This window comes from Guptibacillus spartinae (genome assembly GCF_028610625.1).
In the GTDB taxonomy this organism is placed as follows: domain Bacteria; phylum Bacillota; class Bacilli; order Bacillales; family Guptibacillaceae; genus Guptibacillus; species Guptibacillus spartinae.
In genome coordinates, this window is sequence record NZ_JAQQWU010000006.1 from 172078 (window position 1) to 229748 (window position 57671).

The window sequence follows — 57671 nt, forward strand, 5'->3', positions numbered from 1 at the left end:
CTAAAGTTTTGCGGTAATCGATCGTTGGAGGATTGGAAGAGGGTTAGAGTGAGCGGTGTCCCATATGCAGGGTTTATTTTTGCGAATAGTGTCCGGCGTGTAACGAATGAGCAGGTTAAAAGCTGGTTAAGTGAATATCCTCCACTAAATGATATGAAGGTTGTTGGGGTATTTGTTAACCCCGAATTGGAAGAGTTGGCTCAAACAGTGAGTGAAGTACCCCTTGATGTTCTCCAACTCCATGGTAATGAAACACCAGTATTCGCAGCAAAAGTTAAACAAATGACAGGGAAAACGATTTGGAAAGTGATACACCATGACAAAAAATCTCTGGGTGAAATGAAACGGTACGAAGGAATAGTTGATGGATATATCGTTGACACCAAACTACCTGGTCAATGGGGAGGTACCGGAAAACGTTTTGATTGGGAGTCTATTCCCTCCTATCAGGCTGCAGCGGCTGAGCAAATGGTACCATTATTTGTAGCTGGTGGCATAAAACCAGATAATCTTCAAGAGCTGATAAGCTACCATCCAGATGGAATTGATGTATCAAGTGGAATTGAAACCGACGATAAGAAAGACATAACGAAAATGAACACCATAATCGAAAGGCTGGGATAACAATGGCAACAATTGTACCTGATCAACGTGGCAGATATGGAAGATATGGCGGTAAATATGTTCCAGAAACAGCAATGTATGCGTTAGAAGAATTAGAACAATCATTAAATGAAGCAATGGCAGACGAACAATTTATGAAGAATTATCATGATGAACTAAAAAAATATTCAGGGCGGCCAACGCCAATTACACACGCAGAAAATTTATCAAAAAGACTTGGTGGGGCACAAATTTATTTGAAGCGTGAGGACCTTAACCATACAGGGGCACACAAATTAAACAATGCAATTGGACAGGCTCTTCTTGCTGTTCGTATGGGGAAAGAAAAAATTGTCGCCGAAACAGGTGCAGGTCAGCATGGTGTTGCAGCTGCAACCGTGGCTGCTCGATTTGGCTTAGAATGTAAGGTGTTTATGGGAGAAGAGGATATTAGACGCCAGGAATTGAACGTGTTCAGAATGAAGCTTCTTGGTGCTGAAGTGGTCCCAGTTTCTTCTGGTAGCAAAACGTTAAAAGATGCGACAAATGAAGCGATTCGATACTGGGTAGCGAATGTGGAAGATACGTTCTATCTAATTGGTTCAGTAGTAGGTCCGCATCCGTATCCAAAGATGGTGAGAGATTTCCAGCGTGTCATCGGTGATGAATCACGTGAACAAATGGAAGCATTGCCTGATCAGGTGATTGCTTGTGTTGGTGGTGGAAGTAATGCTATGGGGATGTTCTACCCATTTCTTAATGATGACGTTCGTTTGATAGGAGTAGAAGCTGCAGGTAAAGGGATTCATACTGGCGAACATGCAGCAACGCTGTCGGAAGGTCGACTTGGAGTGATCCATGGTTCAATTACTTACTTATTGCAAAACGAAACAGGACAAATTCAGGAGCCCCACTCGATTTCTGCCGGGCTCGATTATCCGGGAATTGGACCCGAGCATGCCTATTTAAATGAAACAGGTCGGGTAACTTATACAGGAATTACTGATACTGAAGCACTTGACGCATTAAAAGTTCTCTCTGAAGAGGAAGGCATCATTCCTGCGATTGAAAGTGCTCATGCGCTAGCTGAAGCATTGAAACAAGCGCCTAATATGAATGGAAATGAAGTGATTCTCGTTTGCCTCTCAGGAAGAGGAGATAAGGATGTGCATACGATTATGGAACATCTTGGGGGTGAAGGTAATGAATAAACGATTTGAGAAGCATGTAAATGGAAGAAACGATCTCTTCATACCTTTTGTTGTAGCTGGTGATCCAACAGAGGAAACGACTATTCAATTAGCATTGATGCTTCAAGAAGAAGGAGCTAATGCAATTGAACTCGGGATTCCATATTCTGATCCTCTAGCAGATGGTCCGGTGATTCAGCGTGCGTCATTGCGTGCGTTAGAACATGGCATGAGCCTTGAGAAAGCAATGGGTCTCGTGAAAAAAATGCGAGAAAAAGGACTTGAAATTCCAGTTGTGATATTTACTTATTACAATCTTTTGTTACAATTAGGAGAAGAACACTTCTTCGCTTTAGTGCGAGAAAATGATATTGACGGACTACTAGTTCCAGATCTTCCTTTTGAAGAAAGTGAAGAGTGGAGAGAAAGCTGCAATTCTAATGAGATTGCATTCATTTCTCTTGTTGCTCCAACAACTTCAGAGAAGAGACTGCAAGCCATTTCAAAAGAAGCTACTGGATTTCTTTATTGCGTCTCGTCGCTTGGTGTTACGGGGACGAGGACTGATTTTCATTCCTCTGTCTTCACATTTCTCGATCGAGTGAAAAAGCATAGTATGATCCCAGTTGCAGTTGGTTTTGGAGTATCGGCTCCTGAACAAGTTGAAAAGCTAAAAGAGCACTGTGATGGTGTTATTGTTGGTAGTGCGATTATTCGTCAAGTTGAGGACCAAGTGGAAGTATTGAAGAAAGAAGCATCCCAAAAAGAGGGGATCGATCAAATTCGTTCATATGTACGAAATTTGATTTCTCCATATGGGAAAGTGAAAATCCATTCGTGAGGTGCAGGTATGATTCCAAAAAGACAAATGAAAGGGTTAACTCCCTACAAGCCAGGTAAGCCAATTGAAGAAGTGAAAAAAGAACTTGGTCTTAAACAAGTAATTAAACTTGCTTCAAACGAGAATCCATATGGTTCCTCTCAAACAGTAAAAGAGGCCATTGAAAAGGAATTGTCACAATTACACATTTATCCAGATGGCTATGCAGCTTCTCTTCGAACTGAGGTAGCAAAGCACCTTAATGTAAATGAAGATCAGCTTGTTTTCGGCAATGGATCAGATGAAGTCGTCCAAATCCTATGCAGAACATATCTTGAAAAAGGAACAAATACAGTGATGGCGACGCCAACTTTTCCTCAATATCGCCACAATGCGGTTATAGAAGATGCAGAAATTCGAGAGGTTCCACTGACTGAAGGAAAGCATCAACTAGAAGAGATGTTAAAAGCCATTGATGAAAATACACGCATCATTTGGGTGTGTTCACCCAATAACCCTACAGGAGAGCATGTTCCAGAAGAAGAGCTGTTTGCATTTATGGAAGAAGTGCCAGAACACGTACTTGTGGTAATGGATGAAGCATATAAAGAATATGTGACGGCTACGGATTTTCCTGATACGATCTCAGCGCTCCCAAAATATAAAAATCTCGTCGTACTACGAACATTTTCAAAAGCGTATGGTATCGCAGCCTTGCGAGTTGGATATGGTGTTGCGCATCCGGAAGTGATCTCGTCAATTGAGCCGTCGCGAGAGCCGTTTAATACATCACGTGTTGCTCAAACTGCTGCAATTGCTGCCCTTAGAGACCAGAAATTTATCCAGATGTGTCGAGAAGAAAATGAAAAAGGCCGCGCCATTTATTATGCATTTTGTGAAGAATATAATCTCTCTGTATATCCTTCTCAAGGAAATTTCGTACTCATTGATTTCGGTATTCCTGCTGATGATGTATTTGATTATCTTATGAGGCATGGATACATTGTGCGATCAGGCTCTGCTCTCGGCTTTCCAACTTCAGCCAGGATAACTGTAGGCTCTGAAGAACAAAATAAAGAAATTATTAGCTGTCTTTCACAGTTTCTTGATGAAAAGAGAAAGGATCCGTCATGAGTAAAAACGTTGCAGTCATCGGTCTTGGGCTAATTGGTGGTTCTATTGCTCTTGCAATCAAGGCAGGACATCAGGATGCCAAAATAACAGGATACGATGTGAATCAAAACCAGCTTGATCTAGCAAAGGCACTTCGTGTAGTGGATCACACCGCTTCTTCACTAGAGGAAGCGGTGCAAAATGCTGACTATATTTTGATAGCAGCTCCTGTCCTTCAAACAGAACAAATTCTATTACAACTTTCTTCTATCAACTTAAAAGATACAGTTATCATTTCGGACGTTGGAAGCACGAAGCTTTCCATAGTAAAACATGCGAAAAAGATACTTCCCCCATCTACTACCTTTATTGGGGGCCACCCAATGGCAGGATCTCATAAAACAGGGGTGACAGCAGCGAAATCTCATCTTTTTGAGAACGCTTTTTATATTTTGACGCCAGACGATGAAGTTGACAGAAGTAAGTTATATGAACTAATGGATCTTTTAAGCGAGACAAATGCGACTTTTGTTGAGCTAGATGCCGAAGAGCATGATTATTTAGTTGGGTTAATTAGTCACTTCCCCCATATTTTAGCCGCAAGTCTTGTCAACTTTGTTAGCGATCGAAATAATAACCAGCGCTATAACGTAGCAAGATTCGCAGCTGGTGGGTTTCGAGATATCACTCGCATCGCATCAGCAAGCCCTGTAATGTGGCGTGATATATTATTAAGAAATAAAGATGTTTTACTCCAAATGACAGAAGAATTGAAGATGGAGTTAGACAGAATTCAAAGCTATATTAAAGAAGAAAACGGAGACGGTATTTTTAATTATTTTTCAAATGCGAAAAATTTCCGTGATGGTTTACCCGCTCGCTCAAGGGGAGCGATTCCTGCCTTTTATGATTTGTTCTTAGATGTACGTGATCAACCCGGGGTAATCGCTGCCGTTACACAGAAACTCGCAAAGGAAGAAATTTCGATTACGAACATTCGTATTATTGAAACGCGAGAAGACATTATGGGTGTGCTACGGGTGAGCTTTCGCTCGGAAACGGACCGTGATAACGCGAAAGTTGTTCTCGATCGTGATTTCGAAACCTATGTAGATGATAAATAAGGAGAACATGACTATGGAAACGATAACGAAAGCACATAGCCTTAAGGGGACTGTTGTGATACCCGGTGATAAATCCATTTCACACCGTGCTATTATGTTTGGATCGATAGCAAAAGGCACGACACATATTACGAATTTTTTACCGGGAGCAGACTGCTTAAGCACGATTTCTTGTTTTAAGCAAATGGGGATTCAGATTGAGCAAGATGGCGCTTCTGTTGTGGTAGAAGGGAAAGGTATCGACGGGCTTAAAGAGCCTTCTCAGCTTCTTAATGTAGGGAATTCTGGTACAACATTTCGTCTAATGATGGGGTTACTTGCTGGCAGGCCATTTCATTCGGTTTTAGCGGGGGATGAATCGATCGCGAAACGTCCGATGAATCGAGTGACAGTTCCCTTAACACAAATGGGGGCAGCGATAGATGGAAGAGAACTTGGGACTTTCGCACCTATTTCAATTCGAGGCGGAAACTTGAAAGGCATTACATATGAGTCCCCTGTCGCTAGTGCTCAAGTTAAATCAGCGATTCTTCTTGCTGGCCTTCAAGCTGAGGGAGTAACCACTGTATCTGAAACCGATCGCTCTAGAAACCATACTGAAAACATGCTCGAAAGCTTTGGAGTAAAGGTGAAGCGTGAAGATCTTTCAGTCAGTGTAGAGGGTGGTCAAAACCTTACAGCAACAGATGTTGAAGTACCTGGTGACATTTCTTCAGCCGCTTTTTTCCTCGTTGCAGGTGCAATTGTACCAAATAGCACCATTACTCTTTTAAATGTAGGGATTAATGAAACGAGAGCCGGAATTATTGATGTAATTAAACAAATGGGTGCTGCTCTGTCAATTAAAAATAGACGAGTTGTCAACCAAGAAGAAGTGGCGGATCTTACAATTTCTACGAGTGATCTTACTAATACAGTTATTGAAGGAGATATTATTCCGAGATTAATTGATGAGTTGCCGATTATTGCACTACTCGCTACACAGGCGAAAGGGAAGACAGTGATTCGAAATGCAGAAGAATTGAAGGTGAAAGAAACGAATCGGATTGATGCGGTGGTTGACGCCTTACAATTGTTAGGTGCTTCCATCACAGCAACACCAGACGGGATGGTGATTGAAGGGCCAACCCCACTCAAGGGAGGACGCGTTTCAAGTTTAGGTGATCATCGAATTGGTATGATGCTTGCTGTTGCTGGATGTATAACAGATGGCGCTGTAGAGCTCGATTTACCTGAAGCCATAAATGTTTCGTATCCTGACTTCTTTGAACATTTAAAGCAACTTCAAGCAGGTTCCTAGGAACTTGCTTGATTTCTTTTAGAAAAAACGCTAAATTTTCAAAACAATCTGTTGATTTTATAAATTTCTCTGTTATACTAAGGATAGTAATGGTTTCTCTCCACTCCTATCCATATTTATTTTGTCCCTGTGTTTTGAAAGCGTTAACAAACGCTTTCTGCACAGGGAATTTTTTCATTGATTTTTGAATACTCTTAGATTAATCTAGGAAAATCTACAACTAAATTAAGGCCGTGAAGTTGAAGATAACGAATTTGTTGATTATGATGGAGGAGAACCAATCATTTTAAGACTTCGTGTCATTGAATGTATAGTAAATTTTCTGATTACGAGAAGAGAATTAAAACATTCAATACATACCCGAAGTTAACGAAATAAAAAAGTAGTGTTAGAAGGAGTTTTGGAGTGTGGATCGTCTTAAACAAGCTGTCTCATTAATTGAGTCCGGGAATTTTGAAAAAGGTTTAAAAGAATTAAAAGAAGTACGAAAAGAAGCAGATCATGAAAGCTTATACGATCTATCGAATATTTACTACAGTCTTGGGCTTATTGAAGATTCCAGGGACGTTGTAGAAGAGTTACTTATTCATTACCCTAATGAAGGTGAATTACTAGTACAAGCGGCAGAATGCTATGTTGATCTTGAACAAGAGCAAGAAGCAATCGCTGCTTTAAATAAAATTGATGAAAATGATGCAGCGTATCCACCTGCACTTCTTTTATTAGCCGATTTATATCAAACAGAAGGATTAGAAGAAGTAGCAGAGCAAAAACTATTGGAGGCCAAGCGACTTTCCCCAGACGAACCAATCATTGATTTTGGACTTGGTGAATTCTACTTAACACAAGGCCATCATTTAAAAGCAGTTCCCTATTACGAAGCCGTGCTTGGAACAAAAGGAGAGCTGGCGAATGAAAATATCGAACTTAGGTTGGCAGAAGCCTTAAGTGGTAGTGGGCAATTTGAAGAGGCGCTTACTTATTATGAGAAAGGCCTGGAGAATGCTCGTGAGATTAATGCGCTGTTTGGATACGGTTTTACAGCTCTCCAAATCAACGAATATCGAAAAGCGATTAATGCGTTTAATGAACTAAAAGAGCTTGATCCACAATATAGTACGCTTTATCCATACCTTGCAAAAGCTTATGAAGAAGAGGGTGCGGTAGCTGAAGCGATCGAGGTACTCGCCCAAGGAATTAAATTTGATGAATTTAATGAAGAGTTATATTTGCAAGCGAGTAGATTAACATTTAAAACGCATGATAATGCGAGTGGTGAGCAGTACTTACGTGAGTTACTTGCTATCAACCCTGCTCATATTGAAGCCGCGAAGACGCTAGCTGCTTACTTGAAAACTGAGGAACGTTATGAAGATATTTTAGACCTTCTCAAAAACATTGAGGAAGGTGATCAGAACGATCCATACCTTGATTGGTCAGCAGCGACAGCATATGCGCAGGTAGAAGAGTATAAAGATGCCATAAAACGCTATGAAAACGCATATACTTATTTCAGACAGGATCCAATCTTCCTGGAGGAATATGGTGCGTTCTTAATTGAAGAAGGTAGAAGAGAGGAAGCAGTGAAAGCTTTCAAGCTTGCTCTAGAGTTAGACCCATCACTCGTCCATCTTGAAGAAGAAATTTTGCGATTTGAAGAGGAAACTTTTAAAGAGGATTAAAGGGAAGAAGGAAATTTATCTTCAATGACGAATTCTTACATTAGGAAAATCTCAGGGAGGAATCGCTATGAGCAGCTCCGTTTCTGTCGTTGAAAAGAAAGACTTTCTGAAATGGTTTTTAAAGAAATATCAAGTAAAGAAACGTGAATGTGTCTGGCTACTGAATTATTTAATAAGTGATGAAGTGTTGATGGGAAATGTTCATTTTGTTGAAAATGCTGAATTTTGTCCAAAAGCACTTGTGATTTCCACTCATTGCGTGGAAAATGCTCCTTTTCGTTTCTATAAACACAACATCATCACGACAGACCCTGAAAAGTCTTTTCATGATATTCGCTTGAATCAGGACGAGCCTATTTACATCCAGCTAAACTTCAAAAGTAAAAATGTGTCTCCCCATTACGTAGCTGTACTGGAAGAGAATCCATTTTTACCTGAGAATATGGCAGCTGATAAAAAGTATTCGTTCATGGCTGAAATGGTTCTCGATGAATCATTTACGCGATTTAAAAAGGAATCCATTCTAAAACAAATTGATGAGGCGCTGGATCGAAATGATGAAATGGCGTTTATTCACTTAAGCAAGCAATTAAGTAATTTATAACCCTTGAAGCATTCAAGGGTTTTTTGTTTGGTTTAATTATATAGATGTTTGGAACGTGCGTTCGAGGAAATCTCTTCAGTCGCGTCTTAACAGATGATATACTAGAAACTGATATGTAAGAGAGATTTGATGAACCATGTTAACGAAAGCGTTGTAAGTAAAGGAGGTAGCTTGTTGATTCGAAGATTGACTAGTAAAGATATTCCCATCATTAAAGAAATGCCAACGGGTTTAAAAGAAGATTATGTTGGTCGAATACTACAGAGGCTCTTGGAAGAAGAGACCTTGCTGGGCTATTTTTATAAAGAAAAGCTTGTTGGTATAGCCGGCATGACGATCTTTGAACGGGAAGCAGTCGTTCTAGGGCGGTTACGTACACATGCTGATTATCGTAACCAGGGAATTGCTTCTGCCTTAATGAAAGCCTTGCAGAAGGAAGCATGTCATCATAGGCTGATCTCCTGGGTTGGTTATGCTACAGAAGAGTACAACACGCCAGGTAATCGTTTAGCACCACATTTAAAGATGAAACTTGAAGCAAAAGTTGTGTCTTCACGCGTCAGTCCCTATGTTATGATAGGACAAAATAAGACAGAGCCTTTCAAACGAGTAGTGGCAGCAGATAAAAAAATAACGATCGAAACATATTGGAAGAAAAATGAATCGGACTTTTTTCCTTACTCTATCTATTATCCTCTTCCATTTATGCCTATTCTCTCTTCATCTTATTTAAATCAAGTAGAGCTGTTTGTGAATGGTAGTGGCGGGTTTATGATTATGAAAGAAGAGAAAGGTGCTTCCTATTTACATCTGAAAGTTTTTAATGAAACAACCCTTTACTCTAAAGAATTGTGGGAAACGGTTAATGCGTATGCTAGTGAAGAGGCAAGAACCATTTGGGTAGATTTACCCTTGCAACAAGCAAAGTGGCTAGAACCTTATTCGCATCAAACCGTATGGCATTTATATGGACAAAAAAGGAGTTTGCAAAATGAAATGGACTGAATCAGACATCGCATTGTTTGAAAAAGAAAAAGAATATGTTGATACAGCGGTTCTTCCACTCGTACCAATTTCGATGACGAGCAGCTTGAAAACCACAGTTTCTATGGGAGAATATATTTCCATTATATCAAGTGAACTAGAACGACAATTAAAAGGTCGTCTACTATTACTCCCTGCCTTTACATATTTAAGTTCAGAGGAACAAGAGACAACGAAGAACCGTTTGAAAAAAGTAGAGGAAGAATTAAAGCTTGGTGGTATACAGCATATTATCTCGTTAACTGCTGATGTAAATTGGAAGCAGGTGGAGGATCAGGTTTCAAGTGCGCTCTTATGGATGCCTGCCATTCCACTTGAACACATGGATGAACAATACAAGATGGAAACGGTATCAGCTCAAGTAAAGCAAGTTTTACAATTTGTAACAAATACGTGGCAAAGTAATATAAATAGTTGATTTGTGGCATGCTAAAGACCAATCAGAATATTGACAGAGCAAGAGTGACTACGCTATCATAGGAATGTCCTAGTTATATGTGTATTCGATTTTTGTCCGGCTGGACTGACTTCATAGGATAGGGGGGAAACCAATGGCGAAGAAGAAGGAAGTAACAAGACGCCAATTTCTAAACTACAGCCTGACTGGTGTCGGCGGTTTTATGGCAGCAGGGATGCTCATGCCGATGGTTCGTTTTGCAATTGATCCATTGTTAAAAGAAGGAGCCAAGCAGGAGTTTGTACCTGTAATGGACACAAGTGAGATTACGAACAAACCAGTTCGTAAAGAATTCAAAATTGACCAGGTTGATGGTTGGTATGAATCTGAGGTCACTCAATCCGCCTGGGTTTACAAAGATGAAAAAGACGAAATTGTCGCTCTTTCACCAGTTTGTAAACACCTGGGCTGTACGGTAGACTGGGCTTCAAATGCAGCATATCCAGATCAGTTTTATTGTCCGTGCCACGGTGGCCGTTACACAAAAGATGGTGTGAATGTAAAAGGAACACCACCTCTTGCGCCGCTTGATGTTTACAACAAGAAAGTTGAAGATGGAAAACTTTACCTCGGAAAACCTGAACCACGTTAGGGGGCGTAATCTATGTTAAATAAGATCTATGATTGGGTAGATGAACGCTTAGATATTACGCCAATGTGGCGCGATATTGCAGATCACGAAGTGCCAGAGCACGTTAACCCAGCTCACCACTTTTCAGCGTTTGTTTATTGTTTCGGCGGTTTAACGTTTTTTATTACCGTTATTCAAATTCTATCCGGGATGTTCCTTACAATGTACTATGTACCTGATATTGTGAACGCCTGGGAGTCTGTCTACTATCTTCAAAATGAAGTAGCATTCGGACAAATTGTAAGGGGAATGCACCACTGGGGAGCCAGTCTCGTTATCGTTATGATGTTTCTACATACCCTTCGCGTATTCTTTACCGGCTCTTACAAAAAACCTCGTGAATTAAACTGGGTAGTTGGTGTATTGATTTTCTTCGTTATGCTTGGTTTAGGATTTACGGGATATCTTTTACCATGGGATATGAAAGCGCTATTCGCGACAAAAGTTGGTCTTGAAATTGCGGTTACAATCCCTGTAGTAGGTGAATGGGCTAAGACCCTACTAGCAGGTGGAGAAATCATCGGGGCGCAAACTCTAGCACGATTCTTTGCGATTCACGTTTTCTTCTTACCAGCTGCACTTCTTGGGTTGCTTGCTGCTCACTTTATCATGATTCGTAAACAGGGTATTTCTGGCCCTCTATAAGACGTATTTTCGGAACTTATATTTAATTGACGACACAATTTTTTATACGAAGGAGGGGGACAGATGCATCGCGGAAAAGGAATGAAGTTTGTTGGCGACTCGCGTATCCCTGCGCAGAGAAAGCCTAACATTCCAAAAGATTATTCAGAGTACCCCGGCAAAACAGAAGCGTTTTGGCCGAACTTCTTGTTAAAAGAGTGGATGGTAGGGGCGGTATTCCTAATCGGTTACTTAGCTCTAACGATTGCCCATCCATCTCCGCTTGAGCGTGTAGCGGACCCTACTGACGCCACGTATACGCCACTTCCTGACTGGTACTTTCTCTTTCTATACCAACTCTTGAAGTACAAATTTGCAGCTGGTGACTATACGCTTGTAGGTACAGTCGTTATGCCAGGCCTTGCCTTTGGTGCACTTCTTCTAGCTCCATGGCTTGATCGTGGTCCTGAAAGAAGACCTGCTAAGCGACCAGTAGCAACAGCATTAATGCTTCTTGGTCTCATTTCAACTGTTTACTTAACATGGGAATCAGTTGTGACGCATGACTGGGAGAAAGCAGCTAAGCAAGGGGAAATTGTTGAAGCTGAAGTGGACAAAGAGTCCGAAGGTTATGCCATTTATTCTGGGCAATCTTGTATTGGATGCCATGGTGATAGTCTTCAGGGAGGTTCTGGTCCATCACTTCTTGAAACAAAACAAACGAAAGAATCCATTATGGATATTGCTGTAAACGGAATTGGCGGAATGCCAGCAAATGCTTTCAAAGGTTCTGATGAAGAACGTGAAAAGCTAGCTGAATTTATTGCTGAAACGGCTAAAGCAAATCAATAATATGAAAAAGCTGACTGATGCAGTCAGCTTTTTTCTAATTTAGCTCGAATTTCTTAAAAAAGCTTTAGAGAAGGAGATCAACATGATTTCTCAATTCTTTTATTTACTAAAATCAAAACCATTTCTCGTATTATTGTTGCTCATAAATGTACCGGGGACAATATATGGATATTATTGGTATGGATGGCAACTTGCTGATACAAAGCCGATCTTTCTGCTATTTGTACCAGATAGTCCAACGGCAAGTCTTTTCTTTTGTGTTATATTAGTTGCATTTCTATTTGGGAAAAATTGGCCTCTTATGGAGGCGCTAGCTGCCGTTACGTTATTTAAATATGGCATCTGGGCAGTGGTCATGAATGCTCTTGTCATGGTTGAAACTGGACAACTATCCGGTGTGGCGATTATGCTCATCCTCTCGCATTTAGGGATGGCCATTGAAGGCTTGTTATTCACTCCTTTTTATAAAATAAAGCCATGGCATTTAGTGTTAGTTGCGGTTTGGACATTACACAATGATGTGATTGATTATGTGTTTGGTCAAATGCCACGCTATTCGATCCTAAGCGAGTACACATCACTAATCGGATATTTTACATTCTGGCTATCGCTAATTTCTTTATCGCTAGTGTATTTCTTAGCCGTACGAAAAGGAAGCTTTAAGCTCTCAATTCAATAAGGTGGATGGTCTACTCTTGTCCATTTCTTCATACATTGAAGTAGGAAGAAGGAGGGACAGGAATGGGTAGACGATGGCTCCTTTTAGTGTTGCTTTTTACGTTCCCGGTAAATGTACATGCTTCACAAGTCGATACGAAACAAGTCTGGAATGATATAGCCGCAAATGTCCTGGAATTTGGTAAGGAGGAGCAGTTTGATCGATCAAAAATGATGTTAGAAAAGTTTACGAAGGTATTTCCTGGTGATCAGTCAAGTAAGTTATCAAATACCGAACTTAGAGTGATTCTGAACACACATGATCGTGCGCTGAAAGCTGTGACTTCAATGGATGAAGCAAATGACCAGCGAATCCAAGCGTTAACAGAATTTCGATTAGCGGTTGATGCACTAGTTACTGAAAAACAGCCGATTTGGCATCAAACAGATGATCAGATACTTCCTCTAATTAAGGAAATGGCCACTGCAATTGAACATGGTGACGTAGATATTTATAACGCCAGTAAAGACCGTTTTTTAGGGAGTTATAGCGTCATTCGACCAGCGCTAGCCATTGATCTATCACCAGAAACCCAGCAGCGACTGGATTCTCATATTGCATTTATCGAAAGCTATGCATCAGAACAAAATTCGGAATTAACCGGGCAGCTTCAAACGATGTATGATGATTTTGATAAAGCTTATCACCCATCTCATTCTGAAGAATCTTCTCTTTTATGGTTAATTATTTCGATTGGTGGAACGATTATTTTGACATTGCTTTATGTGATTTATCGAAAATATAAAGGGGAAAAAGAGTCATTGAGGAAGAAACAGGTTGAGTAAATTTGAAGATCTTGTGAACCTGAAACAGTGTAATTGACTTTCCGCATGAATTTGACTAAAATTGACGTTAATAACAGTTCTAATGCAATTACACATGTGATGGAGGAATGAAAATGGCTGGTTTTTTAATATACTTTGCGCTTTTGTTAATCATTCCACTTTGGGCTCAGGGCCGAGTGAAAAGTGCTTATAAAAAATATTCAAAAGTTCCCAACTCTTCTGGGATGACTGGTGCTCAAGTAGCTAGAAAAATACTTGATGAAAACGGTTTGTATTCAGTTGGGGTAGAAGAGGTACGAGGTCACCTTTCCGATCATTATGATCCTCGCTCTAAAACCGTAAGACTATCATCAGGTAATTTTCATGGGAATTCCGTAGCTGGAGCAGCTATCGCAGCTCACGAAGTAGGTCATGCGATTCAGGATGAACAAGATTATGCACCGCTTAAATTCCGTCATACGCTTGTTCCGGTTGCGAACCTTGGTTCAAACTTTAGCTATTTTATCATTCTAGCAGGTATCCTTATGGCTTCTGCAAACTTCATCCTGCTTGGCATCATTTTTATGAGTGCCGCTGTCTTATTCCAATTAGTAACGCTCCCGGTAGAATTTAATGCATCGAATAGAGCCATGGAGCAAGTTGTTTCAACTGGTGTCATTCGAAATGATGAAGAAAGAGAAACGAAAAAAGTACTAAACGCAGCAGCGTTAACATATGTAGCAGCAGCCGTTGTTGCATTATTAGAATTAATGCGCTTTGTGTTTATCTTTATTGGAATGAACGAAGATTAATTAAAAATCTCGCCAGCTGGCGAGATTTTTTGTTTTATTCGCTTTTCATTTAAAGAGGGGATCATGGACGAGATGGTAGATTAATGATGTTCAATTGGATTTTTATTTTCATCGAGCGTAAACCCTTCACCTAGAACATCGTGTACATCATTTACGGCTACGAATGCATGTGGATCGACCTGTTTAATAATGTTCTTTAACCGAACGATTTCATTCCGTGCAACGACGCAATAAAGCACCTCTTTTTGTAATCCGGAAAAACTTCCTTTTCCGTTTAATACCGTCGCACCTCTGTCCATTTGGTTCATAATTGTATCGGCTATTTCTTTATTGTTTTCACTTATAATCATTGCGGCTTTAGCTGCGTATGCGCCTTGCTGTATAAAGTCGATTACTCTTGCCGCTACAAAAACGGCTAACAGCGTATACATGGCTTCTTTGTAATTTAAATATACAAGAGACAGAGCAATCACACAAAAGTCAAAGACAAACATCGTTCTGCCCATACTCCATCCAACGTATTTTGATCCGAGTCTTGCGATTATATCTACGCCACCTGTAGTCCCTCCATATCTGAAAATAATACCGAGACCAACCCCAACAAAAACCCCAGCAAATAAGGCCGCAAGTGTTAAATCATCTTTTAGTGGAATTGAAATTGCTGAATAATGCTGGAAAATCCATAGAAATAAAGATAAGGAAACGGTTCCAATAATCGTATAAATAAATGCTTTTCGACCGAGCAACTTCCATCCAATTAGAAATAAGGGAATGTTAAGGACAAGATTTGAAATGGCTGGGTCTATCTTAAAAAGAAAGTAAAGTAGCAACGTAATGCCAGTGAAACCACCTTCAGCCAAATTGTTCTCCATATTAAAATGTACAAGTCCAAAAGCAAATATCGCAGAGCCTAATAGGATATAAAAAACGTTCTTTATCCGTATACCTTCCATCTAACACACTCCTCATTAGTCAACCAACAGACTTCATTATAATCAACTCGTGAGCATGTAGCAATTTCATTTTGATAAACATGATTTAGGTTTATGAGAAAAATTCAAGTGAAACATTTGTCAAATGTACTTCTTTTAGCTAACATAAGAACTGATATGAAAGGTGGAATAGTCAGTGGCGAAACGAACAATCGATGACATGCAAAAAGAGGTAGATCAATACATAAGTCAATTTAAAGAGGGTTATTTCAGCCCACTCGCCATGCTTGCTAGAATGACAGAAGAACTTGGTGAGCTTGCTCGCGAAATCAATCATTATCATGGAGAAAAACCCAAAAAGAATAGCGAAGAAGAACGAACAATTGAAGATGAGATGGGTGATCTTCTATTTGTGCTTACTTGTTTTGCAAATTCGTTAGACGTTGATCTTGACGAAGCGTTTGGGAAGGTGATGGTCAAATTCCAAACTCGAGACAAGGATCGCTGGACAAAGATTGAAAAGGAGAGTGGCGAATGATGGAAAATGTAAAAATTGTTATCGCAGGACCACGAGGAAATATGGGGAGGGAAGCAGTGAAACTTGTTGATCGGACAGCGCATTTCAAGTTAATGGCTGCGGTAGATCGAAAGGATTCGGGAGAAACGGTGGCAGATATTAGCGGACTTCCATCACTAGATGCACCAATCTATACAGATCTTGATCAATGTTTGTCTGAGGTTGAGTGCGACGTGTTGATTGATTTAACCACTCCTGAGTACGGAAAAAAACACATGGAAATTGCATTCCAACACGGTGTTCGCCCTGTAGTTGGAACAACTGGTTTTTCAAATGAAGATGTCGAAGAATTATCTAAAACGGCTGATGAAAAAGGACTTGGTGCAATTATTGCCCCAAACTTTGCAATCGGCGCAGTGCTGATGATGAAATTCGCAACAATGGCGGCAAAATATTTCTCAGATGTAGAAATTATTGAACAACATCATGACCGGAAACTAGATGCCCCCTCTGGAACAGCTGTAAAAACTGCAAAAATGATTTCAGAAGTACGAGATGAAAAGAAGCAAGGTCATGAAGACGAGCGTGAGGATCTTGCGGGCGCTCGCGGTGCAGATTATGAAGGCATGCGTATTCATAGCGTTCGTTTGCCAGGTCTCGTGGCTCACCAAGAAGTTCTGTTTGGAGGAGAAGGACAAACTTTAAAAATTCGTCATGATTCAATGAACCGAGCTTCTTTTATGCCTGGTGTGCAGCTTGCTGTGGAAACCGTCTTGAAAATTGATCAGCTTGTTTACGGCCTTGAAAATATAATGGAGTAGGGGATGTTCTGATGAAAATCGCTTTAATCGCGCACGATAAGAAAAAAGACGACCTTGTTCGTTTTACACTTGCATATAAAATGATTTTAGATCCACATAGTCTTTATGCGACTGGTACAACTGGAAAGCGAATCATTGATGAAACAGGCTTAAACGTGCACCGTTATCAATCTGGTCCACTTGGCGGAGACCAACAAATTGGCGCCATGATTGCAGAAAATGATATGGATGCAGTGATTTTCTTTCGAGATCCCTTAACAGCACAACCACATGAGCCAGATATTACAGCGCTTATCCGGCTATGTGATGTATATGATATCCCGCTCGCAACGAATATGGGCAGTGCGGAAATACTTGTCCATGCGCTTGCAAGGGGAGAATTGGATTGGAGAGAAATTGTACATGGAAGAAACAACACTTGATATTCTCGCTTTTGGAGCCCATGCAGATGATGTTGAAATTGGAATGGGCGGCACATTAAAGAAAATGGCCGAGGAAGGCAAGAAGACGGGGATTTGTGATTTAACAGAAGCTGAACTGTCATCAAATGGTACCGTTTTTAAAAGACATCATGAAGCAAGGCACGCTGGTGAAATTTTGTCTGTAACGACGCGGTTAAACATGAAATTTCCTGATCGTGGCTTGACTCTATCAGACGATAAAATTTCAGCACTAGTTAAAATCATACGCACGAAAAAACCTCAGGTAGTTTTTGTACCATATGCAGAAGATCGGCATCCTGATCACGGCCATGCGGCTCAATTAGTCGAAGAAGCCGTTTTTTCAGCTGGAATTCGTAAGTATCAACCGAATTTAGGAGAGACACATAAAGTTACGCAAATTTACTATTATTTCATTAATGGATTTCATCGACCTCAATTTACAATTAATATTACGAATCAAATTGAGGCAAAGAAACAAGCGCTAGAAGCCTATGAAAGTCAATTTATTCTTAGCAGTGATAGTGTTGCGACTCCTTTAACAAATGGTTACGTTAATAAGGTAATTTACCGTGAATATTTATACGGTAAAGAATCAGGAGTAGGCTATGCAGAAGGTTTTATTGCAAAGAATTTACTGTGTTTGGAAGAATTTCCTTTAGGAGAAAGAATATGAAACTAAAAATCGGTATTACGTGTTACCCCACTGTGGGAGGTTCTGGCGTTATCGCTACAGAGCTTGGAAAAATGTTAGCAGAAAAGGGGCACGAAGTTCATTTTATAACGAGTAGTGTTCCGTTTCGGCTTGATACGTTTCATCCCAATATTTATTTTCATGAAGTGGAAGTAAATCAATATGCTGTTTTCCGCTACCCCCCTTATGATTTAACCCTAGCGAGTAAAATGGCAGAAGTGATTCAACGTGAAAACCTTGATTTACTTCATGTGCACTACGCCGTACCACACGCTGTCTGTGCATTTCTTGCGAAAGAAATGGTTGGAGGAGATGTGAAAATCGTTACAACTCTTCACGGGACGGACATTACAGTGCTTGGGTATGACCCGTCACTAACTCAGTTAATTCGGTTTGGAATTGAAAAGTCAGACCGCGTCACAGCGGTCTCAAATGATCTAGTTGATCAAACACATCGGTTGCTTGAAACAGATAAACCGATTGATACAGTATATAACTTTGTAGATGAACGAATTTATTATCCAAAAGCACCGACGGACTTGAAAAAAAGTTATGGCATATCCGATCATGAAAAGGTAATTGTTCATATTTCGAATTTTAGAGCTGTGAAACGTGTACCTGACGTGATTAAGGTGTTCCACCGCATACAAGAAAAAATGCCAGCGAAGCTTTTGCTTATTGGTGATGGTCCTGAAATTCAAGTTGCATGTCGACTCGTCAACGATTTAGGATTAAAGGATAAAGTGAAGTTTCTTGGCAAGCAAGAAAATGTAGCTGAAATTCTTTCAATCTGTGATCTAAAATTACTATTATCTGAAAAAGAAAGTTTTGGTTTAGTCGCACTTGAAGCAATGGCTTGTGGGGTACCTGCGATCGGAACGAACATAGGAGGAATTCCTGAGGTTATTGAACATGATGTGAACGGATTTATTGCAGAAGTAGGTAAAATTGAAGACATTTCAGATTATGCTGTACAGCTGCTATCCGATGATGAACTGCATAATCGTATGAGCTCTGCTGCAGTAGAGGCTGTTCAAACAAGATTTGGTTCTAAGCAAATTCTAGAACAATATGAAGAAATTTATTATAAAACGCTTGAAGGAGCCCTTACTTGATTAACTTGACAGGGAAAACTTATGAATCTTGTGTCGAAGTGTTGCAAAAGCTGACAAACGCCGGGCATGAAGCTTATATTGTGGGTGGAGCGGTTAGAGATGCGATGCTCGGTTTCCCTGTATCAGATTTTGACATTGCTTCATCAGCTAAACCTGAAGAAATTATGAGTTTGTTTGATAAAGTTATTCCAACAGGGATCGATCATGGTACCGTTACTGTGATGCATCATTCGTTTTCATATGAGATAACGACATATAGGACTGATTCTTCTTATGCGGATTTTAGGCATCCAGACGCAGTCTCATATCTAAGTTCAATTGAAGAAGATCTTGCTAGACGTGACTTCACCATGAACAGCATGGCGCTTTCATTAGATGGAACGCTAATCGACCTTTATGGTGGTCAAGAAGATATTAAGAATGGTCTTATACGTACTGTGGGAAATCCACTAGAGCGATTCCAAGAAGATGCGCTCCGAATGATAAGAGCTGTTCGGTTTCAAAGTACGCTTAGTTTTGCGCTGGACAAACATACGCATTGTGCACTAAAAAAACAAGCTGATCTACTCCAATACGTTGCAGTGGAAAGGATTCAAGCGGAATTCAGCAAATTGTTGGCTGGTAAAGGCGTGCAACAAGCGCTTGTTACTCTAATTCAGGCGAATGTTCATCACATTTTACCAGGTATTCAGCAGATCGAAAAATCGCTTGATGAGGTGCCATTCTTAGTGAATTTAACAACAGAAGCAGAGCGGTGGGCCTGGTTAGCATCCACTACTGAAGAACCGAAGCGGTTTCTAAAGAAATGGCGATTGTCAAATCGGTTTGTTAAAGAAGTCGATTACCTTGTAGAAAATGCAAGAAGTGCGCAAACTAGAGGGTGGAATAAGGCAACTGTTTATACAGCTCTTCCGGAAGCGGAGGCATGTGAAAGGCTTCTATCGGTATTTGAAAAGCGCCTTCCAAAAATTAAGAAAGTGGAGCAGATTATGTCAGAACTTCCTATAACGTCTGCAACGATGCTTACTGTGACCGGAGAAGACCTCGTGCAATGGAGAGGGATTTCCCCTGGCCCTTGGGTTGGTGAGGCTCTTAGAGAAATTGAGCTTGCCGTAATTAATGAAGAAATTAAAAATGAGAAATCCAGCATTAGAAGGTGGCTTAAACAGTGGCAGACTCAATAAGGCAGCGCCTGCTGCAAATGCTTGAAGAACATGCGGAAACCTACGTTTCAGGTCAAATGATTAGTGAAACGCTCAATGTTTCGCGAACGGCGATATGGAAACACGTTTCAGAACTTCGTAAAAATGGCTATGAAGTAGAAGCGGTTCAAAAGAAAGGATATCGTATTGTTTCAAGACCGGATATGTTAAGTAAAGAAGAAATTGCTCTCAAACTAACAACTGATTTTTTAGGAAAAACCATTTATACGTATCCTACTGTCGAATCAACTCAGTTTATTGCCCACGACTTAGCTCATCGTGGTACGCCTGAAGGCACAATTATTGTGGCTGACGAACAAACCGCAGGTAAGGGAAGACTTGGACGTTCCTGGCACTCTCCTAGCGGTAGTGGAATTTGGACAAGTATTATCCTGCGGCCAAAACTTCCACCTCAGAGAGCACCTCAATTCACGCTAATTGCGGCAGTTAGTGTGGTCCATGCGATTCGTAAACAAACGGGACTTGAAGCTGAAATCAAGTGGCCGAATGATATATTAATTGATGGAAAAAAAGTAGTCGGCATTTTAACGGAGCTCCAGGCTGAAGCAGATCAAATTAAATCGATCATTATTGGTATGGGCATTAACGTAAATGCGAGTCAAGAAGATTTTCCTGAAGATTTAACAACGGCAACTTCGCTAAAAATTGAGGCAGGTAGGGAAATCACTCGATCAGCTCTTCTGGCTGCCATATTAAATGAATTAGAAACGCTCTATGAAGAATATTTGAACAATGGATTTCGAATGATCAAGCTACTATGGGAAAGCTATGCTGTTAGTCTTGGTCGAAAAATAAAGGCGCGAACAATAAATGGTGTGATTGAGGGGCTTGCGAAAGGGATTACAGAAGAAGGTGTACTTCTTTTAGAAGATGAAAGCGGAAAGATGCATTATATTTATTCTGCGGATATTGAAATCTGTTAACGAATGTGTCACATTTTCTGCTATACTAACAGATGTAAGGGCGGTATCAGATTAGAGCCGCACCATTTACTTAGAAATCAAACTGATATTCTGCCTTGATCCTTATGGACTGGGACAGAGGGATTAAACCGATAAAGTAACCTCCTTACATGGAGTGTTGCGGCAAGTCTATGCTTGCATAGACTGATGGGATACCCCTGTCTGCTGCAATTCCATGTTTGGAGGTTTTTTGTGCGGTGAGCTATTCCTCTAAACAAAGGAGGAAATATGATGAAAACAACCAGTGACTTTAAGAAGATGAAAGAAAAGCGGGAGCCAATTGCCATGCTAACGGCCTATGATTTTCCTTCAGCAAAACTAGCAGAAAATGCTGGGGTGGATCTTTTGTTAGTAGGTGATTCGGTAGGAATGGTCGCCCTTGGATACGATTCAACCGTTCCTGTTACGATGGATGATATGGTCCTTCATACGAAAGCAGTAAAACGTGGTGCATCTCAGACATTTATTGTAACAGACCTTCCTTTCCTTACCTACCATGGCAATGTTAATGAGACGTTGACTCATGCAGGAAGACTCATGCAGGAAGCGGGAGCACATGCCGTTAAGCTTGAAGGTGGTGGTGAAGTCATTTCACAAATTCAAAAGTTAACGTCTGCTGGCGTGCCAGTGATGGGCCATCTCGGTCTAACACCACAATCAGTTGGTGTATTAGGTGGGTATAAAGTACAGGCAAAGGAATCTGAAAGTGCTGCTTTACTTGTTAAAGAAGCAAAAGCCATTGAAGAAGCAGGAGCTTTTTCCCTGGTCCTCGAGTGCGTGCCGCAGCAGCTTACGGAAATGGTGACGAGAGAACTTTCTATTCCAGTCATTGGTATTGGAGCGGGTGTTCAAGCAGATGGACAAGTACTCGTTTATCACGATGTGATTGGATATGGCACAGGTCATGTACCTAAGTTTGTGAAGCAATATAGCCATGTTTCAGAGATGATTTCAACGGCAGTGAGTGAATATGTTTCCGAGGTGAAAGGACGTCAGTTCCCAGAGCAAAAGCACTCATTTAATATGAAAGCAGAGCAGCTATCAGGAATGTATGGGGGGACAAGAGCATGAAAATCGTGACGACGATTAAAGAAATGCAAACTTATTCAAAACAAACGTTAAAATCGGGTAAAACGATTGGGTTTGTACCTACAATGGGTTATCTTCATGAAGGCCATATGAGTCTTGTAGAGGAAGCGGTGAAGCGAAATGATTGCGTTATCATGAGCATTTTTGTGAATCCCCTTCAATTTGGTCCCGATGAAGATTTTGATCGCTACCCAAGAGATTTAAAGCACGATGAAGAACTTGCGAAACAAGCAGGGGTTGACGTTCTATTTTATCCAAATGTCGAAGAAATGTATCCAAAAGAACGCACAACAAAATTAACCGTGCAGGCACGTGTGGATACACTGTGCGGGGAATCACGGCCGGGTCACTTTGATGGAGTTGCAACTGTTGTCATGAAATTACTGCAAATTGTTCTCCCAGATCGTGCTTATTTCGGCATGAAAGATGCACAGCAAGTAGCTGTAATAAAAGGTCTGGTGGAGGATTTTAATGTTCCTGTTGAGATCGTAGCCTGCCCAATAATTCGTGAGGAAGATGGCCTTGCGAAAAGCTCACGCAATGTGTATTTAACCCCAACTGAACGAAAAGAGGCCATTCAACTGTCAAGAAGTCTTGATGAGGCAACGAAGGCAATTGAGCTTGGAGAAACAAATCCAGCAACAATTAAAGACCTTATCTTGTCATTATTAAGCCAGACGTCTGGAATCGTGGATTATGTTGAAGTTCTTTCATATCCCGACCTCGAAACGATTGAAGTTATGAAAGGAAATATCATTATAGCAGTAGCCGTTCAATTTTCTGCTGCTCGACTGATTGACAATAAAGTTACAACAAGTCATGAAATAGCGATAGGAGTGTAAACGATGTTTGTTACAATGATGAAGGGCAAGATCCACCGAGCACGTGTAACGGAAGCGAATTTAAACTATGTCGGGAGCATTACAATTGACGAGGACATTATTGATTCTGTTGGCATGCTTCCGAATGAAAAAGTTCAAATTGTGAATAATAATAATGGAGCAAGACTTGAAACCTACATTATTCCTGGGGAAAGAGGATCGGGGGTTGTTTGCTTAAATGGAGCAGCTGCACGGCTTGTTCAAGAAGGAGATATTGTCATTATTGTCGCATACGCTATGATGAGTGAAGAAGAAGCACAACAATTTACGCCACGGGTAGCCATTATGAATGAAAAGAATGAAATCGTCGACATGATTGGGCTAGAGCCTGAAGCCACAATTTTATAAGCAAAAGCTCTGGACCTGGTCCAGAGCTTTTTTTGAAGAGAATCAAATGCGATCGTCTGATAGCTTCTCATTGATCTCTGACACATAACGTTCAAAGTCAAAGGGCGGTCGAAGATTTAGGAAGTTTATGAGTGAATCTCATTCAATGGAATAAGAAATTATTTTCCGTTCAAGTGAAAAAATGATAAAGTAATGAAGGTGACCGCTTAAAGGGTTGAAGCAACTGAGGTGAAAACGTATGAATCGATATACCATTATAGATTTTGAAACAACGGGAAATTCCCCAAAAAATGGGGATCGGATTATCCAGATAGGACTAGCAGTAGTGGAAGACGGAATGATTATTGATCGGTATGCAACATTTGTTAACCCTGAAAAATCACTTCCACTCTTTATTCAACAATTGACGGGAATTTCTGATGATGATTTAGAGGATGCACCCTTATTTGAAGAAGTTGCTCCTGAACTTCTGAGAAGACTAGACGGGGCTTATTTTGTTGCCCATAATGTACGATTTGACTTAAACTTTATGAATGCACAGCTTGACGCGAGTGGATATGATCCGTTTATAGGGCCAACAATTGACACGGTGGAGCTTGCGAGAATTTTATTGCCAACCGCTGAAGCATATAAGTTATCTTCGTTAGCGGAATATTTGGAAATCCAGCATGTTAACCCTCATCAAGCAGATAGCGACGCTGAAGTAACAGCTGAACTTTTGCTATTTCTTTTTGATAAACTGTATGGATTACCACTCGTGACATTAGAACAGTTGGAAGGACTTTCTACTCGACTGTATAGCGATCTGGAAATGGTCTTGAATGAAATGATACAAGACAAAAAGAAAAGAATTGAACCAGAAGGCAATTTTGAAGTCTTTCGAGATATCGCTCTTAAGTTACAAGAACAAGTTAGTGAGGTCGAGACCCCTCACCAATCGATTCAATTTGATACGGCACAGAAGCAGTTTGAAGAACAAATGGCTGAAACCATTCCCAACTTTGAAGTCCGTGCAGGACAAAGCGATATGATGAAGCAAGTGGCTCATGCATTTGAAACGAATCAACATATTTTAATCGAAGCAGGCACCGGAATAGGGAAATCTCTAGGCTACTTAATGCCTGGAGTCGTTCATGCGAAAAATTCGGGTAAGCCAGTTGTCGTTAGTACGCACACGATTCAATTACAAGAACAGCTCTTACAACGCGATCTCCCTTTTCTACGCGATATCTTGCCGTTTCCTTTTAACGCTACAATCATAAAAGGGAGAAGTCATTATCTTGACTTAACTCGCTTTGAACAGCAGCTACTTAACGTCGAAGAGGACAATTACGATACAATTTTAACGAAGGCACAGATCCTCATTTGGCTGCTTGAAACAGATTACGGTGACGTAGAAGAATTAAACCTTTCTAGTGGAGGCAAAATTTTTTGGCATCAGGTGAAAAGTGATGCTACCGTTTCTGCTAACCATCGTTCACCCTGGTTTTCGCGTGACTTTTATCATCGAAGAAAGCGATTTGCAATGAATGCAGATTTAATTATTACAAATCACGCTTTGTTATTCAGTGATTTAATAAATGAGCATCAATTATTACCTGCTTATCAGCAGGCTGTGATTGATGAAGCTCATCATCTTGAAGATATCGCTACAGAGTTTTTTGGCATTAAAACAGATTATTTTTCTATCTTACAAGGGTTTGTGCGTATGGGATTAAAAGATGGCGATGGCATTTATGGGAAAGTACTTAGCATCCTGAAAAGCCTTGAAGTGGAAGTCGAAGATTCAAAGCATGAAATTGATGCTTATGTGAAAACAATCCTTGGAGATGTGGATGAACTCTTCCGTATGCTCCATCGTTATGTACAAAAAAATATTCACAGGTCAAATGAAGTGGGACGACTAAGCTATCGGATTACAAATGAGGGTAGTCGAGCTTGGGAAGCCATTCAGGAAGCAGCCCATCGATTGGTATTCTACTTGAAAGATCTAGATAAATCATTGAAGAAACTAGAGAAAGAACTTGATCTAAAAGAAGATGAGTTAACGCGTGAACAAATAAACACGACCGCTGATTTTAAAGGAATTCATGCTTCTGTGCTAGAGGAACTATCCAAAGTGGACTATCTCCTTCTTAGCGAAAGTGAAAACGATGTAAAGTGGGTAGAAATTGATCCTAAAGGTTCATTGAATTCGGCGTTTTTGTTTAGTAGGCCAGTGGAGGTAGGCTCTCTGCTTTCAAGCGATTATTTTGGAAAGAAAAAAAGCATATTGCTAACATCCGCTACACTTACCGTTAAAAATTCGTTTGATTATATGATGAAACGACTTGGCTTAGAAGAATTTGGCCCCCTTATCTATCAGTATCATTCTCCATTTGATTATAGCGAGCAAGCAAGACTGATGATACCGACAGATTTACCGATGATCAAGGATGTATCAGATCTTCAGTTTGTTGAGCATATTACTGATGCCATTCTACAAATAGCTCGCGTCACGCGTGGAAGAATGCTTGTCTTGTTTACGTCTTATGACATGCTAAAAAAAGCGCATCATCGGATGAAGGAATTAATCGTTCATGATGAATTGACATTAATTAGTCAAGGTGTTGATAGTGGTAGCCGGGTGAGATTAACAAAGAATTTTAAAGAAAGTGAAGACGCGATTCTATTTGGTACAAGTAGTTTCTGGGAAGGGGTCGATATTCCAGGAGAAGATTTAAGCTGCCTTATTATTGTCCGTCTTCCATTTTCACCGCCTGATAACCCCGTGTTTCAAGCAAGATCGGAACAATTAAAAAGCGTAGGTGGAAACCCATTTATGGAGCTTTCGCTACCTGAAGCGATCATACGTTTTAAACAGGGGTTTGGCCGGCTTGTCCGTTCTCAACGTGATCGTGGAGCCGTTTTTGTCTTCGATCGCAGGATTATCTCAACAAGATATGGAAGGTTATTTATAAAATCTTTACCTGATGTTCCCCTAATCAAGGGGACAACTGAAGAATTGGTTAATGAACTAGATCTCTGGTTATAATGAACGGCTTCATCACAAACTACTTCTACGAGGAGGGATTGTGATGAAGAGATTATTTACGCTACTCATAAGCACTTTTTTTCTGATGGGAGCTGCGACGAGTGTGGAAGCCTCGATTCAATCAGTGGATTTTCATTTAAGAAATCATGAAGTAGCTGTAACATTTCTTGATCTTTCAATTGGAGAGGCCATTCTAATTCAATCAAAAGACCAGGGAGCTGTCCTAATCAATACAGGAAGCTCTCGTTCAGAAAAAGAGCTCATCGATCGACTACAAATGTTTAAAGTTAAAGAACTAAGAAAAGTGTGGTTAACCAATGCAGATGAAGCGTACGCCGGAAATTTTTCCAATTTACTTCATTATTTTGAGGTAGAAGAAGTTGTTTTATCAGAAGGGGTAGAAAAGGCATTTCTTCCCTCCATCCCATCCCATCTACAAAAAACACATCTTCATGAAAATCAACAGCTAGAGTTGATGGAAGAGGTCAAAGTGGAAATTCTGAACATCTCTAAGGCAGGCTCTGCTACTTTTATGCTATCCTTAGGAAGTCAGGATTTATTAATGATGGGAGAAACCAATCTTGATCTTGAAGAGAAAATTGCTTCTTCGGGTAAAGCAGTTGAGGTTTTAAAAGTAGCTAATTTTGGTGCTGGAAATGGTAGTTCGACCGAATTTCTTAGTGCAATTGATCCACAGATGGCCGTTATCTTTCGGCATAACAATATTGATGTCAGTGAATCTGTTCTTGAACGATTGAATGAGAGCTGGACGGATGTCTATTATCCATATCGAATTGGAAGCGTGTCACTTCGAATTCAGAATGACCGGTACGACGTCATTACGATTCCGACAAAAGAAACAAGATAAAAATTTCCTTACTGAATAAGTTGCAAAAAAACGAAACTTATTTAAAAATAGGAAGAGAAAATGCTTTAGGAAAAATTTTAGGACGAAAGCAACATGAAAATTGCCTGCGCATTGCGCAGGCACTGTTGGAAGTGGAGCAGATTTCGTGCACCGTCTGTCTGTGACGGTACTTATAGTTTGTCTCACCTTGTGCCATCTATAAGTAGTAAATTTATCCCGGAGCGAACACATCACACCACATAGGCGAATTTAACCGTCAACACATAGAGCATAGGGAGATGACAGGAATGGAAAACAATATTGAAGTTTTATCTACCGTAAAAGTAAGTAAATCACTTGATATTTACAAAATTGTTGATTCGTTAAACCGTACTTTAAAAGAAAAAGATCTCATGTTTGGACTCGCACTTGATGAAGAAGATCAAGATCAAATGATTTTCACGATCTATCGTACATAATAGGGTGATTGTATGCGACTGATAGGAATTATTGCCAGTATTATCGTAGCCGTGTTGATTTGGCAAGGAATCTCTTTTTATCATGCCATTACAGATCATCCCGAGCAGTTAGAGGAGAAAGCGATCGCTAGAGCTGAATCTGAAGCAGTAGTGAAAAATGTAGATAAAGCGATTCAATACCACGGTACAAGTCATGCTTATGTTGTCTTACAAGGTACAGATAAAAATGGAGACGAGGTGTATGTTTTTGTACCAAATAAAGATCAACCTCTCGTTTCGAAGAAAGTGGAGGAAGGCGTTAGTGCAGAAATTGTAAAACAGAAACTAGCAGATGATTTTTCTCCAAAAGAAATTATTGCGATTAAACCAGGAATTGAAGTGAATCAAGAAAAGAAACAAGTTCTTGTATGGGAGGCGACATTTATCGATACCGACGACCGGTATACGTTCGCCTATTATTATTTTAGTAATGGAGATTACTGGCGCTCACGCTCGATCAAGCAAAGTTAATGCAATTAAGGGAGGAAGAGAAATGAAATTATCAAATCGTGTAGCAGCTCTGACACCATCTGCCACGTTAGAAATTACTGCAAAAGCAAAAGCGCTAAAAGCTGAAGGACATGATGTGATCGCACTTGGTGCAGGAGAACCTGACTTTAATACCCCTTCACATATCCTTGATGCTGCAAAAAAAGCGATGGATGAAGGATTAACAAAGTATACACCTTCTGGTGGCATTCTCCCTTTAAAGGAAAGCATCATTGCTAAGTTCCAAGAAGATCAAAACATTACTTATAAAACGGATGAAATCATCGTTTGCACTGGCGCAAAGCATGCACTATATACGCTATTTCAGGTCATTCTTGATGAAGGCGACGAAGTAATTATTCCGACACCTTATTGGGTAAGTTATCCTGAACAAGTAAAATTAGCTGGTGGGAATCCTGTCTATGTGGAAGGCAAGGAGGAGCAAGAATTTAAAATTACTGTTGCACAATTAGAGAAGGCTGTAACGCCTCAAACAAAAGCGGTCATTATTAATTCTCCTTCAAATCCAACTGGCTCCATCTATTCACCAGATGAATTAAAAGAGATCGGTACTTTTTGTTTAAAGCATGATATTCTAATTGTTTCTGATGAAATTTATGAAAAGCTTGTATATGATGGGGCAAAACATACTTCCATTGCGGAACTTTCATCAGAATTGAAAGAGCAAACGATCATTATAAATGGCGTATCGAAATCGCATTCAATGACCGGTTGGAGAATTGGCTATGCTGCAGGTAGAAAAGAAATCATTAAAGCGATGACGAATTTAGCCAGTCATTCGACTTCAAATCCTACATCTATTTCACAATATGCTGCTTTAGCCGCTTATGAAGGATCACAAGAGCCTGTGAATGAAATGAAAGCAGCATTTGAAGAACGGTTAAATACTGTCTATGAAAAGCTTAAGATGATCCCAGGGTTTACATGTGTCAAACCTCAAGGGGCTTTCTATCTGTTTCCTAATGCAAAAGAAGCAGCAGAGAAAACAGGGTACGCATCTGTTGATGGGTTTGTAAAAGGACTACTTGAAGAAGAAAAAGTAGCGTTAGTTCCTGGATCTGGTTTCGGCTCGCCTGAGAACGTAAGGCTTTCATATGCAACTTCACTTGATGTCATTCTTGAAGCCATTGATCGCATCGAACGTTTCGTGAAAAACAAACGTGCTTAAGCGAGTTGTTCATTGAACAAATAATTAGTATAATAAGAATCGAGTAATCACCATTGAAATAAATGGATGGCGCAATTTTCGTTTTTTTTAAATGAAAATGTGCGCCAATTTTTTCTAATCAGTTGGAGGTAATAAGCAGTGAAAACAACGATTTCAAATGTAAATAAACAGGTAGAACAAACTGTTACAATTGGTGCCTGGTTACATAATAAGCGTTCTAGTGGAAAAATACAGTTTCTTCAGCTTCGCGATGGTACTGGCTTTATTCAAGGCGTTATGGTTAAGAAAGAAGTTTCTGAGGAAGCCTGGGAAACAGCTAAAAACCTTACACAGGAATCTTCTGTATGGGTGACGGGCGTTGTCCGTGAAGATGACCGTTCACAATCTGGATATGAATTAACTGTAACAAATGTGGAGTTAATTCACGAAGCGGTAGATTATCCGATTACACCAAAAGAGCATGGTACTGAATTTTTAATGGATAACCGCCATCTATGGATCCGTTCAAGACGCCAGAATGCTATTTTACGTATCCGAAACGAAATCATTCGCGCAACATATCAGTTCTTTAACGAAAATGATTTCGTGAAAATTGACCCTCCGATCTTAACCGGAAGTTCGGCAGAGGGCACAACAGATCTTTTCCATACGAAATACTTTGAAGAAGATGCTTACCTTTCTCAAAGTGGTCAGCTCTATATGGAAGCAGCTGCAATGGCATTTGGTCGCGTTTTTTCCTTTGGTCCAACGTTCCGTGCCGAAAAATCCAAAACGCGTCGTCACTTAATTGAGTTTTGGATGATTGAACCTGAAATGGCGTTCATGAATCATGATGAAAGTCTTGAAGTTCAGGAACAATACGTGAGTTTTCTAGTCAAGTCTGTTCTAGATAATTGCGAGCTTGAGCTAAAAACGTTAGAGCGCGATGTTTCAAAACTTGAAGCCATTCAAGCACCTTTCCCTCGCATTTCTTATGACGATGCCATTACATTGTTAAAAGACAAAGGGTTTACTGACATTGAATGGGGAGAAGACTTTGGAGCTCCGCATGAAACAGCTATTGCAGAAAGCTTTGAGAAACCGGTCTTTATTACAAATTACCCGAAAGACATTAAAGCATTTTATATGAAGCCAGATCCAGATCGTGAAGAAGTTGTTTTATGTGCTGACTTAATTGCACCAGAAGGCTATGGTGAAATTATCGGAGGTAGCCAACGTATTGATGATCTCTCTCTTATGGAAAAGCGCTACGAAGAACATGGCTTAACGGACGATGCTTATAAATGGTATCTTGAACTACGTCGTTATGGCTCAGTTCCTCATTCAGGATTTGGTCTTGGATTGGAACGAACAGTTGCCTGGCTTTCAGGTGTGGAACACGTTCGAGAAACGATTCCGTTCCCACGCCTTTTAAATCGTCTATATCCGTGATAAACTAACTAAGCTGACGCTTCTTTCTTTATGAGAGAAGCGTCTTTATATGAAAAATGCCGTAGTTAGAAGCATTTCATGTGCTAAAAGTGAAATGTATGTAGGATAGAAGAAAAAACGATGCACTGCATAGGTATTTTTTTCTACTCCCATCACAAAATGCCGGCATGCTATAATGAAAGGTAGAGGTGGATGGGATGAAGAAGGAACAAATCATTCAAATGATGAACGAAGGACATGTCTCCATACCGAGATTGTTATTAAACCACTATGCCCAAATTGGTTTAAAAGAAGAAGAAGCGTTCTTTTTAATTAAATTACACAGCTTTATTGATCAAGGAAATTCGTTTCCTACACCAGAAGAACTCGCTTCAGCAATGACGTACTCCCCTCAAGCGTGTTTAGATAAAATACAACAGCTCATGCAAAAAGGTGTTTTAACGATCGATGAACACAAAAATGACGCAAAAAATTATTATTCAGAAGCCTATTCGCTTCTCCCGTTATGGGAAAGAATTTTTAAAGCGATCGAGCAGGTAGAAGCAGAAAAGTCTGCAGTGAAAAACATGGAAAACGAAGAAAGTCTCTATACGTTGTTCGAACGTGAATTTGCAAGGCCACTTTCCCCTATAGAATGTGAGACGCTTGCGATGTGGATTGACGCTGATAAGCATGATTCAGAGCTTATTAAAGCTGCCTTAAAGGAAGCTGTTCTTGCTGGTAAGTTAAACTTTCGCTACATTGACCGTATTCTGTTTGAATGGAAACGCAATGGCATTAAGACGGTTGAACAAGCAAGAGCCTATGGCGAAAAGTTTCGGAAGCATCAGTATGATAAAAAAACACCTGCTAAAACAGAAACCCAAAATGAGTCAGGTCAGAATACGCCAATCTACAATTGGCTTGGACGATAGAAGATTAGCAAAAAGCGGAAGCTCAACTTCCGCTTTTTGTGTATGAAGAAACTCCTGAAATAGCTAACTTAAGAAAGGAAGTAGAACTGTTGTTAACGAAACCCCAAATAAGAACTGTTCTTGATACGATGGGAGAAATGTTCCCGGATGCACACTGTGAGTTGAATCATTCCACACCTTTTGAACTTGCCATCGCGGTCGTTCTATCCGCTCAGTGTACAGATGCGCTTGTTAATAAAGTAACACCAGATTTATTTCAGAAATACAATGGGCCGGAGGACTTTCTTCATGTGCCTATTGAAGAATTAGAAAACGACATCAGACGAATTGGTTTATTTCGTAATAAAGCGAAAAACATTAAAAAGCTAGCTAGGACCGTGATAGAAGAGCATGATGGTGTTCTTCCTGAGACGAGGGAAGAATTAATGAAGTTGGCAGGGGTTGGGCGTAAAACAGCCAATGTGATTGCTTCTGTAGCGTTTGATGTGCCTGCAATCGCTGTAGATACGCACGTTGAGAGAGTGAGCAAGCGTCTAGGAATATGCAGGTGGAAAGACTCTGTACTTGAAGTTGAAAAAACGCTAATGCGAAAAATTCCAGAAGAAGAGTGGTCCGTGTCTCATCATCGCTTTATTTTCTTCGGACGGTACCACTGTAAAGCGCAATCTCCGCAGTGCGAAATCTGTCCACTGTTAGAGCTTTGTCGTGAGGGACAAAAGCGAATGAAACAGAGAGCCTGAAGGAAGTAAGGCGCTGATTAAAACATAACGAAAAGCCCAATCTGCTCGCAGATTGGGCTTTGTTGTGCTAGTTATTTTCAGTGGCAGGTGCATTGGCTGGGGCGTTTGAACCAGTGTCAGGTTCTTCTGTGTTTCCGGTATCCCCAGAATTACCTGGTTCAGTCGTACCAGTATCATTCCCAGAACCATTCTCACCATTTGCTCCACCGTTGTTACCCTGATTTTCGTCACCAGTATTTCCGCCTTGATCTTCAGCAGGAGGCTGTTCTTCATCACCTTGATTGCCTTCGGTGTTTCCAGTCCCTTCGCCGTTTTGATCATTTCCTTCTTCAGGTGGCGTTTCGCCTTCTTCTTCAGGAGTTTGTTCTTCTGTCGGTTCTTCAGGCTCTTGAGCTTCTTCTTCTTTTGGAACTGAAACAGATGTTTCAGCTGGCTTCGTTGAAACGCCTGAATCTGAAACGGCAGTTACTTTGAATTTATATTCGCTACCTTTTTCAACATTCTGTACAGTAAATCCAGTATCACCGGTTTCCGTTAATCCCTGGTAGCCTTCACCGTTAACAGCCATTTCAACTTTATACGTGAATGATTTATCTTCACCTGGCTGCCATGAGAGGGAGATACTGTTTGAATCTGCTTTATATTGTGCAGATAGGCCTTTTACACCATCAGGTTGTTTGTATTTGTTAGACGTTTTTTCTGGTGTGCTTCCTTTAACAAAGAGTTCATACACAATTTGATCTTTTGGTGTGTAATCGCTTGGAAGTAAACCAGTGCTTTTTTCCACGCCAACTTCTACTACAGATTCGGGTTTCTGAAAGTCAGCCGTGTTGATGCCTTCAGAGACCTGACTCATGATTTCTTTAAAGATTAGTTTAGATGAATCGTCTTCGCCTTTACTTGAGTCCAAATAATGCTTATTGGGTTCATTAAATCCGGTCCAAACGGCCATCGAGTATTCGGTCGTATAGCCGGCAAACCAAGCATCTCTCACAATACCTGAAGTTGGAAATCCTTGTGATTGAACGACATCTTCTGGATGGTTAGTCGTTCCAGTTTTACCTGCAAGAGGAAGTCCAGGTATTTTTGCATCTGTCCCCGTTCCTTCATTTACAACTGATTTCAGCATATCTGTAATCATATAAGCAGTATAATCATTCATTGCTTTCTCCGGTTCAGGCTCAAGATTAATTTCTTTTCCATCTGGGAAGACCACTTTTCGAACAGTGTGCGGTTCATTGTACATTCCACCATTCCCAAATGCCGCATACGCCCCGGTCATTTGGAGGGGAGAAGTACTAAATGTTCCGATTGCCGCAGAAGAAACCATATCTTCATCTTTTAAGTTCATTCCAAGCTTGTTAGCAAACTCTTGAGCTGGTTTTTTTCCAACCTCAAGGTACGTATTAACAGCCGGTACATTGTATGACATTTCAAGAGCACGTCTCATAGATACCTGACCACGGTACTTCCGGTCCCAGTTACGAATATTGTTATCAAGAGGTTCATCTTTAATCGATCGGCCAGTTGACCACTGCAAGTTTTCAATGGCAGGACCATAGGCAAGAATTGGCTTAGCAGTGGAGCCTGGTTGAAACTTACCTGTTGTTGCATACGTAATAACACTTTCATCTTTTCGCGTTTCACCAATCGCACGAATGGAGCCTGTTTTCGTATCCATTAGAACAAGACCTGAACGCATCTCTTCATTCGAGTAAGGATAGTTTGCGATCACATTAGACGTAATATCCTGAGCGCGTGTATCAAGCGTCGTGTATATTTCAAGCCCACCGGAGTAGATATCTTTTTCAGAAATATCATCACGATCGCGAAGCTCTTTAACCACTTGATCCATAAAAACTTTATATTGATCTGTTTCTTTTTCTTCCGTGAGTGCGACAATCATATCGCTCACTTTTTCAGCCTGATACTTATCGGCTTCTTCCGCTGTAATCACACCCTGCTTTTCCATTAAGCTCAAAACAACATTTCGACGCTGCTCTGCTTGATCAGGGTATTCGTAAGGATTGTAGTAGGTTGGACGCTGTGGTAGTCCTGCGAGCAATGCTGCTTCACCAGGTGTTAATTCTTCTTCCGTAATGTTTTTACCGAAGTACGTTTCAGCTGCATCCACTACGCCCCATGCGCCATTACCGAAATAAATTTTGTTTAAGTACATTTCTAATATTTGATCTTTTGAATATTCTTGCTCTAACTTAATCGATAAATAAGCTTCTTGTACTTTTCGTTCCAACGATTTTTCAGAGGTTAAGAGAGAGTTCTTAATCACCTGCTGAGTAATAGTACTTGCACCTTCAGCTCCAAAACCGTTTGTAATATTTGCGAGCACGGCTCCTCCAATTCTGCGTGGATCAATTCCGAAGTGTTCGTAGAAACGAGTATCTTCAACAGAGACAAACGCATTTTTTAGAACATCGGGTATTTCATCGATTTTTGCTACTTCTCTAGCATCGGCGCCTTGAATTGTTTGTACTTCTTTGTCATCTCGATCAAGTATCACGGATGACTGTGGATTTGTAAGCTTATCTGGGTCCAGCTCTGGTGCACTATTAATATAGGCAATTGCTGTTATGCCTCCAGCCACTAAACCGACTAGAAATAAAACAACTAATGTAAGGAAGATTTTTTTAAAAATTCCTCTCTTACCCGTTTTTTTAGGAGCTTTCTTTTTCTTCCCGCTTGTTTTACGTCTTTCTTGACGTGATTGATATTCACTCATGAATATTCCTGCCTTTCAAACCTGTACTGGTTATAGGATTCGAATGAATCCATTGTTTTATGAATTAATTATGACTTCTTTAGCTGAAATACATTTTATCAATAATTTTCAGATAGTCAATGCGCGGTTGATACGTGTAAGGGATTCGTATACCGGTCTGTTCAATCTCTTCTTTCTTAATAGACTTTCTTCCACCATTCTTCATAACTTCCCAATGAGAAAAGAGAGTGACGGCATCCAGTAAAAACACCTCGTCTGTCATTGAAAAGCGAAGGAGTACAAAGCAAATCCCATTATGACAATTTACTTGCTCCATATGACTGATCTGGTGTTCGTGAAAATTATTTAGCGGAAAAGACGTCTTGTTTTTCGTTTCTTTTGCTTCAAAATCGATGTATTTCCCTTTATATACCCCATTGTAATCTGTTGTAGAAGCCTGTTTGAAGTATGCTTCTTTAATCACAGCGGCGCTCCGTTTTGGGTAATCAACATTAACAATTTGAACAGGGGTAGGCTTTTTGTGAATAACGGCTCTACCTGTTGAGAGATAATACGTATTACTTTGATTTATATCTTCTTCTAATGTCATACCACGGTTGCTGTATGACGGTTGTTTTTGACTTGCAAGCTGATTCTGAGCCGAAGGGACGTACGGCTTTCCGTTCGGATATCGAATCGGCACGTTAATCATCCTTTCTATTTAGAAGGTGCACTGAATCTATTTTACTTTACTTAATACGAGTTGTCCGACAAAAATGTTTCAAGCAGGTGAAAAATATGGTGAAAAACACGAAAGAGATCATGGCAAAGATTCAAAAAGAAACAGAAAGATGGAACATGGATAATATTTCACGTACCGTATTTTATCATCGTTTTTATCAACAGAATTCTGAAATTAAGTGGGCATTTCTAGCTTCAATGGTTTCAAGAAACGCTGGTTGGAGCATGTGTGACTTACAGGGTGAGTGGTTTCCAAAAGCGTTAAACAAAAAACAATTAATGAATTTTTTCATGACATATGAACGCGCAAACTGGACCATTTTTGAAGACGCAGCACCGCAACTTTTGTTATATGAATACTGTAAAAAAACGAATTCGTCATTTTTAGATCTTGGACAAGAATTAGAAATTTCGAGTTTTATTCTTGAAGAGTGGGAAACGTTTTTTAAGTCTAGGAATGAAGAACGATTAATGACAGCTCTCATTATTAACGAACAGCATGTGATTGAAGGACCAGTCATGGAACATCATACATATGCAAAAGAAGTTTTTCATTCCTTCTTTTTTACGGTTCAAGATTGGTTTCATTTTAGTACGGTACTCTTTCCGACATTAGAAGGAGAGTTATATGGTTTATCTGTTAGTCGTTTCTGTCACACGAAGAACCGTATCGTGCTTGGGAAAAAATTAGCTAAATTGCTCTTTCATCCGAAATACTATCCTAGCTTTTTTCGGTTTGCTTCTACTACCTTCCCAACTGGGTCAAGATTTGACTATGAAAGCAAGATGGGGAAAAAACGAGAAGGCCCCATGTTAAGGCAAGTATATCCAATTATCCAACATCATCGAGGGAAAAAACGGGATTGGTATAATCGACAAGCGCTCGTTAAGAAAATGCTGGAAAATGATGTTAGGTTACCGCCTGAGCTTGCCTTATCAGATTGGTATGAGAAGAAAAGAAGTGAAATTCGAATTGCGATTGAAATAGAAAATTTGCTCATAAAAAAAAGCAGGAACTAACCCTGCTTTTAAGTGGAAGGACGATCCGGACCTTCCAATTTTTTATTTCCATATCCTGTTTTTGATTCTTGCTGTTTTTGTTTGTCATTTGTTTTAGTGAATTTCTGTTTTTTGCTCATCTGTTACACCTCCTTAACTTAGTTTGAGCAGATGTTACAAAATCATGCTACATAATTGTCGAAAGTACTTTCCTTTAGCATTAAACCACTACCTTTGGCGAAACCGTTCTAGTTTTGTCAAAGAGGAAGGCAATGGAAAAGAAAAAGAGAATAGTACGTATACAAACTTACAGGCTATGGCCTGAGTATGACAGAAGGGATGGGATTGCATGTTATTAAAGACAAAGCAGGTTTCAGACGAACTTGGTGTAAACCCTACTACTGTTCAACGCTGGGTAAAGTATTTTGATTTAGAGTGTGAAAAGAATGAGCTTGGACACTTTCTTTTTTCGAGTGAAACAGTGGAGGAGCTAAAATTAATTAAAAACGATTTAAGAAGGGGTTACTCAATGGAAAAAATAAAATCATCCGGAGCGAGTGATCCTCCTGAACAAGTCATGGTATCCCCTGAACGGTTTGAACAAAGGCTAGATCGATTTTCAGTAAGATTGGAACAGCTTGAGCGTCAGTTGGAAGAAAAAGCGAATGAAGTGATTACCGTGCAAGTCCTTCAGCACCGCACCGAACTTGATGAATTAATGAAGAAGATTACGTCATTAGAAGAGAAGTTAATGGAGCTTGAAGATCATACGTCTATTCAAGAGGCAGTAGGTCAGTCGACGGGCAAAGGTAAGCGTCCCTGGATCATGAGTCTGTTCAGTTTCTAGAAAAAGTTGAATATGGTTCCCTTCTGACCTTATGTCCCGGTAGGATATAAGGTTTTTGTTTGTGGATGAGATTCGTGTGTTAGGATAGGAATGGTGGGGGTGAGTGTGATGCAAAACAATAAAACACTACGTGAATTAACAGCTGAATTATTAAAGATAAATGAAGAAGCAAGATTACAATATACAACTCGAACACATCTTCATGATTACAAGGTGAATTTCTATGATGAAGTGAAACCATTTGCCGACAAGGCATTAATGCTATTAAAGGAATGGGAACCACTTGCGAGAGAATGGGTGATGGAGAATAAACCCAAATATTTATATCCTATTCAAATTAAAAATACGTACGAAAATATTGAAATGATCTCAGTTGTCGCCTGGCAAAAAGATACAGGGCCAAAGAAATTTAATGAACGGGTCCAATCGGTTGAATATGTGTTAGAGAAGTTGTTAGAAGAAGTGAGGTAAAACGGGAGAGTCTCCCGTTTTGATTATAAATTTCACGCACCGTAATAAATGAATAAAATTTCCTTTTTTAGTGTAACACTATGATAAAAGGAGTGAGTTCATGACAGCTTATTTGTGTCCAAGGTGTAAAACGAATCGAATGAGATTTAACAAAATTGAACAGAAAGCAACTTCGGTTAAATTAGATCCAGAGTCAGGAGAAGTGGTTTCGGTAATGGAGGAAGGGAAAGCGGATCCCTTTCATATGGAATACAAAGGCCCAAATGTTCGAGTTCAATGTGCCGCATGTGGGGAAATAGGAGATGAAGAAACGTTTATTCAATTTGCTAAATCCCACCCGCGTCATTCCTAACTACTTACCCTCTACCATTCATGATATAGTGAAGTGATAGGGGGTGACGGTATGTTTGATCCAACCATTTATGAAAATGTAAAAGTAGTATTAGAAGGGGAACTTTACGATCGAGATCTAGAAGGTGAGATCTCGATTGTAAGTCGAGAAGACTTTGTCGATCTCGCTTCACTTTCTCGCAAATATTTAATGAAGTTTACCGGGAATGAAAATGTTTATGTAACAATCGAGCTTTTTGCTGATCTTGCTAATTTTAGTGCAGAACAGCTGCAGCTTGACCAAATTGAACCCGGATGTGAAATAAAAATCTATTTCGATGTTCCGATCTTACATGAAGACGATTGTGCTGAAACTGAGGAAGATATTCGAAGCATCTGGGGATACCGTCCAACAATCAGTCAAACGGTTTCTTTTCCTTATGCATCAGATCTTGAGGACGTGTCATTAACCACTCATGTCGTATTAGAATTTAACCGAAAAATCAATGAAGATCAAATAAGTGACTTAGCTGAACTGATTGAGTATGCGATTCAAACGTCCAACCTTCTTGGAGAATAAGAAAAAGGCGGATTGCTCCGCCTTTTTTATCCATACTATGCAGTTAGCGATTAGTAGCTTCCGCCGCCCATTTGCTGTTCAGCCATTTGGACAAGACGTTTTGTAATTTCTCCTCCAACAGAACCGTTAGAGCGAGCAGTGGAGTCTGGACCAAGTTGAACACCGAATTCACTTGCAATTTCGTATTTCATTTGATCTAAAGCTTGTTGTACACCAGGGACTACCAGATTGTTTGAGCTATTGTTGTTTGCCATGTTGTGTACACCTCCTTGACTAATATGATGCTCCGAAGGATGTTTTGCTATACAATTTTAGTAAAGGAACATAATGGAAAGCACTTTTAGTTTTCTGAAAATTTAGAGGATTTATCATATGATAGTCGAATTCATTAGATAGACCACAAGTAAATTGGAGGGATTCGAGCATGGATCGTTTTATCAAGAAATCAGGATTTTACCAGAATTTTGACAAAAAAAGAGTAGAGTACTGGATGGTGTTAACGGAAGAAAATAAAGTACTCGTATCCTGGCTATCTTGGAGCGCACCCCAGCATATTATCGAGCAATGGAAAGGTTCATATGCTTCCTAACTACACCGCTATTAGCGGTTTTTATTTTGTTTTTTTTTACATTTAACTAAAATGAAAAATGATTGAAATACACATTTGCAAGCTGAAAGTTTTAAATTAAGGGTAAATACAATTAATCGTATTCAGAAGTCTTTATCAAAGCTATAATAAGGATCGTATCAGGTCTTTTATACTAGACAATCCATTACGAATTGAAACGAACAATGTATTAGCATATTAAAGAAAGAGGAGCATCCATGATCGAAAAACATTATGCGCAACTGATTGTCGCCGTATTCTTACTGATTGGTTTAATCCCGAACACAGCCTTTGCAGAAGATACGCCAAACATCCAAAGCGAAACAGCTATCCTTATGGATGGGAAAACTGGCCAAGTTCTTTATAGAAAAAACAGTAAAGACGCAATGTATCCTGCAAGTATTACGAAGATAGTGACAGCACTAATGGCAGTGAAGTCCAATAAAATGGATGAGATGGTTACTGTTAGTGCCTATGCAAGGGAAGTAGACGGTACAAGAGTTTACTTAAAAGAAGGAGAACAGGTTCCATTAGAAAAATTGGTAAAAGGGATGCTGATTAATTCGGGAAATGATGCCGCCATTGCAATTGCGGAGCATTTAAGTGGAAGTGTGGAATCGTTCTCTAGTGAGATGAACGATTTTTTAAGAAAAGAAGTAGGGGTTCACAACACACATTTTGTAAATCCAAACGGTCTTTTTGATGAAAATCATTTTACTACCGCGGAAGATATGGCGAAAATAACCCAATATGCAATGAAAAACGAAGATTTTCGATCATTATTTGGAATAAAACAAATGGAGTGGAGCGGTGAAGATTGGGAGACAACGCTTATTAATCACCACCGTCTTATACTCGATTATGATTTTGTTACTGGAGGAAAAAACGGCTACGTATCAGAATCTGGTTTTACCTTGGTCACCACAGCTTCGAAAGGTGATCAAGATTTAATTGCTGTTACGATGAAAGCATCTGATGACAGAATTGCTTATCAGGACACACTAAATCTTTTTAATTATGGATTTACTGCCTTTTCACCTGTTCAATTTGAGAAAGGAACTGAACTAGGTGTTGTTGATCAACAAGAGTACAGTTTATCTGATAACATAACGCTTTATCAGATAGAAGATCATCCGATTGATTTGAAGTTATCAAGTGAAAACAATCTTGAAATTGTTGGGGATTCGTATGTTTCAACTCTTGATTCTGATCACTTAATGAAGACTCCCTTAGGAGAAAAAGATTCTGAAGTAACAAATGAAATGACACCTATAGCGGAAGTCAAAGATGAAGAAACGGAAACTGTTCTTTCAAGTAGTACCATTCTTTATCTAGGTATCGGTATATTTCTATTCATTATCATTTGTTTGATTTTTGGAAGAAGCAATACTTCAGTCAAAAGACACCGAACATTTCCATAAATTCCAAAAATCAAAAAAGGACCTAGAGGTCCTTTTTTAATTTTCCAGAAAAAATGATAATTGTTTTATAGAAGTCATTCCCTGACCGACGGCTGAAGCAATGCTCGATAACAGAGGGCGTGTACAAACATCTCCTGCAGCATATACGTATGGAAGAGAGGTTTCGCCAAATGCATTACACTTAATGTAGCCTTCCTGGTCTATTTCAATCCCTTGACGATAGGGATTGGTGTTTGGTTGGACACCGATTCGAATAAATACACCATCTACTTCCATCGTTTTATAAAGGCCATTAGAGGAAAGGGATAATACTTTGCTTCCTTTTCCTTCAATTTGATTCACGACCGTTTCGGTGAGAAGTGTGATGTTCTCGTGTTCGAATACAGGATCTTTATATTCTTGACGAGCTTTAAAATGAGTAGAACGGTGAATGAGAGTGACTTTTGCTCCGGTTTCAGCAAGCAACAATGCACCTTCAAATGCTCGGTCACCGCCACCAATTACCGCTACGTTTTTGTTAACGAATTTTCCTTTGTCCCTAGTCGCTGAATAAACTTCTTTCTGATCAATCATTTCTTGCTCTCCAGGCACATCAAGTTTTCGAGGTGATGAACCTGTTGCAATCAGCAATGAACGAAATTCGTATGTATGTTCTGCAGATGTTGAAAGAATTTTCTTCTTCCAATTAATCGATTTAACTGACGAATTCAATGCATAATCAAAATTGATTTCGTCGGCATGTTTTTTAAATTGTTTTTGAAGATACTTGCCATTCGGTGCGATTATTCCAGGATAATCTACGATTTGATTGTAAATCGTGTTTAATTGACCACCGAGATCTTTCTTTTCTTCTAGAAGCAAATGATTCAGTCCGAGGCGTTTTGCCCATATAGCAGCTGATATACCAGCAGGGCCACCTCCAATAATCAGGAGATCTTTTTTGTGATTCACAACTTTGCCCTCACTTCCATGTTGCGAGCCATTGTTCAAACTCAAGCCAATTGTTAACACGAGGAACGTCAATTTCTGCATTATAAGGATAATTCATAGCGATTGCTGTTCGACCAGAATTTTTAAATGCCATGAGATTATGCGGCGCATCATCAAACAACAAATCACCGCGGATCATTTCTTTTCGATGAGAGAAAATTAAGTTGCGCTTACCGATAAAAGGGAGGTTTTTCTCAACCCACTGTTCTTTTTCAGTGTAAGCAAATGTACGGCTACTCGTTACAATTAGAACATCATAGATTACAGAGAGACGTTTCAAAACATCGAGAGCGTTCGGAAGAGGTTTTAAATGAAGAAACATTCCTGGCTGATCCAGATAACTATAAATTTTCTCGCCACACTCACTTTTAACATAATCTTCAGAACGCCAGCACTTCAGTTTTTCAACAGATAAATTATCTTGATAATCTTCGTTATATCTTCGATGCCATTCCGACATTAAATCACATATAACGGAGTCCATATCAATTAAAAGGGTCTTCATTGAATCACTTCTTTCATCACGCATTCTTTATCACTATAACAGCGAATGGAGAATCGAACAATTCAAGCCAAGTAAAAAGCAAGAACCAGTTGGCTCTTGCTCTGTGGACTAGCATTTAATGAAAGCTGTTCCTACAATGATAAGCAGGATAAAAAGAACGACAATTAGCGCGAAGCCATTTCCGGCTGGACGGTGACACGGCATTCCATAAGAAGCTCCAGCAACTGGCTGATAAGGTTCGTTTCCGTAAGGTGCATTGTTTGCATAATACATATTAGGTCCCCCTTTAATTTCTCTTTCCATATCACTGTATGTTGGCGTCTAGAAATGATATAGGCTGGAGCGGAGGAGAACCTAAATTAGGTAAATGTCCAAGAAAAAACTTATGAACTAATTCCTTTATCTTTCGTTTGAGCTTGTTTCAAGAAATTATATTTGTAATCGTCCGTTAGCTCTTTCACTTCCTTACTAAGGAATAGGATGGCAATCACATTTGGGATTACAAACAAAGCAAGGGTGATGTCAACAAGCTCCCAAACAAATTGTAGTCCGCCTATGGCACCTACAAAGATTGAAAGAATATAAACAAAGCGCATGACTCTTGAAAAAGGGATGCCAAATAAATACTCGGCTTGTTTTTCACCATAAAACACCAGTACACCAATTGTACTGATGACAAAAATCAACAACAAAGAAGAGACAAAAATCGGTCCCCATGTAGGACCCATTAGTCCTGAGAAAGCATCTGAAACCATATCAGCTGCATTAGAAGGCTTTACATCTTGCCATGCTCCTGATAATAGGACTGTGAAGGCAGTCACTGTACAAAGGACGATAGTGTCAATGAAAACACTGAAGATGCCCCATAACCCTTGTCTACATGGGTGAGGAGTATGTGCGGCAGAATGAGCGATCGAAGCGGTCCCCATCCCAGCCTCATTCGAATAAAGTCCGCGAGCAAGTCCCCATCTAACTGCTGCAGCAAATCCAGCGCCTGCAAATCCACCAGCTGCGGAGATCGGTTCAAACGCATGTATGAAAATAAGACTCATGACGTTTGGAAACTCCTCGATATTAATAATCATGACGCCGAGGGCACCAGCAATATATGTAAGAACCATAAATGGAACGATCTTTTCAGCTACTGAACCGATTCTTTGAATTCCACCAAGTACAACAGCCGTAATAAGAATAATTAAAATAACACCAGTGAGCCAAGTCGGCATTCCGAAAGAACTTTCTGAAAGAGTTGAGATAGAATTTGTTTGAACCATGACGCTTGGAATGATTTCAATCATTAACCCAAAAGCAAAGAGCGAAGAAGCAAATTTCCAACCTAATCCTTTCCGTATGTAGTACATAGGGCCGCCTACATAAACCCCATTTTTATCTTCTTCACGATATTTAATACCGAGAACTATTTCAGAAAATTTAGTTGACATGCCGATAATGGATACTACCCACATCCAAAAAATGGCACCTGGTCCCCCGAAAGCTATGGCAACAGGAACCCCAACAATGTTTGTTGCCCCTGCTGTTGAAGCTAAAGCTGAAGCAAATGCTTGAAAGGGAGAGATTGTGCCATCTCCTTTTTCTTTTTTAAACACTTTTCCGATCGTATGTTTTAAAGCGTGAGGAAAAAATAGAATTTGAAAAAAACCGAGACGTATTGTTAAAAATAAGCCACCGCCTAAAAGTAAAATCATCATTGGATAACCCCAGATAAAAGCGGAAAATTCCGTTATTGCATTTAAAATAACGTCCATCGCCATCACTCCTTATATGTAGTACTAGTTTAAATATCCATATAGTGGGAAGGCGAAACGTTATTTGTAAAATTATGAAAAAATGAGCATAAAGACATAGAGCCGGTTTTCACCGGCTCTTACTCATTGCATTTGGGGTGGCTGATTATTTTGTTGTTGCGCACCGCTTAGTTGGTTCTTAACTTGTTGAATCTCATTCATCTGAGCAGGGGCGGCAGGTTGATAGTAACCTTTCTGCTTTGCATATTGATAAAGACTATACTGTCTTTGTTCATCAGTATTACGGATCTGTTGAAGAGCTTGACGAAGCTGCTGGTTATCTGCTTGAGAGATCACGCTACCGTAATTACTTAAGCTGCTGTTTAACACGGATAAATAGTCATTCACCATATCTTTTTCGTTCATAATATCCCTCCTTAGCTTAAAAAGCCCATCAGTTGTTGTTGCGTATTACGAGCATCCTGTGCGTCTTTTTGTAGCATTTGTTTCAGCTGAGGGCATGTACACGACGCTGCATACGAATCAAGTTTGTTTGCCAGTGTTTCGTGGCCGCCAATCATGTGTCGCAAGTTTTGAAGTTCAAGTTCATTCAGTTGACTCATCCAGATTCCCTCCTTCATTGTAATCATGTTTAGTATGAATGGGGAGGTTTGGAAATATGCAAACTTATGCGATTACATTTCGTTTATTAGAAAATTGTTGATACGTTTTTTCACGCATAATGCTTTTAAGAATCTCAACAACGTAATAGACGTCTTCATAAGATGAATAAAGGGCGATCGGCGCAAGTCTAATCACATTAGGTGCGCGAAAGTCCGGAATTACTCCCTCTTGCTTTAATGCTTTGCAGATACGAGCGGCTTCATCATGTTCAAGGCATACGTGCCCTCCACGACGAGTATCTTCTGTAGGGTTTGTAATAACGAAACCATCCTCGAGTAAGTTTTCTTCAACTAGATTTATTAAATACCTTGTAAGTGAAAGAGATTTCTTTCGGATATTTTCTATGCCGGCCTCATTCATTATATCTAATGCACCAATCAATGGAGCCATGCTAAATATATGAGGGGTTCCTATTTGATAAGCACCAGCTGTTTCAGCGGGAGTAAGCGTATGGCTCATATCAAATTGCACTTCTTTCTTAGAACTAAACCATCCTGCGAGACCAGGGCGCCGCCCGAGGTGGTTTTCGTGAACAAAAAGACCACCAACACCACCTGGTCCGCTGTTTAAGTATTTATATGTACACCAAACGGCAAAATCGACATTCCACTCGTGAAGACTATGGGGGATAGCGCCAATTGAATGAGCCAAATCCAATCCAATCATTGCGCCATGATCATGTGCTGCTTTCGTTAATCTCTCAATATCAAGCAACTGTCCGCTTCGATAAAGGACAGAAGGGAGGAGAATGAGGGCAACTGTCTCATCTATTGCTTCAATAATATCGTCTTCTAATAATGTTCTTCCATTTTGACTCGGCACTTGAATAAGATGAGTCTCCGGTGATAAACCGTGAAGTTCAAGTTGACTTTGCAGTGCATAAATGTCTGAAGGGAAAGTAAGAGAGTCGGCAAGAATTTTCGTTTTATGACCTGAGGGTTTAAAGAATGTAGCAAGCATTTGATGAAGATTCGTAGTAATTGAGCCAGTTATCATCGTCTCAGAAGGGTGAGCGCCTATTAAATGAGATGTCATTTCCCCAAGGTTTTCAGCCATATAAAACCAAGGCTGTTGTCCCTCAGTCCAACCGTCTATGCCATGATGTTTCCAATCTTCAAGCGATTGAAGAAGGGTGAATTCAGCTCTTTTGGAAAGAAGTCCAAGAGAATTACCATCCATATAAAACGTGTTGGTCTTTAAATAAAATTCATTCCGAAACTTCGCAAGAGGGTCTTTGTCGTCGAATTGTTTAGCATTTGTAATGGATTGTGATAAACTCATATGAAACAACTCCTTTTCTATCACTAATCGTATGAGAGGGATAAGAGCCTGTCAACGCTTTCATTCTTCGTACAGAAATTCTTTTATGTTTTTTTGGAATAACAATTGACACGATTAATAACTTAATGGTATATTATTAAACGTCGCTGATGCACAACATATGCGGGTGTGGCGGAATTGGCAGACGCGCTAGACTTAGGATCTAGTGTCTTACGACGTGGGGGTTCAAGTCCCTTCACCCGCACCATATATTTATTTTTGCGCCCGTAGCTCAATTGGATAGAGCGTCTGACTACGGATCAGAAGGTTAGGGATTCGACTTCTCTCGGGCGCACCATACATAATGTAAGTGGCGGTGTAGCTCAGCTGGCTAGAGCGTACGGTTCATACCCGTGAGGTCGGGGGTTCGATCCCCTCCGCCGCTACCATAAACAAAACAATTTCATCATGGAGGGGTAGCGAAGTGGCTAAACGCGGCGGACTGTAAATCCGCTCCCTCAGGGTTCGGCGGTTCGAATCCGTCCCCCTCCACCAAGATTGGGCTATAGCCAAGCGGTAAGGCAACGGATTTTGATTCCGTCATGCGCTGGTTCGAATCCAGCTAGCCCAGCCATTTTGCGGGTGTAGTTTAGTGGTAAAACCTCAGCCTTCCAAGCTGATGTCGTGGGTTCGATCCCCATCACCCGCTCCAATACATATTTTGTAGAAGAATTGAGAACGATCTTCCCATCTTAATTTAAATCGTGATATACTCAAGGTGGATTAGGGTAGATTCTCTATATCGTGCGCCTTTAGCTCAGTAGGATAGAGCAACAGCCTTCTAAGCTGTGGGTCAGAGGTTCGAATCCTCTAAGGCGCATTCCAAAGATCCCTTGAATAGCATTGCTATTCAAGGGATCTTTTTTTATTGTTACTACACATGTGTGTTTGCCCATATAATGAATTTCCAATAAACTAGTAAAGAATTCATTTTTAAGAAAATTGGTGAAAACGATATATAGGAAGAATTATTTCGGTACTTACATTACTTGCCGCGATTTTATTATAGGATCATTGGCTGTATACAGTAAATGGAGTACGAATTAATTGGCTAGTAGATATTCTATTTACGTTGTCTGTGCTAGTTATCGTTTGGTGGGGTTCCTCTTATAATGAGGTTTTACTTTTGAAATAAAACTTCCTTGCTTATCTTTCGAACAAGATATCAAATAAAGTCATTCAACCATTCCTACAGGCGAGATTAAAAGCGAACATTTAATACGTTTTTTTGATTTTTGTTCACTTTTTATGAAGAAAACTTCAGTGATTCTTTCGTTTTCTTCTGTTTTATGCTACTATATCCGTAGAAATCATTCGTTGCAGTAACTGACGACAATTGTGGAAGTAACCACAGGGGAGCTGTGACGTACAATGCCGGTCGTCTGGGCGAAGTAATGAGACTACTCATTCTTTACCAATTTTCAGGAGGAATTCACATGACAAACGAAACAAAAATATTAGACGGTAAAGCAGTTGCTAATCGCATAAAAGAAGAGTTAAAGACAAGAGTTGCATCTCTTAAAGAAAAAGATGTAACACCAAGCCTTGTTACGATACTTGTTGGAGATGATCCATCTTCAGAAACTTATGTAAGAATGAAAGGCAATGCGTGTGAGCGGGTAGGCATTACCTCTAAAAAAATTCACCTCACTGAAGACACCACAACTGAAACGCTCGTACAGACAATAGAAAAGTTAAACGAAGATGCTTCTGTACATGGTATATTGCTTCAACATCCTGTTCCCTCTCATATTGATGAACGTCTTGCTTTTGAAACCATTGCAATTGAGAAAGATGTTGATGGTGTAACGAGTGCTGGATATGGCCAAACTGCTCTTGGCTTTGGAACCTACCCATCGTGTACACCTGCTGCAATTATGAAAATCATGGAAGACTACGATATACAAGCTGAAGGTAAGCATGCCGTTGTGGTGGGTCGTAGTCCGATTCTAGGAAAACCTGTTTCTGCTCTTTTATTAAACCAAAATGCAACAGTAACAACGTGTCATTCTAGAACGACTAACCTTGCTTCACATGTGCAGCAAGCAGATATCGTCATTGCTGCTGTAGGGAAGCCTGAATTTATTAAAGGTGATTGGGTTAAAGACGGAGCTGTCGTCCTGGATGCTGGATATAACAAAGGAAACGTTGGAGATGTCGAATATGAAGCGGCTGCTAAGAAAGCGTCCTATATTACTCCTGTTCCGGGTGGTGTGGGCCCGGTTACAATCGCGATGTTATTAAAACATACCGTTGATGCAGCAGAAAAAACAGTTCAATAAAAAGAAGTAAAGTTAACAGTAGTTTCATTTGAGGTGGCACCTTGTTATCGTGCGCCCCAATTGGAGCTGCTTTTTTGTACCTCTTTCATTGAAAAATGAAAATCGCAGTATCGTAAGTCATTCATTCTTTTTCCTATGAGGGGTAAGTAGGATACGGCTATATTCTTTATTTTAGTATTTTATAAATATGTTACTATCAATGTAAAGAACCAACTATGAAAGAAAATCCCAGAAAGACTAGTTGCAATCGTTCTCAATTCACACTTAACAGTAATTTGAAAGGGGATACATCAGCTTGAACACAAAATATTTAGATCTACTTGCTCAAAAATATGATAGTGAAGAAAAAGTTGTTACTGAAATCATCAACCTTAAAGCCATTCTAAATCTACCAAAAGGAACTGAGCATTTTGTAAGTGATTTACATGGGGAGTATCAGGCCTTTCAACATGTACTACGAAATGGTTCAGGTAAAGTGAAAGAGAAAATTACTGATTTGTTTAAAGATGAATTACCAGAAGATGAGTTGAACGAATTTGCGACGCTCGTTTACTATCCAGAAGAAAAAATCAACTTAATTAAACATTCTTTTAGTAATGATAACGAATTATACGAATGGTATACAGTGATGATTGAACGTATGCTAAAGCTCATTTCGTATGCCTCTTCCAAATATACACGCTCCAAATTACGTAAAGCTTTACCTACTCAGTTTGTTTATGTTATCGAGGAGCTTCTCTATAAAACGGCAGATCTTACGAATAAAGAACCTTATTATAATAAAATACTTCAACAAATCATCTCATTGAATCAAGCTGATAAGCTAATCACCGGGCTAGCCTATACGACGCAGAGATTAGTAGTAGATCACCTTCATGTTGTGGGGGATATCTATGATCGAGGACCAGAACCTGACAAAATTATGGATACCCTCATACAGTATCATTCGGTAGATATTCAATGGGGAAACCACGATGTCTTATGGATTGGTGCGTTTGCAGGATCTAAAGTATGTCTTGCTAATATTATTCGTATCTGTGCTCGATACAATAATTTAGAAATTATTGAAGATGTTTATGGCATAAATCTTAGACCCTTACTGAATCTTGCAGAAAAATATTATGATGATAATCCCGCATTTGCGCCTAAAAGAGAATCCGACGAAAAACAAACGAGTCATGAAAAATGTCAAATCACGAAAATCCATCAGGCGATTACGATGATCCAGTTTAAACTAGAGAGTCCAATTATCAAGAGAAGATCTTACTTTAATATGTCTGAAAGACTTTTATTAGAGAAAATTAATTATCAAGAAAACACCATTACGATTCATGGGCAAACGTATCCGTTAGAAAACACCTGTTTTTCAACCATTAATCCAGATCAACCTGACAAGCTATTAGAGGAGGAGGAGGAAGTCATCAACAAGCTTTTGTTTTCAGTGCAGCACTCGGAAAAGCTTGCTAGACATATGAACTTCCTAATGAAAAAAGGCAGTCTTTATTTAAAGTACAATGGCAATCTATTAATTCATGGATGTATCCCTCTTGATGAGAATGGCCATATGGAAAAAATGAACATTGAAAATAAAACGTATGCTGGTCGAGAGTTACTTGATGTTTTTGAGGACTATTTACGTTATGCTTTCGCACATCCTGAAGAAACAGCTGATCTTTCGACAGATATGGTTTGGTATTTATGGACCGGCGAATATTCTTCTCTGTTCGGTAAGAGAGAAATGACGACTTTTGAAAGATATTTTATAAAAGATAAGAAGAGCCATAAAGAAAGAAAAAATCCTTATTATCACTTGCGTGAGGAAGAAGAGGTCTGTCGTCAGATTCTAACAGAATTTGAACTTAATCCAGATCAAGGTCATATTATTAATGGACATACGCCTGTTAAAGAAATTGATGGGGAAAATCCAATTAAAGCAAATGGCAAGATGATTGTGATTGATGGTGGTTTCTCAAAAGCTTATCAATCCACAACAGGTATTGCAGGATACACGTTATTATTTAATTCTTACGGCATGCAACTTGTTGCTCATAAACTATTTAATTCTAAGGAAGAAGTTTTATTACACGGGGCAGATGTCTTATCAGTAAAACGATTAGTCGATAAAGAATTAGAAAGAAAAAAAGTTCGTGAAACAAACATTGGAGAAGAGATTCTGCAGGAAGTTCATATTTTAAACCGATTGATGGAATATCGTTATATCAATTAAAGGTTTATGGATCCCTAAAACGAAACGCCCCAACAAAGCATGGGGCGTTTCATTATTGAGCATAGAATTCAAAATTTTCAAGGGATTATGCTACAGTCAATATGAATAACTAAAATTTAGCGGAGGCGATTAATTGATGAAACTCGATGGAAAAGTAGCAGTCGTAACTGGAGCTAGTAGTGGCATTGGAGAAGCGATAGCGAAACATCTAGCGAACGAAGGAGCAAGTCTAGTGCTAGCAGCTCGTCGTGAAGAAAAACTGACTGACTTAGCGAGCTTCATCACGAATCAATCAAATGGAAAAGCCTTAGTCGTGAAAACGGATGTTACCAAAAAAGAAGAAATGGAGCAACTGGTTGAGCAAGCCAAACAAGAATTTGGAAAGGTTGACATCGTGGTCAATAATGCTGGAGTGATGTTACTATCATTTATGAAAAATGATGAAGTGGATCAATGGAGTCAAATGGTGGATGTGAATATCAAAGGTGTTTTGTACGGCATTCATGCAGCGCTGCCAGATATGTTAAAACAAGAGAGTGGCCATATTATTAACGTCTCAAGTGTAGCAGGTCATGAAGTATTTGCTTCAAGTGCCGTGTATAGTGCTACAAAATATGCCGTAAGAGCCCTTTCAATGGGACTTGAAAAGGAATTATCTAAAACTGGTGTGCGTGTTACGAATATTTCTCCAGGTGCTGTTGAAACTGAATTAACTCATCATATTACGGATGAAGAGGTCCTCAACATGTTTAAAGATCGTGCCTCTTCAATGAAAGCCCTTCAAGCGGATGATATTGCACGTGCCGTTGTGTATGCAGTAACGCAACCTGATTATGTGAATGTGAATGAAGTTGTCGTTCGGCCGATGCAACCATAGAACAGTTGCTATGCTTTATTATAGACAGTTAGTAAAAGATCGAGCTTGCTCGGTCTTTTTTTGAGTCAAAAACTGATATTACACACTTAAGAGACGGAATAACTTGAATGATAAGCAAATCATCCATATACTTTAACTTGGATAGTATAAAAAGATCACCTAGAGAAATATGCTCAAAAGCTGGAGGAAGAAAGATGAATAGTTTTATTGTCATGCAAGGAGATACATATGCTGAAGAAAAAGAAGCAGGGGTGATCTGGTCACCAAAAGAAGATAAAGGTGGCCACGAGCCTCATTCGTGGAAAAGAATGAAAGAAGTCAAAAAAGGAGATCCGATTTTCCATTATGTTAAAGGAGAGATTGTAGCGGTTAGTCTTGCTGAAAGTGACTGTAGAGAAGAGTTGAGACCATCCACCTTATGGCATCAAACGCAATCAGAGAAAGGATATTTAGTCGCGCTAGAATACCATGAGCTGGATATTCCGCTAAATGTAAGAGAAAAATTTGAAGAAATTGCACCTCTATTACCTCTCAAATATGCACCATTCCAACATGATGCAAGTGGAAATCCCGGCTATTTATATCCGTGTCATGAAGCACTAACTATAAAGTTACTTGAGCTCATTAGCGAGTCCAATTTTTATCGTATAAATGAAGAACAATTAGAGTTAACTGTGGATGAAGTTAGAAGAACGGAACGTAATACATTAATACCGATCATTACGGAAACAGAATCAGAAGCGAAGATGAAAATGAGATGGGGAAAGTTAAAGTTTCGCAATGAAGTTGCTCCGTTATGGGAAGGTCAGTGTGCTCTTTGTGCCATTAAACTTCCAGAATTACTTAAAGCAAGCCACGCTAAACCATGGAAGGATTGCTCCCACGAAGAGCGATTGGATCCTTTTAATGGGGTACTCCTTTGTCAAAACCACGCCGCTCTTTATGATGAAGGGTTAATTGCCTTTGATGGGCAGGGGCGATTACACATTTCTTCAAGTATTCAAGATGAAGAATATGACATGTACGGTTTAAGTCAACGAAAAAAAATTAACATTCATCCGGAAAATAAAGTGTATTTCAAGTGGCATAAACGAAAGAGGATGAGGAAGTAATTTATGATTAGGATAAAATAAAGGATATACAAAAAATGGACTTCCAGTAGGGAAGTCCATTTTTGTTTAGTTAAGATCTTTATTTGATCGTAGTAGGTAAAGGGGCATCGGGAGAGATAAATCCTTTCTGTAATAATTCCTCCCAAAAAGATTTCGGTATATCGCGTTGGATCATTTCAATATCTTCTTTTATTCGATCTGGACGTGTTGACCCTGGAATCACAGATTTCACTGCAGGGTGAGAAGTTGAAAATTGAAGAGCAGCTGCTTTTAAAGGGACATCATATTTATTGCTTATTTCTTTTAACTGATTGACCCTGGCAATAATCTCGTCATCCGCTTTCTCATAATTGTAATGATCACCGCCTAATAAAACACCAGAGTTATACGGTGCGCCAACAACAATCGCTACATCCTTTTCTTCAGCAGTCTTCATCATACGCTGTAACGCACGTTCATGCTGAAGCAAAGTATATTGTGTAGCTGATAAGCATACATCAGGTCGGAATTCTTCAAGTTCCATCGCGATCTCGATTGGTTCTGTTGTATTGACACCAAGCCCCCATGATTTAATAACACCTTCTTCTCGAAGTTGTGTCAATACTCGAAAGGCGCCTTTACGAGCCTCTTCAAACTTTCCGATCCACTCATCCCCATGAAAATCTGGGGAAACGTCGTGAACGAAAACAAAGTCTAAGCGATCTGTTTTCAATCGGTCAAGGCTTTGTTCAATAGACCTCTTCGTTGCATCTTCGGTGTAATCAGTAACCACTTTATTATTGCGAGCATATTGGAACAGCCCTTCCTTATTTTCAGTATCATCCGTTACATAACGGCCCACTTTCGTACTCAATACATACTCATCACGATTATACTTTGACAACACGTTACCAAGACGCATCTCTGCTAAGCCTGCTCCATAAAAAGGAGCAGTATCAAAATAACGAATACCCTGCTCCCAAGCTGTTTGTATCGTTGTAAGAGCTTCATCCTCTGGGACTTCTCGAAACATATTACCTAGTGGTGCTGTACCTAATCCTACTTGATGTTTTAATGCTTGTTCAAAGGGTTTCATAAATGTCATACCACCTTACTCTAATGATAGTATTTTTTACCCGGTTAAAGAGTGGATAAAACAAAAAAGAAGGACTCACTTTCAAAATGGTGATTTATACATGAAGCGTTTTATTTCAGTAGCGATGAATAATCGAATGAACTTGTCTACATACAATCTTTTAATCAAAAACCCCACATAATAGTGAGGTTATCAACATGCATGATATGATTGATACGGGTAATCTATTAGGACTCATTCTCATTCTTCTTGTAAATCCGCTCGACCACTTCCTGAAGCGTATCAGGCTTATGAAACTCGACAGGAGAAAAACCCTTCTCAAATGTTATCGAATCAGCTTCAATCGCAAGCACGTACTTCCCATTTACCTTCGCAAGATGAATCGATTCGCCGAAGTCAGACAGCATCGCTTTCACGGATACGTGGTCAAGCTTCAGCTTCCATTCAACGTCAGGGGAGTGTTCCACAATCTGCGAGGTAGCTTCAACAACTTGTTCGGTCGTAAAGCGCTCCTGTAGCTCCCGCTTCGGACTCTGAGACCATTCCTCTATTGCCTGCTCGAACTCTTCCTTTTCTTCGCTTTCTTCCTGGTAGGTTTCCTGGATATGCTCCTGAACCATACCCATCGTTTGCGTTTTCACGATTTCAGGCATCGACTTTTCGTATTCGACCCATTTTAAGAAGTCTTCGAAGTAGCGAGCGTGTGAAGATTGGTGGACTTTGATCTCGGCACTGTCGATCATGCCTTCTTCTGGCAGAGATATTCTTAACCCTCTCAGTGCTTATATACCATGCAATTATACGGAGCATAACATGAGGGTCACCACAGTGGTCACACGCCAATTATTTTATCAAGTTGGTCGGAAACCGTTTTTTGCATGTTTGGAAGCACGTGACTGTAGGTGTTAAGTGTTGTTTGTATGTCTGCGTGACCTAATCTTTCTGAAATCAACTTCACGTTAACGTTTTGATGAATTAGGATAGTGGCATGGGTATGTCTTAGATCATGAAAACGTATTTTTGGTAAATCGACCTTTTCAACAACTTTATAGAACTCTTTTCTAAAATTCCTAGCTATTACAGGCTTTCCGTCCAGTGTGCAGACGACTAAGTCATTCTCATGATACTTATCTCCTAAAAGACGTTTTTCATCGGAAATAAGAGCTTTAGTGGCTTTTAACTCGTCAGCTAATTTACTTGGAATGTGTATAGAACGAACGCTTGCTTCATTCTTTGCTCCTACTTTAATCTCCCCGTTCTGTGTCACTGTTTGTTTAATGTAAAGTGTATTTGTAGCGAAATCAATGTCTTTCCATCTCAAGCCAAGAATTTCCCCTTGTCGCATACCAGTGAAAATAGCAATGAGAAAAGCAATATAGTAGCGGGTCAGACGAGCTATTTTAGGGGCTTCACTAATAAAGAAATTGACTTGTTCTATAGACCACACTGTAAACTCTCTTTGTCTTGTTTTCGGAAGTGTAATGCCAATAGAGGGATCACTCTTTATTAGTTTGAGAATGACTGCTTTTTTAAAAGAAGAGCTTATTATCCTGAAAACTAAGTGAATTGTATGTGCTGAATAAGAAGATTGATTAACTAGGTCATTTACAAATTTCTGTAACTGCAACGGAGTGACCTGTTGTAATTTCAAATGCCCAAGTTTAGGTTTGATTACATTACGATAAAAGATGGAATGTATCTCAAACGTTGAATGTTGAAGTTTGAATTTCCTTTCTTGAAACCATTCGTCCATATACTTCTCATATGTTAAATGGTTCAAGTCTAGGAAATCATTCTCTAATACTTGAGCTTTCAATCTTGTCATCTCATTCATAGCAGCACGCTTTGATTCAAAGCCTCTTCTTTTGATTTGTTTTCGTTTACCAGTAAGAGGATCTTTTCCAGCATCAAATATAAAGTCGTATTTACCTGTTGTTTTGTTCTTGCTAATACTACCATTCATAGCTCTAAGACCTCCTTAAAAGGTCATAGGCTTGTTAAAATTTCCATTATATAAACTATACCTTAAATAAAATCTATTAGAAAGTATAAGTGTCGTATGGGGGATTGTGGGTAATCTATTTTTATTTAAGTTCAAGACTGGGAAAACAAGTTGGGTTTCTAAAAGAAGAATGAGAAGTTAATTATTTGATAGAAGTAGACGAAATAATGAATCAAATAAGGAATTTGACAGTATTACAGAAGTAATCGAAATACCGATTAGATTGGTAACTCTCGGATTTTAAAAATACCTTATGAAAAACATATGATATCAAAAATAATAAATTTTCTGAATTGTGTTAAAATAAGGGAAGGTAGACAAGGATCTTTTAGGTTGTAATTTCTAATAAATCGACTTGGAAAATATATTAAAGGAGATACTAAAATTGGATAACATCATTTATTACCCTGGTTTTCAAATTAATGATGATGAATGGCTAAAATTTGCATTGCTCTATTTAGATAATGTAAGTACAATAGTTCCCTTTGAAGGAACTCCTTATTTAACGGGTACACACAGGTTTCTTCTTGAAGAAACTAACCTTCTAAATAAATATTCTCCCACCTATGATGAAATTTGTAAGTCAACTGATGATGCAATTTGGTGTTTGTCCAAAGAAACCAAAAACCCCAAGAAATTACTAGGAATATTAGGTGAGGTAGATATACTTGATTTTTTGAGGCAACCTCAAATTCAAGTATATGAATTATTCCGAGGAAAATTCAGTTATGAGTTTGGAGAATATTGCCTTGATGCTGGTTTTGCTCATGAATCAGAAAATGGAATTAGGTTACCGTACCAACTCGGAATAATGTATATGTCAATTTTAGCTCATAACATCGGAGATTATAATAATATGTCAGTAATCACTGATTTGGCAGATGAAAGAATAATTAGGAGAGTAAATGACAAAACTTGGAGCTACAATAAGCGATTTGAGGAAATAAAAGCTATAAAAAAACTAATTTCTCTAGAAATACCAACAGAATTAGATCAAATTCCAATCAAGAGAATTGTAGAGCTTCGTAACAAAGAGAGTTTTCAGAGAAAGCTACAAGAGTTTAAGTTAGCTGTATCTGAACTATCACACCTTTCAAAAACTAATTTAACAGAACAGAGTGTTTTTGAAATTAGGAACGATATCCTTTCGGCAAAGGAAAATATCAGTAGTGATATATTTCAACTGTGTACTTCTATGTCATCTATGTTTTTAGGCGTGCATATAGTTCTAAACAATGAAGCGGGAGATTTGGCATTACTGAAAGAATTATTTGGAGTAGGAGTTTTAGCCAACGCTCCTATGATTTATGGGAAAATACAGAGAAATTGGCACAAACAACTTGCTACACGATACTTAACTGATATCAGAAATCTAGATAGAAGAAAAGCCGGGTTATTGAGGAATGCAGCGAGAATTTTTGAATAATCGCCCCATGTTAAACTAGGTGTCGTGTAAAGGTATAGATAAGTTGCAATGATGTTTTTGTTAGATTAATTTGACAAAGCGTCTAATTGATATTTCATTGCGAGGGAAATATTGCACTTAATCACATAGTATATTTCGAATAAATAGAGAAATAACTCAAATGCAGTCTTGTCAATAGTTTTTTATAAG

The 57671-nt window shown here is 39.5% G+C and carries 59 protein-coding genes, 7 tRNA genes, 1 pseudogene and 1 riboswitch (1 of these 68 running past the window's edge); of the genes and pseudogenes, 53 read left to right on the forward strand and 14 right to left on the reverse strand.

What is annotated here, in order from left to right; translation table 11 throughout:
- From PQ511_RS12690 to PQ511_RS12765, 16 genes are all read left to right on the forward strand, one after another.
- Positions 1 to 624: the 3' portion of a phosphoribosylanthranilate isomerase gene (locus PQ511_RS12690; RefSeq protein WP_273852268.1), read on the forward strand. The gene continues 54 nt to the left of window position 1, outside the view; 624 of the gene's 678 nt are visible here — the last part of the coding sequence; the start codon falls outside the window, past its left edge; the stop codon is at positions 622 to 624.
- Positions 625 to 626: 2 nt separating this feature from the next.
- Entirely contained in the window at positions 627 to 1814 is a 1188-nt protein-coding gene (trpB, locus tag PQ511_RS12695; protein ID WP_273852269.1) for a tryptophan synthase subunit beta, read from the forward strand.
- Positions 1807 to 2634: a tryptophan synthase subunit alpha gene (gene trpA / locus PQ511_RS12700; RefSeq protein ID WP_273852270.1), complete on the forward strand. Its 828-nt coding sequence runs from the start codon at positions 1807 to 1809 to the stop codon at positions 2632 to 2634. The genes trpB and trpA overlap by 8 nt, the downstream gene beginning before the upstream one ends.
- 9 nt (positions 2635 to 2643) lie before the next feature.
- Positions 2644 to 3747: a histidinol-phosphate transaminase gene (gene hisC / locus PQ511_RS12705; RefSeq protein ID WP_273852271.1), complete on the forward strand. Its 1104-nt coding sequence runs from the start codon at positions 2644 to 2646 to the stop codon at positions 3745 to 3747.
- Positions 3744 to 4850 (forward strand): prephenate dehydrogenase, encoded by a 1107-nt coding sequence (locus tag PQ511_RS12710; RefSeq protein ID WP_273852272.1) that lies wholly within the window; start codon positions 3744 to 3746, stop codon positions 4848 to 4850. The genes hisC and PQ511_RS12710 overlap by 4 nt, the downstream gene beginning before the upstream one ends.
- Positions 4851 to 4863: 13 nt before the next feature.
- Positions 4864 to 6150 (forward strand): 3-phosphoshikimate 1-carboxyvinyltransferase, encoded by a 1287-nt coding sequence (gene aroA, locus PQ511_RS12715; RefSeq protein WP_273852273.1) that lies wholly within the window; start codon positions 4864 to 4866, stop codon positions 6148 to 6150.
- Positions 6151 to 6557: 407 nt separating this feature from the next.
- On the forward strand, positions 6558 to 7832 hold the full coding sequence (locus PQ511_RS12720) for a tetratricopeptide repeat protein (RefSeq protein ID WP_273852274.1): 1275 nt from the start codon (positions 6558 to 6560) through the stop codon (positions 7830 to 7832).
- 67 nt (positions 7833 to 7899) lie between these two features.
- A complete protein-coding gene (locus PQ511_RS12725) occupies positions 7900 to 8436 on the forward strand; it encodes a ReoY family proteolytic degradation factor (RefSeq protein ID WP_226657463.1) in 537 nt (178 codons plus the stop codon).
- Between the two features lie 174 nt (positions 8437 to 8610).
- Positions 8611 to 9441 (forward strand): GNAT family N-acetyltransferase, encoded by an 831-nt coding sequence (locus tag PQ511_RS12730; RefSeq protein ID WP_273852275.1) that lies wholly within the window; start codon positions 8611 to 8613, stop codon positions 9439 to 9441.
- Positions 9428 to 9898 (forward strand): YpiF family protein, encoded by a 471-nt coding sequence (locus PQ511_RS12735; RefSeq protein ID WP_273852276.1) that lies wholly within the window; start codon positions 9428 to 9430, stop codon positions 9896 to 9898. The genes PQ511_RS12730 and PQ511_RS12735 overlap by 14 nt, the downstream gene beginning before the upstream one ends.
- 133 nt (positions 9899 to 10031) lie before the next feature.
- The gene (locus tag PQ511_RS12740) at positions 10032 to 10529 is read left to right on the forward strand and encodes a ubiquinol-cytochrome c reductase iron-sulfur subunit (RefSeq protein ID WP_273852277.1); all 498 of its coding nucleotides are present in this window, start codon (positions 10032 to 10034) and stop codon (positions 10527 to 10529) included.
- Between the two features lie 12 nt (positions 10530 to 10541).
- The gene (gene qcrB / locus PQ511_RS12745) at positions 10542 to 11213 is read left to right on the forward strand and encodes a menaquinol-cytochrome c reductase cytochrome b subunit (protein ID WP_098443956.1); all 672 of its coding nucleotides are present in this window, start codon (positions 10542 to 10544) and stop codon (positions 11211 to 11213) included.
- Positions 11214 to 11276: 63 nt separating this feature from the next.
- The gene (locus PQ511_RS12750) at positions 11277 to 12044 is read left to right on the forward strand and encodes a menaquinol-cytochrome c reductase cytochrome b/c subunit (protein WP_226657468.1); all 768 of its coding nucleotides are present in this window, start codon (positions 11277 to 11279) and stop codon (positions 12042 to 12044) included.
- A gap of 85 nt (positions 12045 to 12129) precedes the next feature.
- Positions 12130 to 12723, forward strand: coding sequence for a lipoprotein heptaprenylglyceryl N-acetyltransferase LhaT (gene lhaT, locus PQ511_RS12755; protein WP_420541702.1), 594 nt, complete (start codon positions 12130 to 12132; stop codon positions 12721 to 12723).
- Between the two features lie 62 nt (positions 12724 to 12785).
- Positions 12786 to 13547 (forward strand): sporulation protein YpjB, encoded by a 762-nt coding sequence (locus PQ511_RS12760; protein WP_273852279.1) that lies wholly within the window; start codon positions 12786 to 12788, stop codon positions 13545 to 13547.
- A 113-nt stretch (positions 13548 to 13660) separates the two neighbouring features.
- A complete protein-coding gene (locus PQ511_RS12765; protein ID WP_273852280.1) occupies positions 13661 to 14338 on the forward strand; it encodes a zinc metallopeptidase in 678 nt (225 codons plus the stop codon).
- Positions 14339 to 14418: 80 nt separating this feature from the next.
- On the opposite strand, the gene PQ511_RS12770 is transcribed toward PQ511_RS12765, so the two are convergent.
- Positions 14419 to 15291, reverse strand: coding sequence for a YitT family protein (locus PQ511_RS12770; protein WP_273852281.1), 873 nt, complete (start codon positions 15289 to 15291; stop codon positions 14419 to 14421).
- Positions 15292 to 15490: 199 nt separating this feature from the next.
- Between PQ511_RS12770 and PQ511_RS12775 the strand changes: the two genes are divergently transcribed.
- From PQ511_RS12775 to nth, 18 genes are all read left to right on the forward strand, one after another.
- A complete protein-coding gene (locus PQ511_RS12775; protein WP_420541703.1) occupies positions 15491 to 15808 on the forward strand; it encodes a nucleotide pyrophosphohydrolase in 318 nt (105 codons plus the stop codon).
- A complete protein-coding gene (dapB, locus tag PQ511_RS12780) occupies positions 15808 to 16608 on the forward strand; it encodes a 4-hydroxy-tetrahydrodipicolinate reductase (protein WP_273852344.1) in 801 nt (266 codons plus the stop codon). Before PQ511_RS12775 ends, dapB begins: the two co-directional genes overlap by 1 nt.
- An 11-nt stretch (positions 16609 to 16619) precedes the next feature.
- Positions 16620 to 17030: a methylglyoxal synthase gene (mgsA, locus tag PQ511_RS12785; RefSeq protein ID WP_273852283.1), complete on the forward strand. Its 411-nt coding sequence runs from the start codon at positions 16620 to 16622 to the stop codon at positions 17028 to 17030.
- Positions 17011 to 17724 (forward strand): bacillithiol biosynthesis deacetylase BshB1, encoded by a 714-nt coding sequence (gene bshB1 / locus PQ511_RS12790; protein ID WP_273852284.1) that lies wholly within the window; start codon positions 17011 to 17013, stop codon positions 17722 to 17724. Before mgsA ends, bshB1 begins: the two co-directional genes overlap by 20 nt.
- Entirely contained in the window at positions 17721 to 18857 is a 1137-nt protein-coding gene (gene bshA / locus PQ511_RS12795) for an N-acetyl-alpha-D-glucosaminyl L-malate synthase BshA (protein WP_273852285.1), read from the forward strand. The genes bshB1 and bshA overlap by 4 nt, the downstream gene beginning before the upstream one ends.
- On the forward strand, positions 18854 to 20041 hold the full coding sequence (locus PQ511_RS12800) for a CCA tRNA nucleotidyltransferase (RefSeq protein WP_273852286.1): 1188 nt from the start codon (positions 18854 to 18856) through the stop codon (positions 20039 to 20041). Before bshA ends, PQ511_RS12800 begins: the two co-directional genes overlap by 4 nt.
- Positions 20026 to 21003: a biotin--[acetyl-CoA-carboxylase] ligase gene (locus tag PQ511_RS12805; RefSeq protein ID WP_273852287.1), complete on the forward strand. Its 978-nt coding sequence runs from the start codon at positions 20026 to 20028 to the stop codon at positions 21001 to 21003. Before PQ511_RS12800 ends, PQ511_RS12805 begins: the two co-directional genes overlap by 16 nt.
- Before the next feature lie 270 nt (positions 21004 to 21273).
- Positions 21274 to 22113 carry a 3-methyl-2-oxobutanoate hydroxymethyltransferase gene (gene panB / locus PQ511_RS12810; protein ID WP_273852289.1) on the forward strand — a complete coding sequence of 280 codons (840 nt, stop codon included), beginning with the start codon at positions 21274 to 21276 and terminating at the stop codon, positions 22111 to 22113.
- Positions 22110 to 22973, forward strand: a complete 864-nt coding sequence (gene panC, locus PQ511_RS12815) for a pantoate--beta-alanine ligase (RefSeq protein WP_273852290.1) — start codon at positions 22110 to 22112, stop codon at positions 22971 to 22973. The genes panB and panC overlap by 4 nt, the downstream gene beginning before the upstream one ends.
- Before the next feature lie 3 nt (positions 22974 to 22976).
- Positions 22977 to 23360 (forward strand): aspartate 1-decarboxylase, encoded by a 384-nt coding sequence (gene panD / locus PQ511_RS12820; RefSeq protein WP_224594182.1) that lies wholly within the window; start codon positions 22977 to 22979, stop codon positions 23358 to 23360.
- Positions 23361 to 23598: 238 nt separating this feature from the next.
- A complete protein-coding gene (dinG, locus tag PQ511_RS12825) occupies positions 23599 to 26394 on the forward strand; it encodes an ATP-dependent DNA helicase DinG (RefSeq protein WP_273852291.1) in 2796 nt (931 codons plus the stop codon).
- 43 nt (positions 26395 to 26437) lie between these two features.
- On the forward strand, positions 26438 to 27262 hold the full coding sequence (locus PQ511_RS12830; protein WP_273852292.1) for a ComEC/Rec2 family competence protein: 825 nt from the start codon (positions 26438 to 26440) through the stop codon (positions 27260 to 27262).
- A gap of 287 nt (positions 27263 to 27549) precedes the next feature.
- Positions 27550 to 27720 carry a YpmA family protein gene (locus tag PQ511_RS12835; RefSeq protein WP_273852293.1) on the forward strand — a complete coding sequence of 57 codons (171 nt, stop codon included), beginning with the start codon at positions 27550 to 27552 and terminating at the stop codon, positions 27718 to 27720.
- A gap of 12 nt (positions 27721 to 27732) precedes the next feature.
- A complete protein-coding gene (locus PQ511_RS12840; RefSeq protein ID WP_273852294.1) occupies positions 27733 to 28230 on the forward strand; it encodes a cell wall elongation regulator TseB-like domain-containing protein in 498 nt (165 codons plus the stop codon).
- A 22-nt stretch (positions 28231 to 28252) separates the two neighbouring features.
- Entirely contained in the window at positions 28253 to 29437 is a 1185-nt protein-coding gene (locus PQ511_RS12845) for a pyridoxal phosphate-dependent aminotransferase (protein WP_273852295.1), read from the forward strand.
- A 138-nt stretch (positions 29438 to 29575) separates the two neighbouring features.
- Entirely contained in the window at positions 29576 to 30868 is a 1293-nt protein-coding gene (asnS, locus tag PQ511_RS12850; protein ID WP_273852296.1) for an asparagine--tRNA ligase, read from the forward strand.
- 197 nt (positions 30869 to 31065) lie between these two features.
- A complete protein-coding gene (locus PQ511_RS12855) occupies positions 31066 to 31782 on the forward strand; it encodes a DnaD domain-containing protein (RefSeq protein ID WP_273852297.1) in 717 nt (238 codons plus the stop codon).
- Positions 31783 to 31871: 89 nt separating this feature from the next.
- Complete coding sequence (gene nth / locus PQ511_RS12860; protein ID WP_273852298.1) at positions 31872 to 32522, forward strand: endonuclease III; 651 nt, start codon at positions 31872 to 31874, stop codon at positions 32520 to 32522.
- Between the two features lie 67 nt (positions 32523 to 32589).
- On the opposite strand, the gene PQ511_RS12865 is transcribed toward nth, so the two are convergent.
- Both PQ511_RS12865 and recU read right to left on the reverse strand, forming a co-directional pair.
- The gene (locus tag PQ511_RS12865) at positions 32590 to 35262 is read right to left on the reverse strand and encodes a PBP1A family penicillin-binding protein (RefSeq protein WP_273852299.1); all 2673 of its coding nucleotides are present in this window, start codon (positions 35260 to 35262) and stop codon (positions 32590 to 32592) included.
- Positions 35263 to 35341: 79 nt separating this feature from the next.
- Complete coding sequence (gene recU / locus PQ511_RS12870) at positions 35342 to 35944, reverse strand: Holliday junction resolvase RecU (RefSeq protein WP_420541697.1); 603 nt, start codon at positions 35942 to 35944, stop codon at positions 35342 to 35344.
- 95 nt (positions 35945 to 36039) lie between these two features.
- On the opposite strand from recU, the gene PQ511_RS12875 reads away from it, so the two are divergent.
- From PQ511_RS12875 to PQ511_RS12895, 5 genes are all read left to right on the forward strand, one after another.
- Complete coding sequence (locus tag PQ511_RS12875) at positions 36040 to 37002, forward strand: DUF2515 family protein (protein WP_420541698.1); 963 nt, start codon at positions 36040 to 36042, stop codon at positions 37000 to 37002.
- Between the two features lie 328 nt (positions 37003 to 37330).
- Positions 37331 to 37828, forward strand: coding sequence for a MerR family transcriptional regulator (locus PQ511_RS12880; RefSeq protein WP_273852302.1), 498 nt, complete (start codon positions 37331 to 37333; stop codon positions 37826 to 37828).
- 108 nt (positions 37829 to 37936) lie between these two features.
- The gene (locus PQ511_RS12885) at positions 37937 to 38299 is read left to right on the forward strand and encodes a YppE family protein (protein ID WP_273852303.1); all 363 of its coding nucleotides are present in this window, start codon (positions 37937 to 37939) and stop codon (positions 38297 to 38299) included.
- A 100-nt stretch (positions 38300 to 38399) separates the two neighbouring features.
- Complete coding sequence (locus tag PQ511_RS12890) at positions 38400 to 38651, forward strand: DNA alkylation repair protein (RefSeq protein ID WP_098443928.1); 252 nt, start codon at positions 38400 to 38402, stop codon at positions 38649 to 38651.
- Between the two features lie 51 nt (positions 38652 to 38702).
- Entirely contained in the window at positions 38703 to 39209 is a 507-nt protein-coding gene (locus tag PQ511_RS12895; RefSeq protein ID WP_273852304.1) for a hypothetical protein, read from the forward strand.
- Positions 39210 to 39259: 50 nt separating this feature from the next.
- On the opposite strand, the gene PQ511_RS12900 is transcribed toward PQ511_RS12895, so the two are convergent.
- Positions 39260 to 39463 carry an alpha/beta-type small acid-soluble spore protein gene (locus tag PQ511_RS12900; protein WP_098443926.1) on the reverse strand — a complete coding sequence of 68 codons (204 nt, stop codon included), beginning with the start codon at positions 39461 to 39463 and terminating at the stop codon, positions 39260 to 39262.
- 170 nt (positions 39464 to 39633) lie between these two features.
- Here PQ511_RS12900 and PQ511_RS12905 point away from each other — a divergent pair, with 170 nt between their 5' ends.
- Positions 39634 to 39798 (forward strand): hypothetical protein, encoded by a 165-nt coding sequence (locus PQ511_RS12905; protein ID WP_273852306.1) that lies wholly within the window; start codon positions 39634 to 39636, stop codon positions 39796 to 39798.
- A 236-nt stretch (positions 39799 to 40034) separates the two neighbouring features.
- A complete protein-coding gene (locus tag PQ511_RS12910; RefSeq protein ID WP_273852307.1) occupies positions 40035 to 41237 on the forward strand; it encodes a D-alanyl-D-alanine carboxypeptidase family protein in 1203 nt (400 codons plus the stop codon).
- A gap of 36 nt (positions 41238 to 41273) precedes the next feature.
- Here the strand turns inward: PQ511_RS12910 and PQ511_RS12915 are convergent, their stop codons facing one another.
- The 7 genes from PQ511_RS12915 to kynU form a co-directional block, all read right to left on the reverse strand.
- Positions 41274 to 42188, reverse strand: a complete 915-nt coding sequence (locus PQ511_RS12915; RefSeq protein WP_273852308.1) for an NAD(P)/FAD-dependent oxidoreductase — start codon at positions 42186 to 42188, stop codon at positions 41274 to 41276.
- A gap of 10 nt (positions 42189 to 42198) precedes the next feature.
- Positions 42199 to 42732: a 5' nucleotidase, NT5C type gene (locus tag PQ511_RS12920; RefSeq protein WP_273852309.1), complete on the reverse strand. Its 534-nt coding sequence runs from the start codon at positions 42730 to 42732 to the stop codon at positions 42199 to 42201.
- A 108-nt stretch (positions 42733 to 42840) separates the two neighbouring features.
- Positions 42841 to 43005, reverse strand: coding sequence for a YjcZ family sporulation protein (locus tag PQ511_RS23755; RefSeq protein WP_420541699.1), 165 nt, complete (start codon positions 43003 to 43005; stop codon positions 42841 to 42843).
- A 110-nt stretch (positions 43006 to 43115) separates the two neighbouring features.
- On the reverse strand, positions 43116 to 44498 hold the full coding sequence (locus PQ511_RS12930) for an alanine/glycine:cation symporter family protein (RefSeq protein WP_273852310.1): 1383 nt from the start codon (positions 44496 to 44498) through the stop codon (positions 43116 to 43118).
- 123 nt (positions 44499 to 44621) lie between these two features.
- Positions 44622 to 44903 carry a spore coat protein gene (locus PQ511_RS12935; protein ID WP_273852311.1) on the reverse strand — a complete coding sequence of 94 codons (282 nt, stop codon included), beginning with the start codon at positions 44901 to 44903 and terminating at the stop codon, positions 44622 to 44624.
- 11 nt (positions 44904 to 44914) lie between these two features.
- The gene (locus PQ511_RS12940; protein WP_224594154.1) at positions 44915 to 45100 is read right to left on the reverse strand and encodes a hypothetical protein; all 186 of its coding nucleotides are present in this window, start codon (positions 45098 to 45100) and stop codon (positions 44915 to 44917) included.
- Positions 45101 to 45164: 64 nt separating this feature from the next.
- Positions 45165 to 46442 (reverse strand): kynureninase, encoded by a 1278-nt coding sequence (gene kynU, locus PQ511_RS12945; RefSeq protein WP_273852314.1) that lies wholly within the window; start codon positions 46440 to 46442, stop codon positions 45165 to 45167.
- A 162-nt stretch (positions 46443 to 46604) separates the two neighbouring features.
- On the opposite strand from kynU, the gene PQ511_RS12950 reads away from it, so the two are divergent.
- From PQ511_RS12950 to PQ511_RS13000, 11 genes are all read left to right on the forward strand, one after another.
- Positions 46605 to 46689, forward strand: a tRNA-Leu gene (locus PQ511_RS12950).
- Positions 46690 to 46702: 13 nt separating this feature from the next.
- Positions 46703 to 46779, forward strand: a tRNA-Arg gene (locus tag PQ511_RS12955).
- Positions 46780 to 46793: 14 nt separating this feature from the next.
- Positions 46794 to 46870: transfer RNA gene (locus PQ511_RS12960), tRNA-Met, on the forward strand.
- Positions 46871 to 46891: 21 nt separating this feature from the next.
- Positions 46892 to 46976, forward strand: a tRNA-Tyr gene (locus tag PQ511_RS12965).
- A 4-nt stretch (positions 46977 to 46980) separates the two neighbouring features.
- Positions 46981 to 47055: transfer RNA gene (locus PQ511_RS12970), tRNA-Gln, on the forward strand.
- Positions 47056 to 47059: 4 nt separating this feature from the next.
- Positions 47060 to 47133, forward strand: a tRNA-Gly gene (locus PQ511_RS12975).
- 94 nt (positions 47134 to 47227) lie between these two features.
- Positions 47228 to 47301 (forward strand) — tRNA-Arg (locus PQ511_RS12980).
- Positions 47302 to 47793: 492 nt separating this feature from the next.
- Positions 47794 to 47876, forward strand: a riboswitch (ZMP/ZTP riboswitch).
- A gap of 41 nt (positions 47877 to 47917) precedes the next feature.
- On the forward strand, positions 47918 to 48763 hold the full coding sequence (locus PQ511_RS12985; protein ID WP_273852315.1) for a bifunctional 5,10-methylenetetrahydrofolate dehydrogenase/5,10-methenyltetrahydrofolate cyclohydrolase: 846 nt from the start codon (positions 47918 to 47920) through the stop codon (positions 48761 to 48763).
- 295 nt (positions 48764 to 49058) lie between these two features.
- Positions 49059 to 50990: a fructose-1,6-bisphosphatase gene (locus tag PQ511_RS12990; protein WP_273852316.1), complete on the forward strand. Its 1932-nt coding sequence runs from the start codon at positions 49059 to 49061 to the stop codon at positions 50988 to 50990.
- Positions 50991 to 51126: 136 nt separating this feature from the next.
- Positions 51127 to 51867: an SDR family oxidoreductase gene (locus PQ511_RS12995; protein ID WP_273852345.1), complete on the forward strand. Its 741-nt coding sequence runs from the start codon at positions 51127 to 51129 to the stop codon at positions 51865 to 51867.
- A gap of 194 nt (positions 51868 to 52061) precedes the next feature.
- Complete coding sequence (locus PQ511_RS13000) at positions 52062 to 52979, forward strand: HNH endonuclease (RefSeq protein ID WP_273852317.1); 918 nt, start codon at positions 52062 to 52064, stop codon at positions 52977 to 52979.
- A 79-nt stretch (positions 52980 to 53058) separates the two neighbouring features.
- Here the strand turns inward: PQ511_RS13000 and PQ511_RS13005 are convergent, their stop codons facing one another.
- From PQ511_RS13005 to PQ511_RS13015, 3 genes and pseudogenes are all read right to left on the reverse strand, one after another.
- Positions 53059 to 54054 (reverse strand): aldo/keto reductase, encoded by a 996-nt coding sequence (locus PQ511_RS13005; protein ID WP_273852318.1) that lies wholly within the window; start codon positions 54052 to 54054, stop codon positions 53059 to 53061.
- Between the two features lie 227 nt (positions 54055 to 54281).
- Positions 54282 to 54812, reverse strand: a pseudogene (locus PQ511_RS13010) (DUF3900 domain-containing protein); the annotation flags it as partial.
- A 74-nt stretch (positions 54813 to 54886) separates the two neighbouring features.
- Complete coding sequence (locus tag PQ511_RS13015; protein WP_273852319.1) at positions 54887 to 56017, reverse strand: site-specific integrase; 1131 nt, start codon at positions 56015 to 56017, stop codon at positions 54887 to 54889.
- Positions 56018 to 56441: 424 nt separating this feature from the next.
- On the opposite strand from PQ511_RS13015, the gene PQ511_RS13020 reads away from it, so the two are divergent.
- Positions 56442 to 57482: a hypothetical protein gene (locus PQ511_RS13020; RefSeq protein WP_273852320.1), complete on the forward strand. Its 1041-nt coding sequence runs from the start codon at positions 56442 to 56444 to the stop codon at positions 57480 to 57482.
- Positions 57483 to 57671 lie beyond the last annotated feature (189 nt).

What these genes read in the sequence shown, in the direction of transcription:
- trpB (WP_273852269.1), top strand. Translation starts at nt 627, where the DNA reads ATGGCAACAATTGTACCTGATCAACGTGGCAGATATGGAAGATATGGC.
- trpA (WP_273852270.1), top strand. Translation starts at nt 1,807, where the DNA reads ATGAATAAACGATTTGAGAAGCATGTAAATGGAAGAAACGATCTCTTC.
- hisC (WP_273852271.1), top strand. Translation starts at nt 2,644, where the DNA reads ATGATTCCAAAAAGACAAATGAAAGGGTTAACTCCCTACAAGCCAGGT.
- PQ511_RS12710 (WP_273852272.1), top strand. Translation starts at nt 3,744, where the DNA reads ATGAGTAAAAACGTTGCAGTCATCGGTCTTGGGCTAATTGGTGGTTCT.
- aroA (WP_273852273.1), top strand. Translation starts at nt 4,864, where the DNA reads ATGGAAACGATAACGAAAGCACATAGCCTTAAGGGGACTGTTGTGATA.
- PQ511_RS12725 (WP_226657463.1), top strand. Translation starts at nt 7,900, where the DNA reads ATGAGCAGCTCCGTTTCTGTCGTTGAAAAGAAAGACTTTCTGAAATGG.
- PQ511_RS12735 (WP_273852276.1), top strand. Translation starts at nt 9,428, where the DNA reads ATGAAATGGACTGAATCAGACATCGCATTGTTTGAAAAAGAAAAAGAA.
- PQ511_RS12740 (WP_273852277.1), top strand. Translation starts at nt 10,032, where the DNA reads ATGGCGAAGAAGAAGGAAGTAACAAGACGCCAATTTCTAAACTACAGC.
- qcrB (WP_098443956.1), top strand. Translation starts at nt 10,542, where the DNA reads ATGTTAAATAAGATCTATGATTGGGTAGATGAACGCTTAGATATTACG.
- PQ511_RS12750 (WP_226657468.1), top strand. Translation starts at nt 11,277, where the DNA reads ATGCATCGCGGAAAAGGAATGAAGTTTGTTGGCGACTCGCGTATCCCT.
- PQ511_RS12760 (WP_273852279.1), top strand. Translation starts at nt 12,786, where the DNA reads ATGGGTAGACGATGGCTCCTTTTAGTGTTGCTTTTTACGTTCCCGGTA.
- PQ511_RS12765 (WP_273852280.1), top strand. Translation starts at nt 13,661, where the DNA reads ATGGCTGGTTTTTTAATATACTTTGCGCTTTTGTTAATCATTCCACTT.
- PQ511_RS12770 (WP_273852281.1), bottom strand. Translation starts at nt 15,291, where the DNA reads ATGGAAGGTATACGGATAAAGAACGTTTTTTATATCCTATTAGGCTCT.
- PQ511_RS12775 (WP_420541703.1), top strand. Translation starts at nt 15,491, where the DNA reads ATGCAAAAAGAGGTAGATCAATACATAAGTCAATTTAAAGAGGGTTAT.
- dapB (WP_273852344.1), top strand. Translation starts at nt 15,808, where the DNA reads ATGGAAAATGTAAAAATTGTTATCGCAGGACCACGAGGAAATATGGGG.
- mgsA (WP_273852283.1), top strand. Translation starts at nt 16,620, where the DNA reads ATGAAAATCGCTTTAATCGCGCACGATAAGAAAAAAGACGACCTTGTT.
- bshB1 (WP_273852284.1), top strand. Translation starts at nt 17,011, where the DNA reads ATGGAAGAAACAACACTTGATATTCTCGCTTTTGGAGCCCATGCAGAT.
- bshA (WP_273852285.1), top strand. Translation starts at nt 17,721, where the DNA reads ATGAAACTAAAAATCGGTATTACGTGTTACCCCACTGTGGGAGGTTCT.
- panB (WP_273852289.1), top strand. Translation starts at nt 21,274, where the DNA reads ATGAAAACAACCAGTGACTTTAAGAAGATGAAAGAAAAGCGGGAGCCA.
- panC (WP_273852290.1), top strand. Translation starts at nt 22,110, where the DNA reads ATGAAAATCGTGACGACGATTAAAGAAATGCAAACTTATTCAAAACAA.
- panD (WP_224594182.1), top strand. Translation starts at nt 22,977, where the DNA reads ATGTTTGTTACAATGATGAAGGGCAAGATCCACCGAGCACGTGTAACG.
- dinG (WP_273852291.1), top strand. Translation starts at nt 23,599, where the DNA reads ATGAATCGATATACCATTATAGATTTTGAAACAACGGGAAATTCCCCA.
- PQ511_RS12830 (WP_273852292.1), top strand. Translation starts at nt 26,438, where the DNA reads ATGAAGAGATTATTTACGCTACTCATAAGCACTTTTTTTCTGATGGGA.
- PQ511_RS12835 (WP_273852293.1), top strand. Translation starts at nt 27,550, where the DNA reads ATGGAAAACAATATTGAAGTTTTATCTACCGTAAAAGTAAGTAAATCA.
- PQ511_RS12840 (WP_273852294.1), top strand. Translation starts at nt 27,733, where the DNA reads ATGCGACTGATAGGAATTATTGCCAGTATTATCGTAGCCGTGTTGATT.
- PQ511_RS12845 (WP_273852295.1), top strand. Translation starts at nt 28,253, where the DNA reads ATGAAATTATCAAATCGTGTAGCAGCTCTGACACCATCTGCCACGTTA.
- PQ511_RS12855 (WP_273852297.1), top strand. Translation starts at nt 31,066, where the DNA reads ATGAAGAAGGAACAAATCATTCAAATGATGAACGAAGGACATGTCTCC.
- PQ511_RS12865 (WP_273852299.1), bottom strand. Translation starts at nt 35,262, where the DNA reads ATGAGTGAATATCAATCACGTCAAGAAAGACGTAAAACAAGCGGGAAG.
- PQ511_RS12875 (WP_420541698.1), top strand. Translation starts at nt 36,040, where the DNA reads ATGGTGAAAAACACGAAAGAGATCATGGCAAAGATTCAAAAAGAAACA.
- PQ511_RS12880 (WP_273852302.1), top strand. Translation starts at nt 37,331, where the DNA reads ATGTTATTAAAGACAAAGCAGGTTTCAGACGAACTTGGTGTAAACCCT.
- PQ511_RS12885 (WP_273852303.1), top strand. Translation starts at nt 37,937, where the DNA reads ATGCAAAACAATAAAACACTACGTGAATTAACAGCTGAATTATTAAAG.
- PQ511_RS12890 (WP_098443928.1), top strand. Translation starts at nt 38,400, where the DNA reads ATGACAGCTTATTTGTGTCCAAGGTGTAAAACGAATCGAATGAGATTT.
- PQ511_RS12895 (WP_273852304.1), top strand. Translation starts at nt 38,703, where the DNA reads ATGTTTGATCCAACCATTTATGAAAATGTAAAAGTAGTATTAGAAGGG.
- PQ511_RS12900 (WP_098443926.1), bottom strand. Translation starts at nt 39,463, where the DNA reads ATGGCAAACAACAATAGCTCAAACAATCTGGTAGTCCCTGGTGTACAA.
- PQ511_RS12905 (WP_273852306.1), top strand. Translation starts at nt 39,634, where the DNA reads ATGGATCGTTTTATCAAGAAATCAGGATTTTACCAGAATTTTGACAAA.
- PQ511_RS12910 (WP_273852307.1), top strand. Translation starts at nt 40,035, where the DNA reads ATGATCGAAAAACATTATGCGCAACTGATTGTCGCCGTATTCTTACTG.
- PQ511_RS12920 (WP_273852309.1), bottom strand. Translation starts at nt 42,732, where the DNA reads ATGAAGACCCTTTTAATTGATATGGACTCCGTTATATGTGATTTAATG.
- PQ511_RS23755 (WP_420541699.1), bottom strand. Translation starts at nt 43,005, where the DNA reads ATGTATTATGCAAACAATGCACCTTACGGAAACGAACCTTATCAGCCA.
- PQ511_RS12930 (WP_273852310.1), bottom strand. Translation starts at nt 44,498, where the DNA reads ATGGACGTTATTTTAAATGCAATAACGGAATTTTCCGCTTTTATCTGG.
- PQ511_RS12935 (WP_273852311.1), bottom strand. Translation starts at nt 44,903, where the DNA reads ATGAACGAAAAAGATATGGTGAATGACTATTTATCCGTGTTAAACAGC.
- PQ511_RS12940 (WP_224594154.1), bottom strand. Translation starts at nt 45,100, where the DNA reads ATGAGTCAACTGAATGAACTTGAACTTCAAAACTTGCGACACATGATT.
- kynU (WP_273852314.1), bottom strand. Translation starts at nt 46,442, where the DNA reads ATGAGTTTATCACAATCCATTACAAATGCTAAACAATTCGACGACAAA.
- PQ511_RS12985 (WP_273852315.1), top strand. Translation starts at nt 47,918, where the DNA reads ATGACAAACGAAACAAAAATATTAGACGGTAAAGCAGTTGCTAATCGC.
- PQ511_RS12995 (WP_273852345.1), top strand. Translation starts at nt 51,127, where the DNA reads ATGAAACTCGATGGAAAAGTAGCAGTCGTAACTGGAGCTAGTAGTGGC.
- PQ511_RS13000 (WP_273852317.1), top strand. Translation starts at nt 52,062, where the DNA reads ATGAATAGTTTTATTGTCATGCAAGGAGATACATATGCTGAAGAAAAA.
- PQ511_RS13005 (WP_273852318.1), bottom strand. Translation starts at nt 54,054, where the DNA reads ATGAAACCCTTTGAACAAGCATTAAAACATCAAGTAGGATTAGGTACA.
- PQ511_RS13015 (WP_273852319.1), bottom strand. Translation starts at nt 56,017, where the DNA reads ATGAATGGTAGTATTAGCAAGAACAAAACAACAGGTAAATACGACTTT.